This window comes from Streptomyces sp. AK08-02 (genome assembly GCF_033795085.1).
In the GTDB taxonomy this organism is placed as follows: Bacteria; Actinomycetota; Actinomycetes; order Streptomycetales; family Streptomycetaceae; genus Streptomyces; species Streptomyces echiniscabiei.
This window is the reverse complement of sequence record NZ_JARAZV010000005.1, coordinates 287277-344517: the sequence shown is the minus strand read 5'-3', so window position 1 is coordinate 344517 and position 57241 is coordinate 287277. Positions and strand designations below refer to the sequence as shown.

Here is a 57241-nt window from a genome sequence, read left to right as displayed (position 1 = left end):
GATGTGCGCGTCGAGGGCCAGCCCGCCCTGCTTCAGCAGCACATGCCGGACGAGCGAGTACCCGTTCGAGTGAAGCCCGGAGGCCGCCATGGCGATCACCGCGTCACCCGTACGGATACGATCCGCGCCGAGCACCCGGTCGGCCTCCACGACGCCCGTACCGGCGCCGGCGACGTCGAAGTCGTCCGGGCCGAGGAGACCGGGGTGTTCGGCCGTCTCGCCGCCGACCAGAGCGCATCCGGCCAGCACGCAGCCCTCGGCGATGCCCTTGACGATCGCGGCGACGCGCTCGGGGTGGACCTTGCCGACGCAGATGTAGTCGGTCATGAACAGCGGCTCGGCGCCGCACACCACGATGTCGTCCATGACCATGGCGACCAGGTCGTGGCCGATGGTGTCGTACACGCCGAGCTGCCGGGCGATGTCGACCTTCGTGCCGACGCCGTCGGTCGCGGAGGCGAGCAGCGGGCGCTCGAAGCGCTTGAGGGCGGAGGCGTCGAAGAGGCCGGCGAAGCCGCCCAGGCCGCCGAGGCCCGCGACCTCGGCTCGCTGGGTCTTCTTCACCCACTCCTTCATCAGCTCTACGGCGCGGTCGCCCGCTTCGATGTCGACGCCTGCGGCTGCGTAGCTGGCACCAGTGGTCTCAGACATGAGGGTGAGAACTTTCGTGTCGTACTGCTCGTCGTACTGCTCGTGGAGCAGGTTTTACGGCTGCTTACGGTCGACGGATCGCGTCGGCCGCGGCCGTGGCGGCGGGCCCTGCGGCCAGCTCGGTCTCCAGGAGCTGCTTGCCGAGCAGTTCGGGGTCCGGAAGATCCATCGGGTACTCGCCGTCGAAGCAGGCGCGGCACAGGTTCGGCTTGGCGATGGTGGTCGCCTCGATCATGCCGTCCAGCGAGATGTACGAGAGGGAGTCGGCGCCCAGCGAGGTGCCGATCTCGTCGATGGTCATGCCGTTGGCGATCAGCTCGGCGCGGGTGGCGAAGTCGATGCCGAAGAAGCAGGGCCACTTGACCGGCGGCGAGGAGATCCGGATGTGGACCTCCGCCGCGCCGGCCTCCCGCAGCATGCGCACCAGCGCCCGCTGGGTGTTGCCGCGCACGATCGAGTCGTCGACGACGACCAGACGCTTGCCCTTGATGACTTCCTTCAGCGGGTTCAGCTTCAGCCGGATACCGAGCTGCCGGATCGTCTGGGAGGGCTGGATGAACGTACGTCCGACATAGGCGTTCTTGACCAGTCCGGCCCCGAACGGGATTCCGGAGGCCTCCGCGTAACCGATGGCGGCCGGGGTGCCCGACTCCGGGGTCGCTATCACCAGGTCGGCCTCGACAGGGGCTTCCTTGGCGAGTTTCCGACCCATCTCGACACGGGACAGGTACACGTTCCGGCCGGCGATGTCGGTGTCGGGGCGGGCGAGGTACACGTACTCGAAGACACAGCCCTTGGGCTTCGCTTCCGCGAATCGTGACGTACGCAGACCGTTCTCGTCGATGGCGACGAACTCGCCCGGCTCGATCTCGCGCACATAGGCGGCGCCGCAGATGTCGAGTGCGGCAGACTCGGAGGCGACGACCCAGCCGCGCTCCAGCCGGCCCAGGACCAGCGGGCGGATGCCCTGCGGGTCGCGGGCGGCGTACAGCGTGTGCTCGTCCATGAAGACGAGGGAGAAGGCGCCCTGGACCTGCGGAAGGATCCGCGCGGAGGCGTCCTCGATGGTCAGCGGGTTGCCCTCGTCGTCGGTCTGGGCGGCCAGGAGGGCCGTCAGCAGATCGGTGTCGTTGGTCGCGGCGACGCGCGGAGTGCGCCCGTCGTGCTGCTTGGGCAGGTCGGCGACCATCTCGGCGAGCTGCGCCGTGTTGACCAGGTTGCCGTTGTGGCCGAGGGCGATGGAGCCGTGGCCGGTCGCGCGGAACGTGGGCTGGGCGTTCTCCCAGGTGGAGGCGCCAGTGGTCGAGTAGCGGGCGTGACCGACCGCGATATGACCCTTGAGGGCGCCGAGCGAGGTCTCGTCGAAGACCTGGGACACAAGCCCCATGTCCTTGAAGACGAGGATCTTCGAGCCGTTGCTTACCGCGATTCCCGCGGATTCCTGGCCTCGATGCTGCAGGGCGTAGAGCCCGAAGTAAGTGAGCTTGGCGACCTCTTCGCCGGGGGCCCAGACCCCGAAGACGCCACAAGCGTCCTGGGGGCCTTTCTCGCCGGGGAGCAGATCATGACTGAGTCGACCGTCACCACGTGGCACGGCACCGAGTGTAGGCGAGATCGACCACTGGTCCGAATTAGGGAATGCGACTGTGACACACGGGCGCTGCGGGGCCGTGGACTGCGGTAAGAGCTCAGTCGGCGACGATCGCACCGGCGGTGGTCCCGTTTGCGCTGGTCAGGGACAGGCTGCGGTGATCGATCTTGTACGCCGTCCTGCCGTCGAAGAGTTTCAGGAAGGTCCGCTCGGCCTTCATGAGTGAGGCGTCGCACATCCTTCGGGTGGTCGCCGGGCTGCCGAAAGTGATAGCGCCGTCGCTGACCGTTGCCTCGGCAGAAACGTTGTTGCAACCGGCTTTGCCGCTGACGGTCCCCTTTTTCTGGTCGAAGACGAGGTACGCCTCGGCGCCGGAGGGGAGCGGAGTGGCGGAGTCACTGTCGGTGGTGGTGTCGGTGGCACCGAGTGCCGTGATCTTCCACTTGGTGCCGTAGAGGGCGGCGGCCTTCTCTTCGGAGAGGTGGATGGTGGCGCCGGTCTTGGTGGTGAGGGTGAGCTGCTGGACGCCGCTGTCGCCCTTGGCGCCGCCGCCGTCGGCGCCGGCCTTCGCGGTGAGGGTGCCGCCGGTGAGTGCCTTGGAGAGACTGCTCTCGAAGGTCATCCGATCACCCTGACAGGCCATGTCGGTCGAGCGGGCCGTGCCGAGGTCGATGGCGTCACCGTCGATCGTGGCGGTGGCTCCGAAGCTGTTGCAGCCGTAGTTGCCGCTGACCTCGCCGTCCTTGTCGATCTGCAGGAAGGCGCCGGCGGGGGCGGCGCTCTTCTTCCCGTCCACTGTCAGGTCGTCGATGCTCCAGTGGACGCCGGTGACCTCGGATGTTCCCGATCCGGTGCCCGTACCGACGGTCCGACTGCCGCCGCCGTCCTTCTCGCTGCCGCAGGCCGCGGCGAGGGGGAGCACGGCCAGGGCCAGGATGCTGAGGCTCACGCCCGTCAGTCGCTGCTTTTTCATGTCGGTGGGACGGAAGGGGCGGGTGGGCGGTTCCCGTCCCGCCGCATTTCGAGGGCGGCCGCGGATTCTCCGTACGAAGGGATGCGGCTTCTCCGTACGGGGGCTGCCGTCAGGCCATGAGGGGCAGCAGCTCTCCGAGGTCGGCACGTTCGCCGCTCGCGCTGACCTGGGCGTTGTCGAGGGCGTCGGCCCACCGGACCCGCCCGGTGGCCAGGCGGATCCAGGTCAGCGGGTCGGTCTCGACGACGTTGGGCGGGGTGCCACGGGTGTGCCTCGGCCCCTCGACACACTGCACGACGGCGTACGGCGGGATGCGGACCTCCGTCGAGCCGCCGGGGGCCTTGGCGGCGAGGGCGTCGGCGAGGAGGCGGGTGCAGGTCGCCAGCGCTTGCTTGTCGTAAGGGATGTCGAGGCCGGGGACGGCGGCGTTCAGGTCGTCGGTGTGGACGATCAGTTCGACGGTACGGGTGACCAGGTAGTCGGTGAGGGGGACGGCGCCGACCCGCACCGCGAGGACGCGGGTGTCCGCGACGCCGGTGAGGAGTTCGGTGAGGCGTTCCTCGGTGCGGGCGAGGAGGGCATTGAGGTCGGGGGTGCGCTCGGCGAGGTCGCGGCTGCCCTCCGCGATGGCATCGGCGAAGGGGGCGGTGACGGAGGTGTAGTCGAGGGCCCCGATCTCGGCCTTCGCCGGCTCGTCCCGGTCGAGGGCGAGGCTGATGCTGCCGAGGGCCATCGTGATGTGGGCGACCAGATCACGGACGGTCCAGTCGCCCAGGCGGGTGGGGAGGGCCAGTTGGTCGGGGGTGAGGGTGGAGACGGCTGTGCGGATGTTGGCGTACTGGGTCAGGACTGCGGTGCGGGTTTTGACGGGGTCGTAGGTGCGGGGGCGGGGCTTCGGTTTTCTGGCTGGGGGCATGGCGGGGGCTCAGCTCCGGAGGTGGTCCAGGAGTGCCGCGAAGGCTTCTGGGGGGAAGAGGAGGGCGGGGCCTTGGGGGTGCTTGGAGTCGCGGACGCCTATGCGGGTGGGGGTTAGGTGGGCGACTTCGACGCAGGTTCCGCCTGTTTCGTCGCTGTAGGACGACTTGAACCACGAGTCGTCGTCGGCCAGTTCGAGGGCGCTGTGGTGAGTGCTCACGCTTCGTCCAACTCTCGTGCTGCTCGCTTCAGGAATTCGGGCGTTTCCCTGGGGCCGCCGGCTTCGGCTCGCATGGCATCGAACCGGCGCTTGTAGGCCCAGATCTCGGTGTCCTTGTCCGTGACGCCCACCGCGCTGAAGCCGTCGACACTCACCACTGTGGGCAGCGGTGCCACGAACTCCATGAGCATGAAATTCTGGCTGCATCGGTAGACCGGCTGGCTCATCGGCAGGACTTGTACGGTGACATGCTCCAGCGCAGCCAGTTCCGCCAGGTGCGCGTACTGCTCCCGCATCACACCGGGACCGCCGAACACCCTTCTGAGCACGGCTTCGTCGAGGATCGCGTGGACCTCGACCGGGCTGTCACTTCGGGTGATGGCCTCCTTGCGCCGCATCCTGATCTCGACGTTCCGTTCGACGAACTCGGTCGTACGCTCGTCGATCGGCTTGGCGGCCTCGAACTGCGCCCGCGCATACCCCGGTGTCTGGAACAGGCCGAACATGACGTCCGGCTGATAGACCCTCAGAATCTTGGCATCGCCTTCGAGGCCCAGGCTGATGTTGAACCCTGACGGCATGAAGGTGCGATAGGGCGCCCACCAGCCCCGGTTCAGTGAGTTCTTGTGGATGTCCAGCAGGAACTCCACGTCGTCCGGGTCGTCGACCCCGTACCGATCCAGCAGTTCCTTGAGGTCCTGAACCTTGGGAAGGCTGGTCAGCCCCTTCTCCACGCGATGCAGCGTCGACTCGGAAACGCTGGTTCCCCTGACTGCTTGGGCCCTGGTCATCCCCTTGCCCGTGCCGTCATCCCTCTCCACCTGTTCGCGCAACCGCCGCAACTCCTGGCCGAGTTGCATGCGCCGAATCGTCGGCCCCGTCTTCGCTGCCACCGTGTCCGTTCCTTTCGCGGCCAAGCAGGGCAACCGTACGTCGATGCCTGCCAGTTGGCTCCCCGTGCCCGGCAGATCACTGCCCGTGCCCAGAGTGTGACAGCTCCAGCCCACCATTCGCAGGCACTTCCCCACTTCCCCGCATATACCACTTCGCGTGGGATTCCCTCATTCGATTGTCCGGCGCCAGGAACGAGGGAACCGTTGTCCCCATGACCACTCCTCCAGCCCCCGGTCCCTTCCTCGTAGGTGACCGAGTTCGCGGCACCACCTACGTCCCGCCCGACTCCCGCAAGCGCGAGGCGCCCGAGCACTTCGAGGGTGTCGTCGTGCAGGTCGGGTCCGGCTACCCCAAGGTCGACGCCGAGGGCGACTTCCTCTGGGTGCGCCTCGCCGACTGCACCGAGCGTCAGTCACTCGTGGCCGACACGGAGCCGAACCCGTGACCGGCGTCGAGGTGGACCCCCGCTGCGACATCTGCAAGGTCGGCCGCGCCCCGTTCCTGCGCTACGGCACCCTGGAGAACACCGGCCGCATGTGCTCGGAGTGCCTGCACCGGACCCGCCTGTGCGCCATCTGCCAACAGCCCACGACCACCCCGCTGGTCGCGCTGCCCACGGTCGACCAGGGGACGGGGCCGGGGTGGACCTCGTACGCGTGCCTGGGCTGTACGGACCGGGAGGCCCTGGGAAAGTGACCGTCATGGCCTCGCACACACCCGAAATGTCGGTGACGGAGTTCGAGACGATCGCCTCCGCCGCCCCCGAGACCGTGACTCTGGAGTTCGTCAGGGGACGCCTCTGCGTCAAGAGAACGCCGGACGGGGACCGCAGCACCATCATCGCCTGGCTGGCCCGGCGTTGTATGCAGTCCAGGCCCGACCTGGACCTGTACCGGGGCAAGGGACTCCGGGTGGGGTCATACGGGGAAGGCAGGGCGAGACCGGATGCGGTACTCGCGCCCGAGGCCCTCTTCGCCGGGCACGGCGAGTGGGCCGACCCCGACGGGGCTCTGATGGTCGTCGAGGTCACCTCGTACGACTCCGACACCGACCGGCGGGACCGGCACGAGAAACCGGCCGCGTACGGCCAGTCCGGCATCCCCCTGTACCTGCTGATCGACCGGGACTCCTGCACCCTCACGGTGCACAGCTCCCCGGACCGGGAGGTCGGCGGGTACCGCGACATCCGCACGGCGAAGTTCGGCGAGAAGGTGCTCCTCCCCGACCCGATCGGCATCGAGCTCGACACGGTTACGTGTACGTGCACGAAGCGGTGACATCAGTTACCCGACTGTCGAGAAAAGGATCAACGGCCCACCCAACCTCCTCCGGACCCCGCACCTCTTCAGGTGCGTAGGCACGCACTGACCCGCGTGCCAGTCCGTACACGAGGGGAACCAGAGACTCCATGAACACCAAGCTCGCCGCCGTCGCCCTGGCCGCTGTCGTCGCCGGCGGATACGCCGTCACCGCCGTCCCCGCCTCGGCCGCCACCAAGGCCGCTCCGACCCGCTGCCACACCGCCGACCTGAAGGCCGGTTTCGCCACGGGGGGCGACGCGGCGCCGGAGATGGGGCAGGCCACGGAGCAGACGCAGGCGTTCATCTGGTTCACCAACAAGAGCTCGCGCACCTGCACGCTGTCCGGCTTCCCCGGTGTCGACATGGTCGGCGCCCAGTCGACTGACGGGACGTGGTCGCTGGCGCGCTCTGCCAAGAAGCCCGTGAAGATCACCCTGGAGAAGGGCGACACGGTGGACTTCAGCATCAACCTGCTCCCGGTCGCCGGGTCCACGCCGAAGACTGAGAAGTTCGTCCCGAAGACCTTCCTGGTCACCCCGCCGAACGAGACGACGCACTTCACCCTGACCTGGCCCTTCGGCGGCCAGATCCTCAAGCAGGACGGCGCCACCCACCCGGGCACCTACGTCAACCCGATCGGCTTCTGACCCACCCCCTGGACCGACGAGGGCCCCGCCTGCCAACCGGCAGACGGGGCCCTCGTCGTCGTACAGCCAGAGCCGGCTACGCCAGCAGCGCCGGAATCGTCCCCTCGTGCGCTTCGCGCAGTTCGGTGAGCGTCAGGGTGAACTCGCCCTGGCGCTCAATTGGAGTCGCCGTCGGCGACGCCGACTCGCGTCATCGGCAGCCCCTGTCGGAGTGGCCGACTGATCGGTCTCGCCTGCCCGATTGTCGGTGCCTTCTCGTACGTCCTGGTGTGGACGCAATGCGCATGAGGTGTGGATGGATCGCCGACACAAGTCGACGGTACGTGGGCATTCTTGATCGGGCGTCGGCTCGGAGAGCCTGGTCGCGTTGTCGGCCCACTCCGTCATCGTGGGGTGGGATGTTGCGCGAGGAGGACACCAACATGCTTTTCTGGCAGAAGAGTTCGACCACTCCTCCGGCTTCCGTGGCGCTGGTGGCAAAGGGAACCGTCGCCAAGGCGACTCCGGCTTCGGCTTCGCAGACCTGTCCGGCGGGCAACCTGGTGTCTGTACTCCAGCACGGGGTTCAACGACATGCGGATGCGTACCAGGTCGACGTTCATGTGCGAGGGCCTATACGGCGCGGTTCTCGTGTGCACTGGAGGCCGGAGCCCTTACTGGCCCAAAGCCACACGCCCCCGCCAGGTGCCGCACACGGGCGGGCGCGAACAACGTCTACGTCCAGCCGTGCTCGGACATTACCTGCGACCGGTGCTGCTGGGGTGAGAGCCCGTAAGCACCCCGGAAGGCACGGGCGAAGTCGGAAGCGCGGGGGAAGCACCAGCTGGTGGCGACGGCGTGAATCGGCCGATCACGCAAGGCGGGGTTGGCCAGGTCGCGGTGGGCGCCCTCCAGCCGCCTGTTGCGTATCCAGGTGGCGACTGGTTCTCCGGGCGACTGCTGAAAGATCCGGTGCAGATAGCTGAGAGAGATGTAGTGCGCGGAAGCGATCGCCGACGGTGTCAGTTCCGGGTCACGCAGGTGCTTCCAGATGAATGCCTGGACGCGTTCGGCCGTGACCCGACGGTGGGTCTCGGGCGGCAGCATGGCCTCCACGTCCACCATGGAGGCGAACCATGCGGACACGAGATCGAGCAGGACCGTACCGAGGCGGGGCGCGTCGCACGGTTGGAGGACTTCGGCCTGCCGGCCGACGTTGATGAGGAACTCCGTCAGTAAAGCGCCGACGCCCTCCTGACCCGGCAGCCTCCTGCCCAGCAATGACTGGATCCGGTGCGGCGGCATGGGCAGCGACGCCTTGGGGAAATCCATCCCGATCCCCTTGATCGCGCGGCGCTGCCGGTCGTCCGTCGCTCGCAGGTCATAGGGGTGGGAGCTGTCGACGACGTGCAGGTCCATTGAGCCGAACACGTCGCTCCGAGCGGCATGTTCGAGAGCCAGCCCTCCATCGAGCAACAGCGAGAGTTGATACCGCTCGGGGTCGGACCGGCGGATCATCTTCGGGGTTCGCCGGTAGTTCGTCGGCAGGAAGGACACCGGCAACACCGCCACCGGGCCCAGCTCCATGAGATGGATCGTCGCCCGGAAGTCGGAGGCGTGAATGCTGGTCGCGTCGCTCGGGCGCGACGGGTCGATCAGTTCACGCCAGGCGTCGAACCGGTCTTCGGCAGGCACATCCTCACTCCGAAACACTGTCCCGATCATTGGATCCCGCCCCCGGATGCCCTCTGCCGATCACTCTCGCCCACATCCTTACACGCAGAGATCATTTTGGTCCGGGTGGGTTCCGGCAGCGGCTCTGACGATGTTCGCGATGTCGTTACAACCGAGGACCCGAAAACCAGGACCGGATCAACAAGGACAGGAGCATCATGATGATGAAGCGGACCCGTGCGGCAATGGCCGTATCGCTCGTACTCTTCGGCGGGAGCTCGCTCTCGCTTGCCTCATCGGCTTCGGCGGCCTCGTCGACCTTCGACTACGAGGTGACTCGCAATGCGGCGGCGTATCGGGACATACCAGGGACCGACGTGGTCTTCACCGCCGCGGCGGGAGAGAAGTCCTATCTGTGGTCGCGGAACCTTTCGGTAGCGAGCGTGACCGACCTGGGCAGCGGAGACAACGTCGGAACCACCATGGCGGTACGGTGCCGCCACTCCGACGGCACGGCTCTTCCCGCCGACACGGAGGCCGGGGCGTACTGGGCGGCGAACATGGTGCCCCCCGGAGAGAACTCCGCGTCTCCCGCTCTGCGCTGGGTGTTCACAGCTCCCAGTGCTGGGTCGTACAACTGCCGCCTGTCGGTGACCAGTTACTCGACAATCATCCAGAACGGGCGCAGCGTGACAATGCGGGTTCCCGCTGGTGCCGAACTGGCCCGGGGCACATACGCGTCGACAGCTCGCTGGACACTACCCGCCGCCAGCACCACCGTGATCGCACGGGGGGCGACGCAGACAACCCTCGGGTACACCTACACGCCCGGCAGCGGTGACGACGTCACGGTGGTGCAGGACGCGGCGTTGACGACCTGCGCCCCGGGCTCCACGATCTGCGGGGGCGGGACGACGGCCTATGCCGGAACGCAGGCCGAGACGTGGATCGAGGCCCAGCCGCAGAACCCGGACGGAGGCAGGTGCGGAGGCCCGATCGCCGGCCCGGTGGCGAAGTGGAACATCTCCACCGCCAAGCATCACCAGACAGCTGTGAACACCTTCCACCTCAGCAAGTCCCAGCTGGGCGGCTGCACCCAGATACGCGTGTCCCTCAAGGTGAGGAACGTGGACGGCAACCCGGTCAACCTCCACGCGGGGTACGCCCCCGGACAGATCGCCGCGACTCATGGGCTCGCCTTCACGAGCTGACCGTCGGGCTGTCAGCGGTGAAGCGTCACCGAACACGGACCGTGCGGCGGGACGTCGTTGAGGTCTCCGCCCTGGATGGGCGGAGACCTCAACGACGGTTTGTCATCGGCAGGTTACGGGGTGGCGCCGCCCGTGCAGACCATGCCGCTCTCACCGAAGTAGCCGCTGTCCGAGCTGTTGGAGCTGAACCCGCCGGGCGAGATCGTTCCGTCGTACACCAGGTCGCTACCAACCCTGTGGTAGACGGCGGCCTTCACTGACAGGTTGTTCACGTACGAGCCGATGCCGACAGTGAAGCGGTGGGCGCCGAAATCGGTCAGGTCGATGCACGCCTTGGTGCTGGTGCTCGTGACATCCAGGTGCGCGTAGTTGACGCCTTCGTACAGACACAGCTTGCCGGACGGGCAGCCGCCAACCGCTGACGCGGTCGGAGCGGTCGCTGCCATCCCGGCAACAGCGAGGCCGCCGACGAGTGCGACCGATGCCAACTTACGTTTCACGTCCATCTGAGATCCCTCCGAGTAAGCGTTTTCCGTGCGTCTCGATGATCGAGAATGCCCAAGGCGTGCTTCGAAGTCGTTGTCAGCCAGTCCACATACGTAGGCATTGCGTCTACTCCCGCTCGACGCTCGGAAGGGTTCACCGGTGTACGGGGTGGAGGCCGTCCCGGTGCGCTCGTAGACCTGGCGCCGCCGAGGTCTCAGCGCGGAGGCGGCGAGGGCCAGTTGCGTGGTCCTGCCCGCGCCACTGGGCCCGAGCAGTACAGACCGACCGAGAGAAAGACAAAAGGGAAGTCGCGGCCAACCAAAAAGCCCCCCTCCGGACGCGCGAGGTCCGCGCATCCGGAGGGGGGCCGCGCAGGGTCGGACAGGACCCTCGCCAAGCCGTTGCTACGCCAGCAGCGCCGGAATCGTCCCCTCGTGCGCCTCGCGCAGTTCGGTGAGCGTCAGGGTGAACTCGCCCTGGAGCTCGATGGAGTCGCCGTCCACGACGCCGATCCGGGTCACCGGCAAGCCCCGCGCCCCGCACATGTCGTTGAAGCGGAGCTCCTCCGAGCGCGGGACCGCGACCACCGCGCGGCCGGCCGACTCCGAGAACAGCAGGGTGAACGCGTCGAGTCCGTCCGGTACGACCAGACGCGCGCCCTTCTCGCCCAGCAGCGCCGACTCGACGACCGCCTGGATCAGGCCGCCGTCCGACAGGTCGTGCGCGGAGTCGATCATGCCGTCACGGGAGGCGGAGATCAGGATCTCGGCCAGGAGGCGTTCACGCTCCAGGTCGACCTTCGGGGGCAGGCCCCCGAGGTGGTCGTGCACTACCTGGGACCACGCCGAGCCGCTGAACTCCTCGCGGGTGTCCCCGAGGAGGTACAGCAGCTGCCCCTCCTCCTGGAACGCGACCGGGGTGCGACGCGCCACGTCGTCGATGACTCCCAGGACCGCCACGACGGGAGTGGGGTGAATGGCCACATCCCCCGTCTGGTTGTAGAGGGAGACGTTGCCGCCGGTCACCGGGGTGCCCAACTGCTGGCAGGCGTCCGCGAGTCCGCGTACCGCCTCCGCGAACTGCCACATCACCGCCGGGTCTTCGGGCGAACCGAAGTTCAGGCAGTCGGAGACGGCCAACGGCTTCGCGCCCGTCGTCGCCACGTTCCGGTAGGCCTCCGACAGCGCCAACTGGGCGCCCGCGTACGGGTCGAGCTTGGCGAAGCGGCCGTTGCCGTCCGTCGCGATGGCGACACCGAGGCCGGTCGTCTCGTCGATGCGGATCATCCCGGAGTCCTCGGGCTGGGCCAACACCGTGTTGCCCTGCACGAAGTGGTCGTACTGGGAGGTGATCCAGGACTTCGAAGCCTGGTTGGGGGAGGAGACGAGTTGGAGCACCTGTGCCTTCAGGTCCTCCGAAGTCGTCGGCCGCGCAAGCTTGTTGGCGTCGTCCGCCTGAAGGGCGTCCTGCCAGTCGGGGCGGGCGTACGGGCGCTCGTAGACCGGGCCGTCGTGCGCGACCGTGCGCGGGTCGACGTCGACGATCTTGCCGCCGTGCCAGAAGATCTCCAGCCGGTCGCCGTCGGTGACCTCACCGATCACCGTGGCGATGACGTCCCACTTGTCACAGATGGCGAGGAAGCGGTCGACCTTCTCCGGCTCGACCACCGCGCACATGCGTTCCTGCGACTCGCTCATGAGGATTTCCTCGGGAGAGAGTGTCGAGTCGCGGAGCGGGACGTCGTCGAGGGTCACTCGCATGCCGCCCGAGCCGTTCGACGCCAGCTCGCTCGTCGCGCAGGAGAGGCCCGCGGCGCCCAGGTCCTGGATGCCGACGACCAGCTTCTCGGCGAACGCCTCCAGGGTGCACTCGATGAGCAGCTTCTCCTGGAAGGGGTCGCCGACCTGCACGGCAGGGCGCTTGGAGGGCTTCGCGTCGTCGAAGGTCTCGGAGGCGAGGATCGACGCGCCGCCGATGCCGTCGCCGCCCGTGCGGGCCCCGTACAGGATGACCTTGTTGCCCGTGCCCGACGCCTTCGCCAGGTGGATGTCCTCGTGCCGCATCACACCGATCGCACCGGCGTTGACCAGCGGGTTCCCCTGGTAGCAGGCGTCGAAGACGACCTCGCCGCCGATGTTGGGGAGCCCGAGGCAGTTGCCGTAGCCGCCGATGCCCGCGACGACGCCCGGGAGGACGCGCTTGGTGTCGGGGTGGTCCGCCGCGCCGAAACGGAGGGGGTCCACGACCGCCACCGGGCGCGCGCCCATCGCGATGATGTCGCGCACGATGCCGCCGACGCCCGTGGCCGCGCCCTGGTAGGGCTCGACGTAGGACGGGTGGTTGTGGGACTCGACCTTGAAGGTGACCGCGTAGCCCTGGCCGACGTCGACCACGCCCGCGTTCTCGCCGATACCGACGAGCAGGGCATCCGACTGAGGAGCCTTCTCGCCGAACTGGCGCAGGTGGACTTTGGAGGACTTGTAGGAGCAGTGCTCCGACCACATCACCGAGTACATGGCCAGCTCGGCGCCGGTCGGGCGGCGGCCGAGGATCTCGACGACCCGCTCGTACTCGTCCTTCTTCATGCCGAGTTCGGCCCAGGGCAGCTCGACGTCGGGGGTCTCGGCCGCGTGCTCGACCGTGTCCAGAGGCGTCCGGCTCATGCGTTGACCAGCTTCTTGAGGATCGAGGTGAAGAACGGGAGACCGTCCGTACGGCCGCTGCCGATCAGCGGCTCGACCGCGTGCTCCGGGTGCGGCATGAGGCCCACGACGTTCCCGGCGGCGTTCGTGATGCCGGCGATGTCCCGGAGGGAGCCGTTCGGGTTGAAGTCGCGGTACCGGAACACGACCCGGCCCTCCGCCTCCAGCTCGTCGAGCGTGTGCTCGTCGGCGACGTAGCGGCCGTCCATGTTCTTCAGCGGGATGTGGATCTCCTGGCCGGCGTCGTAGTCGACGGTCCAGGCCGTGTCCGCGTTCTCCACCCGCAGTTTCTGGTCGCGGCAGATGAAGTGCAGGTGGTTGTTGCCGAGCATCGCGCCCGGGAGGAGATGCGCCTCGGTGAGGATCTGGAAGCCGTTGCAGATGCCGAGAACCGGCATGCCCGACTTCGCCTGCTCGATGACCGACTCCATCACCGGCGAGAAACGCGAGATGGCACCGGCACGCAGATAGTCGCCGTACGAGAATCCGCCCGGCAGAACCACCGCGTCGACCTGCTTGAGGTCCTTGTCCTTGTGCCAGAGAGCTACCGGCTCGGCGCCCGCGAGGCGGATCGCGCGCTGGGTGTCCCGGTCGTCCAGGGAACCCGGAAAGGTGACGACTCCAATACGAGCAGTCACTTCTCTTCCCCCACCATCTCCTCCACCTTCACGGTGAAGTCCTCGATCACGGTGTTGGCGAGGAAGGATTCCGCAAGATCATGGATGCGGGCGAGCGCGGCGTCGTCCACCGGTCCGTCAACTTCCAGTTCGAATCGCTTTCCCTGACGTACGTCGGAGACGCCCTCGAAACCGAGACGCGGCAGTGCACGCTGCACCGCCTGGCCCTGGGGGTCGAGGATCTCCGGCTTGAGCATGACGTCGACTACGACGCGTGCCACTGGCACTCCCGGTGTTGTGGTGCTGAGCAGGTTCCTACACGTGGCTTCAGACTACCCGTACAAAATTTCTACGCGGGTAGATTCGTAGGAATCTACGGAACCACGGGACCGACGGCATCACGATCCGGTATCAGAGGGGTGCCATCCCGAAAAATTCTGGGAAAGATCCTGGTTCGCAACCAGGATGTCTATTGCGGGGAGACACGCGGACAGCTTTAGTCGGTCTTCTCATTGCAATGCCGGGCACTGTACAAAGGAAAAGGCATTAGCCGATACTTTGCCCAATAACAGTCGGACAACCGAGATCTCCCGACACCTCCCGACGTCTTCGCACGTCGCGGCAGAGGTGTCGCACGAAGGGACCGATATTCGTGGCTCAGCGCGTCGTGGTCACACTCTCCGACGACATCGACGGCTCGGAAGCGGCGGAAACGATCGCCTTCGGACTTGACGGCAAGTCGTACGAGATCGACCTGAATCAAACCAATGCCAAGAAGCTGCGTAAGGCGCTGGAGCCGTACATGGAGGCCGGCCGCAAGCGGTCGCGCTCCGGCAAGGCGTACAAGCAGACGGAGGTCGCCCCCGACCCGTCGGCGGTCAGGGCCTGGGCCCTCGCCAACAAGTTCGACGTACCGACCCGTGGGCGCATCCCCAAGAAGGTCTACGAGGCCTTCACCGCCGCCCAGTAGCAGCCCGGGCAGGACCCCGGCAGGACCCCGACGTCGGCCCTGCCGCGCCTCAGGAGCCCCTCGGCGCAACCGACTTGCGTTGACCCCCCGCTGATCAGCTAGAGTCTGGAACACGCCGAGGGGCAAGGCCGAAAGGCCCGAACCACGGAGGCTTGCGGGTGTAGTTCAGTAGTAGAACATCCTCCTTCCAGGAGGAAGGCGCAGTGTGCAATTCCTGTCACCCGCTCTGCATCGCCGGCCTGACCACTCTTGTGGATCAGGTAGGCTGGTGCCCGCGCCAGTCGGTGAAAGCCGACTGGAGGCAATGCGGACGTAGCTCAGTTGGTAGAGCGCAACCTTGCCAAGGTTGAGGTCGCCAGTTCGAACCTGGTCGTCCGCTCCAGATCAAGACCCCGGTCCATTGGACCGGGGTCTTCTTCGTGTTCACCTGCCACAGTCGCCGGCCGTCAGTGAGTCATCAGCCAGTCGTCTGACATTTGTCATGTGCGGTGATGACACCGCACACTGCCTTCCCCTCCTTCCGGCCGAGATGCTGAAGGCATGGAAACCAACGAACACGAACACGTGATTGAGGTCACTGACCTGCGGCGTGTGTACGGGGGCGGGTTCGAGGCGGTGCGCGGGGTGTCGTTCTCCGTGGGCCGTGGGGAGGTCTTCGCCCTGCTCGGCACCAACGGCGCGGGCAAGACGTCGACCGTGGAGCTGCTGGAGGGGCTGGCGGCGCCGGCCTCGGGACGCGTACGGGTGCTGGGCCATGATCCGTACACCGAGCGGGCCGTCGTACGGCCGCGTACGGGGGTGATGCTCCAGGAGGGCGGCTTCCCGTCCGAGCTGACCGTCGGCGAGACCGCGCGGATGTGGGCCGGCTGCACGAGCGGAGCACGGCCCGAGGCGGAGGTCCTCGCGCTCGTCGGGCTGGAACGGCGTACCGACGTACGCGTGAAGCAGCTGTCCGGGGGTGAGCGGCGGCGCCTCGACCTCGCGCTCGCGCTTCTCGGCAACCCCGAGGTGCTGTTCCTCGACGAACCGACGACCGGTCTCGACGCCGAAGGGCGCCGCGCCACCTGGGAGTTGGTACGGGAACTGCGCGCCGGCGGTACGACCGTGCTGCTCACCACGCACTACCTGGAGGAGGCGGAGGACCTCGCCGACCGGCTCGCCATCCTCCACGAGGGGCGCATCGCGGCCGCCGGAACACCTGCCGAGGTGACCGCCGCGCAGCCCTCCCGGATCTCCTTCGAACTGCCCTCGGGGTACTTCGTGGGCGATCTGCCGCCGCTCGGCCCGCTCGGCGTCAGCGGATACGAGCAGGAGGGGCGCGTCGTACGGCTGCGTACCCATGAACTCCAGCGCGCGGCGACGCGGTTGCTGGTGTGGGCGGAGCAGACCGGGGTCACCTTGCGGGGGCTGGACGTGCGGTCGGCCTCGCTGGAGGAGGCGTTTCTGCGGATCGCGCGGGAGGCGTCGGCAGGCGTGGAGAGTTCTGTTGGCGCAGAGGAGCGTGTCGCGTGAGTGCGGTTGTCGGTACCAAGGGTGGTGCTGGGGGTCCCGTGAGTGCTGGGGGTACGACCACTCCCGCCGGGCGGATGCGGGCCCTGGCTCGGGCCGAGGCGACGCTGTTCGTGCGGAACAAGGGGACGCTGGTCGCCGCCCTGTTCGTGCCGCTGGTGCTGCCGTTCAGTGTGCGGTCCGCCATGAGCGACACGGACCTGAAGGAGGTCGGGCTCAACGTCGGGACGCTCGTCCTGCCCGCCTCCGTCGGCTTCTCACTGCTCTTCGCCGTCTACGCGGCCCTCGTGGGCGTCTTCGTCGCCCGCCGCGAGGAACTCGTCCTCAAGCGGCTGCGCACCGGCGAGCTGAGCGACTTCGAGATTCTCACCGGGGCGGCGCTCCCGGCGGTCGCGACCGGCCTCGTACAGTGTCTGCTGCTGGCCGTCGGCTGCAGTGTCGTGCTCGATCTCGACGCCCCCTCGGCTCCCCAACTGGCCGTCATCGGGCTGCTGTTGGGCTTGGTGACGGCTGCGGCGCTGGGCGCTCTCACCGCCAGCTTCAGCCGGACCACCGAGAGCGCGCAGGTCACCTCGCTGCCGCTGATGCTGCTCTCGTTCATCGGCTCCGGAATCACCGTCCCGCTGGAGTTTCTGCCCGACCGGCTCGCCTCGTTCTGCGAGCTGCTCCCGCTGACGCCCGCGATCACCCTCGTACGCGGCGCCTGGACCGGCGACCTGTCGGCGCACGACGTCGTGGGTGCCGTACTGACCGGCCTGGCCTGGACCGTCCTGTCGGTGTTTGCTGTACGACGGTGGTTCCGCTGGGAACCGCGGCGGTAGTGGACGGCGGGGGGCACGGGGACATGGACAGGCCGAGGCCGCTGAACTGGTGGGGGCGCAAGAGCACACCGGCGAAGGTGGAGACGTACACGCGCTGGACGTTCCACATGATCGCCTTCGTCGAGGTCACCGCGATCGGGCTGCCCGTGCTGGGGCTGCTGGACGTGTGGCTCGCGCTGTGGCTGTCACTCCTGGTGTGCGGGCACGCCGTGCTGAGCGCGGTGACCGCCTCCCGGGCACTGGACTGGATCTGCGGGACCCGGGAGCAGCCCGTACGGCTGATGACAGCGCTCGTCGCCGTCACCGCGCTGATCGGTGCCGGCGCCCTCGTCCTGGGCCTGCACGGGCCGGGCGGCGACGACATGGAAACGGGCGCGGGCTCGGTCTTCATCGGGGTGATGTCCTTCGGCGCGGGCAGCGCCACCCTCGGGATGCACGGCCGGAAGCGGATGCTGGCGATGGTCGTCGGCCTGGCCGGGGGTTCGACCGCCGTGTCCCTCCTGGTGGGATTCCCGGCCGGCGAAGCCCTGGTCACGGGCTTCGTGGTGCTGCTCTCCGCCGGGTTCGTCACGCTCACCAGCGCCCTCTCCGTCTGGCTGCTCAAGGTCGTCTACGAACTCGACGAGGCCCGCGAGACCCGGTCCCGGCTCGCCGTCGCCGAGGAACGGCTGCGGTTCGGGCGCGATCTGCACGACGTGATGGGGCGGAACCTGGCGGTGATCGCGCTCAAGAGCGAGCTGGCCGTAGAGCTCGCCCGGCGTGAACGGCCCGAGGCCGTGGACCAGATGATCGAGGTGCAGCGGATCGCACGCGAGTCGCAGCGGGAGGTACGGGATGTCGTACGGGGGTACCGCGAGGCCGACCTCGGTGCGGAACTCCTGGGCGCGCAGAGCGTGTTGACCGCCGCGGGGATCTCGTGCGAGGTGACCGGGGAAGCGGCCGGACTGCCGGGTGAGGTGCAGTCGGCGCTCGGGTGGGTGGTCCGGGAGGCGACGACCAACGTGCTGCGGCACGGGGATGCCGGGTGGTGCGGAGTGCGGGTCCGGATCGGTGACGGGCTCGTGGTGCTGACGGTGGAGAACGACGGGGTCGCGGGCGACGAGGGTTCGGGGCGGGGTCCCGGTGAGGGTTCCGGGTCCGGGACGGGGTCCGGGATCGTCGGGCTGCGGGAACGGTTGTCCGCCGTTGACGGGCGGCTGGAGGCGGGGGTCGTGGGCCCGGGCGAGGACCGGTTTCGGGTGGTCGCCACGGTGCCCCTGCCGGGGGGTACAGGGTCAGGGGCCGGGTCGGGATCTGGGGCGAGGGGTGTTGTGAGCGGGGTCACCTCATGAGCGGTGTACGGCTGCTGCTCGCCGACGACGAGCACCTCATCCGGGGTGCGCTGGCCGCGCTGCTCGGGCTGGAGGACGATCTCGTGGTCGTCGCCGAGGCCGCCACCGGGCCCGAGGCGCTGGCCATGGCCCGGGCCCACCGGCCCGACGTCGCGGTCCTCGATCTTGAGATGCCCGGCGCGGACGGTGTGAAGGTCGCCACATCGCTGCGCATGGAACTGCCGGAGTGCCGCGTGCTGATCGTGACCAGTCACGGCCGCCCCGGGCATCTCAAGCGGGCGCTTGCGGCGGGTGTGCGCGGGTTCGTCCCCAAGACGGTCAGTGCCCAGCGGCTCGCCGAGATCATCCGTACGGTGCACGCCGGAAACCGTTACGTCGACCCCGAGTTGGCCGCCGACGCGATCTCCGCCGGGGACTCGCCGCTGACCGCGCGCGAGGCCGAGGTGCTCGAACTGGCCGCCGACGGCGCACCGGTCGCGGAGATCGCGGAACGGGCCGCGCTGTCGCAGGGGACCGTACGGAACTATCTGTCGTCGGCGGTGTCGAAGCTCGGGGCGGAGAACCGGCATGCGGCAGTGCGGCTCGCACGGCTTCGGGGTTGGGTATAGTTGGCGTCGCGCCACGGCACGTACGGGGCGCTACGCGGACGTAGCTCAGTTGGTAGAGCGCAACCTTGCCAAGGTTGAGGTCGCCAGTTCGAACCTGGTCGTCCGCTCCAGACAAAAGACCCCGGTCCTCTCGACCGGGGTCTTTTTCGTGCGCCGTCTCGTGCGCTGTCTCAGGCGGCTATGTCCAGCTCAGGCCCGTCAGGCGCTCGTACGCCTCGATGTACTTCGCGCGGGTCGCGTCGGTGACCTGCTGCGGGAGGGGCGGCGGGGGCTGCTCGCTGGCGCGGACCCAGCCGGACTCCGAGGACGTGAGCCAGTCCCGTACGAACTGCTTGTCGAACGAGGGCTGGGCGTGGCCCGGCTCCCACTGGTCGGCCGGCCAGAAGCGGGACGAGTCCGGGGTGAGGACCTCGTCGGCGAGGACCAGCTTCTCGCCGTCCTCGGTGGTCTCGTACCCGAACTCGAACTTCGTGTCCGCCAGGATGATCCCCCGCTCGCGGGCGATGTCCCGGGCGCGGGAGTAGACGGCGAGGGTCGCCTGGCGCAGCTGGGCGGCGGACTCGGCGCCGACCTGGCGGGCGACCTCCTCGTACGACACGTTCTCGTCGTGCTCGCCGACCGCCGCCTTCGTGGCCGGGGTGAAGATCGGGGCGGGCAGCTCGGAGCCGTCGGTGAGACCTTCGGGGAGGGCCAGGCCGCAGACCGTACGGGAGTCGTTGTACTCGGTGAGGCCGGAGCCGGTGAGGTAGCCGCGGGCCACGCACTCGACCGGCATCATGCGCAGGGACTTGCAGATCAGGGTGCGGCCCGCCCAGTCCGCGGGGGCGCCCGGCGGGAGCTCGGTGCTCAGGACGTGGTTGGGGGCCAGGTCGGCGAGCTGGTCGAACCACCAGAGCGAGAGCTGGGTGAGAACGCGGCCCTTGTCGGGGATCTCCGTCCGCAGCACCCAGTCGAAGGCGGAGATACGGTCGCTGGCGACCATCACGAGGTCGCCCGCCTCGTTCTGGTACAGGTCGCGCACCTTGCCGGTGTGCAGATGCACCAGACCCGGAACCTGAAGAGGCTCGGGCTTTTCTACGAATCCGGACACGGTTCCTCCCCGTGGTGATGTCCAAGTGGCTCGATTCTCCCGTACGCGGAGACCTTGTCCTCGCCGGGGGCACCGGGCGGGGGTTGGAACTGCTGCCGTTGGAGTTCGCTCAAGGGTGTTCTGGTGAGCGGCAGTGAGTGTTGTTGGGCCGTGTCGTGTCGTGCGTCTCGGCCGTGGAGTCGTTCCTGGCAGGAACTGGTGTTCTCCTGTCGAATGCGTGACCTTCACGGGTGACGCTCGTTTCTCATCGCGACGGGCTTTCGGGTGGGGCCGGGGATGAGGTGACAGGGGTGGGTGAGCTGCGGACTATCGCGGAGCCGTTCGTCGTGTCCGGCCCGTCCGGTGTAGCTGTCCGGACCCGTCTCAAGCACCTGACGGCGTGTGATGAGGAGGTGTTGCGTCTGGTGGGCGGGCATCTGGGGTCGTTGGCCTCGAAGGACCTCAAGGCGCGTTGCCGGGACGCGCTGTCGCATGGCGGTGAGGCGTGGGCGGCGCGTAAGCGGGAGCTGACGCCGTTGTCGTCGTCGCGGTGGGCGGGCAGTGTCACCAAGGCCACGCACGATCAGTGGGCGCTGGCCCGCCGTGGCCAGCTCGCGCACATCCACCATCTGGAAGCGGGCATCCGCACCGTCGAGGACCGCCTGTCCCAGCCGCTCGGGCAGAAGGGGACCAAGGGCAAGCCCGGCGGGTACCGGTCTCGGCGGGAGTGGCATGCCAAGTCGCGGCGCCTGCGGGTGCTTGAGGACCGGCTGACGGTCGCGCGGGCGGATCGTGAGGCCGGTCTCGTGCACGTGGTGCGGGGCGGCAAGCAGTTGGCGCGTACCCGCCACCACCTGGACGCCGCTCAGCTCACGGAGTCGGTGTGGCGGGGGCGGTGGGAGGCGGAACGCTGGTTCTGCCAGGCGGACGGGGAGTCCGGCAAGCGCCACGGCAACGAGACCATCCGCATCAGCCCGGATGGTGAGGTGAGCATCAAACTCCCCGCCCCGCTGGCGTATCTGGCGAACGCCCCGCACGGACGGTACGTCCTGGCCTGCATGGTGCGGTTCGCGCACCGGGGCGGTGAGTGGGCGGACCGGGTCGCGGCAAACCGGGCGGTCGCCTACCGCATCCACCTGGATACGGGCCGGGACCGCTGGTATCTGACGGCGTCGTGGCAGATTCCGGTCGCACAGACCATCCCTATCGAGGCGGCGCTCGCCCACGGGGTGGTCGGTGTCGACATGAACGCCGACCACCTCGCCGCCTGGCACCTCGACACCCACGGCAACCCCACCGGCAGCCCACGCCACTTCCCCTACGACCTCTCCGGCACCGCCGAACACCGCGACGCCCAGGTCCGCCACGCCCTCACCCGCCTCCTGCACTGGGCCAGAACCTGCGGCGTGAAGGCGATCGCGGTAGAGGACCTCGACTTCACCACCGAGAAGACCCGGGAGAAGCACGGGCGCAGGAAACGCTTCAGGCAGCTGATCTCCGGCATGCCCACCGGCAAGCTCCGCGCCCGGCTGGCCTCGATGGCCGACCAGACGGGCATCGCGGTCATCGCCGTCGACCCCGCCTACACCAGCCGCTGGGGAGCTCAGCACTGGCAGAAACCCCTCACCAGCACGACTCGTACAACGACTCGCCATGATGCTGCCGCCGTGGCGATCGGAAGGCGCGCCCAGGACCACCCGATCCGGCGACGGACGGCACCGCCCCCACCACACCGGAGTGATGTGGTGGGGCATCGGACCGTCCAGGCCGATCGGCGTGTTCCTGGGCGTGAGGGAACCCGCCCCCGCATTCCCGGACCACGGACACGATCCGTGCCGCCCGGACACGGAGCGAACGCGGGCAACCAGAACGCCCAACACCGTCCGGGGCGTTCGGCCGAGCATGAGACCTGGCAACAGGACTCACTCCCGCTCAGTCACTAGGAACGGTTCAGTCCCGTTTGCAGATGCGGTCCAGGAGGTTCGCGGTGGCCCGCTGGACCCGGGCGTCCACGTGCCCGGGGCGGTCCAGGGACGGGGACCACGCGAAGGTGCCGGACGCGAAGACCAGGGCGCCCGAGGGGGCCCGGTAGAGCGAGGTCTCCTGGTGGCGGAGGGCGCCTTCGCTGTCGGCGTACGGGGAGTGGGCGAGGAGGACGCGGTCGTCGTGCTCGGGGAGCTGGGTGCGCGGGAAGTAGCGGTCGGCCTCGCCGGCCACCATGCCGTCGATCTCGTCGCCGTCGTGGGCGCCGGTCGCCTCCCACATCCAGTGGTCGGCGTTGCGGACGACCATGGGGGTGGGCTCGGGCACCCGGCCCGCGTACTGAATACCGATCAACTGCTGCTCGGGGCGGTCGACTTCGCGCCACAGGGCCGGTTTCCCGGGGCCGCGGCGCTTACGGCAGGTGAGGAGGCGGTCCGGGACGCCGGACGGGGAGGGGGCCAGCTCCACCTGCCAGTACATGGTGTTGGCGGAGAGGAAGACGAGGGACGTGCCGCTCTCGCGGGCGAGTTCGGTGGTGCGGCGCATCGGCGTGGACCAGTACTCGTCGTGCCCCGGGAAGACCAGGCCCCGGTACCGGGTGGGGTCGACTCGGCCCGCGTGCAGATCGCGGGCGTCGGCGTACGCGACGTCGTAGCCGTAGCGCTCGGCGAAGCGGATGAAGTCGTAGGCGTGGCCCACGTGGAGGGGGAGGCCGGCGCCCGCGTACGGCCGGTCGAAGGAGACGGTAGTCGCGGCGTCGGACTCACCGAGGAGCCGGCCGCGCTCGTCCCAAGCGTGGTAGAGACTCGCGCCGGTGTGGCCGTCCTCCGGGTAGAGGTTGTACGCCTGCCAGGTGATGTCCGGCAGGAGGAGCAGCAGGTCCGCCGGATGGTTGTCGCGGACCGTGAACGGGATGTGGGAGCGGTAGCCGTCGGCGGTGGTGAGTACGGCGACGTACGCCCCGATGTTCCAGTACGACGGGATCTGCAGGCGCCAGGAGAGCCACCAGTGGTGGCAGGAGACGGTGCGGTCGGCGGTGAGGGGCGGGGGCTGCACGATGCCGGAGAGACGGGGGCTGGTGGTGATCTTCGCGGCGCCGTCACCGCCGTAGTGGCCGATGCGGTAGATGTCCACGGCGAACTCCTGCGGCGGGTCGACCGTGATGTGGAAGTCGATGGCTTCGCCGGGGGAGACGGGACCGGTGGAGGCGAACCCCTTGATCTGACGGCGCACGTCGTCGGCGGCGCGGGGGCCGCCGGTGGTGGAGGCCGCGGTGCGGGAGGTACGGACGGTACCGGCGGTACGGGGGCCAGGGATTCTGGTGTCACCCGGCCGCGCGGTGGGGATGGCGGTCGGCGTGGGGTCTAAGGGGTCGACGTACCAGGGGACCACATGGCCGGTGTCGTCGAAATATGTCTCGCTGCCTCGGAGCCAGGGGACCGGACCCAGGCCGAAGGGGTCCGTGACGGCGTGCGCGAGAGCTCCTGACTCCCAGCGGCGGATCGGCTGCGACCCCATGACTGCTCCCCTCCCTGGCTCCCCCGTCAGCTGTTTATGTCCCGTGCGATTGCCATGAGCGTGTTCGGTCCCCAGCACATCACATTACGCACGCACTCCGTCACCGTTCGTCGCGAATTGACTGGAAACGGAAGGGAGGGATCCGACCGGTTTCCTTGTCCCGGCCGCGGAGGAGGGAGGGAACGGGGTGGGAGGAGCCGGGGTGGGCGGGGGAACGAGGCTCCCCCGTGTCACACCAGGCGTACGGGCTTCTCCGGACGTACTCCGGTCGTGCGGAGCCATGCCTCCAGAGGGGCCGGGTCGCCCGTCTCTATGAGGGTCAGGACCTTGGGGCCCAGGTCGGCCGCCCGTTCGCCGTTCAGGAGGAGGGAGGGGCCGTCGAGCCAGTCGAGGCCGGGTGCCGCGCCCGCCGTGTCCATCGCCGCGCAGCAGACCATCGCGGTCACGTGATCGGCGAGCAGTTCGCGGCCCGTGCGCGGGGGCTGCAACGGGAACAGCGGCAGCGAGCCCTCGTCCCAGAGTGCCGTGTCCGGGCCCTGGCCGGTCAGCCCCGCCGAGGCCTGCTGTCCCCCCACCGGCGCCGCCGCCTCCTCCCGGGCGACCTCGGCGCTGAGCTGGGCGGCGAGAGCCTCACCGCGCTCACTTCCCACCGGCTCGTCGTCCGCGTCGCGGTAGTCGCTCTCGTCCCCGGATTCGTTGGCGTCGTAGTCGTTCCCGCCCCCGTACGCGTTCTCGTTCTCGCCTCCGTACGCGTTCCCGTGCTCGTTCTCGTGCTCGTTCTCGTGCTCGTTCTCGTTTTCGTGCTCGTTTTCGTGCTCGTACTGGTCCTTCGCCATCGCTGCCGCGGTCGCGGTCGTCGCTTCCCGCGCCGTCGTCTCCCTTGCCGGGGGCTGGGGTGTCGTCAGGTGGTTCATCACGCGGGACAGGGTCGGGGCGTTGGGGTCCTGGGGCGCGGGGGCCGGGGTGCGGTGGGCACTTCGGGCGTCCAGGGCGTCCAGGACCCGGTGGAGGCGTGCGGCGTCGGCACGCCACTTACGGTCGACCACCTCGTCCGGGTATTCGTGCCAGGCCACCGGCGCCCAGTCCGGGCCGGTCTCGGCCGGGCCCCCGTGGAAGAGGCGGGCGGCGAGCAGGGAGGCCGCCTCGTCGACCAGGCCGGGCTCTTCGAGGAGGTCGCAGGCCGGGCGTTCACCGAGCCGGGACGTGAAGCCCTCGGCCAGCCGGTCGCGGCGGGACAGTTCGGTGAGCGCCGCGACGACGCCGGCGTCCAGCCGGGCCGGCCAACGGCCCATCCGCCAGGCCGGCAACGCGACCCTGGTCAGCAGCCGGTCCCAGCCCGCGTAGGCCAGGCCGACCTGTTCCTGGGCGACGATCCGCAGTCCGTAGTCCACCGCCTGTGCGCGCTCGGCGGCAGCCGCCGCGACCCCGCGCTCCATCTCGGACGCGTGCACACGACAGCTGCGCAGCAGCAGCCTCGCCACCCAGCCGACGCCCGCGAGCGCCGCCCGGGACACGGGATCACGCCGGGGCGCCGCGGCCACGGCCACCGCCGCGTCCAGGCCGCGGACGAAGCGCCGGGCCGCCGCGATGTCCGGGTGCGCGGACGGCCCCGTACCCGCGACGACCGGGGCGAGGACAGCGCGCAGCTCGCCGACACGCATCCACCACAGGAACGGCGAGCCGATGACGAGGACGGGCGATGCCGTCGCCGCCGTACGCCGCCGCTGCCCCTGGAAGGGGGAGCGCAGGCCGCGTACGCCTGATATCTCGTCCCGGCCTCCCTCCGGCGGGGGCGGGGCGTGGGTGCGGTGGGTGCGGTCCTCCAGCCAGCTGTCGCAGTCCGGCGTGAGCGCTATCGCGGAGGGCGCGGGGACGCCGAGGCGGTCGGCCAGGTCGCGCACCAGGTGGTAGAGGTCCAGGGCCGATTCCTCGGCGATCGGGACCGTGGGGCTCATGGCCGGGCGGGCGCGGGCCACGACCAGGGCGATACCGGCCGCCGCGAGGAGTACGACGAGTGCGGCGACGCTCGTGATCCAGCGGGCGAGGTGCCAGCCGTCGCCGACGAGGTGATCGGTGGATCCGCCCGCCAGCAGCACGACGGCGACGGCCGCGGGCAGCAGGGCGACGGCCAGGGCCCTGCTGCGGATACGCAGCACGGCGAGGGCCCGGGAACGCGCGACCTGCGCGCCCGCCTCCACACCCATACCGGTCACGACCGGATGTCACCCCCTACCTTTTCCGCACACCCTGACGATGCTCGCCCTGACGTTGCTCACTCCCCCACTGTGGCACCCGCCACTGACATCGCAATGCCGGTGGGCCAAGTGCCGGAACGCTTGCGCCGCACCATAGTTGGGGGCCCGGTCCTCGTCAGCCGGATGGGGGATCGGTCACTCGATGGAATGGCTTTGGGGAAAGGTGGATGACACACGGCGACGACGAAGCAGCAGTTGGGAGAGGTTCCCGAGGCCCGCGAAGGCGCCGCGAACACACGTGGGCCCCGCATCCTTAGACGGCTGCGGGGCCCAGCAGGTTCATCGGCGGGAGACGTTCTACTCCCCTGCCGCCGCCTTCGCGGCGATGTCCGTGCGGTGCTGTGAGCCGTCCAGACGGATACGGCCGAGGGCGGTGTACGCGCGGTCGCGGGCCTGGCTCAGGTTCTTGCCGGTCGCCGTCACGGAGAGCACCCGGCCGCCGGCGCTCACCACCGCGTCGCCGTCGTGCCTCGTCCCGGCATGCAGGACGTACGCGTGCGGGGCGTCCTCGGCGGCCACGTCGGCGAGGCCGCCGATGGGGTCGCCGGTGCGCGGGGTGCCGGGGTAGTTGTGCGAGGCGATGACCACGGTGACCGCCGCGTCGTCGCTCCAGCGCAGCGGCTCCAGGTCGGCGAGGGTGCCGTTGGCCGCCGCGAGCAGGATCCCGGACAGCGGGGTCTTCAGGCGGGCCAGGACCACCTGGGTCTCCGGGTCGCCGAAACGGGCGTTGAACTCGATCACACGGACGCCGCGCGAGGTGATCGCGAGGCCCGCGTAGAGGAGGCCGGAGAAGGGGGTGCCGCGGCGGCGCAGTTCGTCGACCGTCGGCTGCAGAACCGTCTGGAGGACCTCTTCGACCAGCTTGGGGTCCGCCCAGGGGAGCGGCGAGTAGGCGCCCATGCCGCCTGTGTTCGGGCCCTCGTCGTCGTCCAGCGCGCGCTTGAAGTCCTGGGCGGGCTGGAGCGGGACGACCGTCACACCGTCGGTGATCGCGAAGAGGGAGACCTCGGGGCCGTCGAGGAACTCCTCGATGACGACACGGTCGCAGGAGTTCGCGTGCGCGGCGGCCTCCGCGAGATCGGCCGTGACCACCACGCCCTTGCCGGCCGCGAGTCCGTCGTCCTTCACGACGTACGGCGCGCCGAAGGCGTCGAGGGCCTCGTCGACCTCCTCCGGCGTCGTGCAGACGTACGAGCGGGCCGTGGGAACACCGGCTCCCGCCATGACGTCCTTCGCGAAGGCCTTGGAGCCCTCCAGCTGCGCTGCTTCCCCGGAGGGGCCGAAGACCGGGACACCCGCGTCGCGCACGGCGTCGGCGACCCCGGCGACGAGCGGCGCCTCCGGCCCTACGACGACCAGGTCGGCGTCCAGCTCCAGGGCCAGCGCCGCTACGGCCTTGCCGTCGAGGGGGTCGACCTGGCGCAGTTCGGCGACCTCGGCGATGCCGGCGTTGCCGGGGGCGCAGTACAGCGCGGTGACGTCGGGGTCGAGGGACAGGGAGCGGCACAGGGCGTGTTCGCGGGCGCCATTACCGATGAGGAGGACCTTCACGGGGGCCAGCTTAGTGGCCCGGGGTGCGGTGCTCACCGGTGCCGGTGCGGGCCCCCCTGGGGGCTGCGCCCCCAGACCCCCGCTGCCGGCCCTGAACGGGCCTTGTCCTCAAGCGCCGGACGGGCTGGAAATGCGAGCCCCTACTCGTCTACTCGTTCGAGAACTCTTCCACCACTGTCGCCCCCAGCTCACGCACGATCAGTTCGTGGCCGGAGAGGGCGGACTCGTCGAGGTCGGGGTCGTCGTCCTCGGGGGTGTCGTCCTCGGGGGCGATGGGCGGGGGTTCCGGGGCCGAAGGCTGCGGGACCGGGGCCTGGGGGCGGGGGGCACCGGATGCCTGCGGGGCTGCCGGTGCTGGGGGCTGGGGCGCCGGCTGCTGGTGGGGGGCAGGGGGAGCGGGTGTCGTGGCCGCGCCGCCATAACCGCCGGCCCCGCCGCCACCTCCGCCTCCGTAACCACCGGAGGAACCGCCTCCGCCGTAGCCTCCGGTCGCCGGGGGCGCTGCCTGGCCGCCGCCCGTCGGGTCGACGATCGACTCGATCCTCCACTGGACGTTGAACTGTTCCGACAGCGCCTGTTTCAGCACTTCCTCGCTGCCGCTGCTGGAGAAGTTGTCCCGCGCGCCGGCGTTCATGAAGCCCAGCTGGAGTGTGGTGCCGTCGAAGCCGGTGACCTGGGCGTTCTGGCTCAGCAGGATCCAGGTGAACCGGCGGCGGTTCTTCACCGACTCCAGGATGTTCGGCCAGAGCATGCGGGGGTCGAGGCCGCCGGGCACGGGGGCACCCGCCTGCGCGGCAGGGGGCTGAGCCGGAGCCTGGGGCGCGGAGTGGGCCGCCGCTGGGGCAGGTGCGGCGGGCGCGGGGCCGGGGTTGGCCGCCGGTGGCTGTCCGCCGCCCGCGGGTGTCGCCGTGGGCCAGCCGCCAGGGCGTCGCCCACTGCCCGCGGTCGTCGCGGTGGGCCAGGCGCCGGGGGCGACCGCCGCGGGGGCTGCTTGGGCCGGGGGCGGTGTCGGCGCGGAGGGCTGGGCTGCTGATGCGACCGCCGGTGCTGCTTGTGCTGCCGGTGCCTGCGGCTGGGGGTGCGGGGCGGGTACTCCGGTCCTGTCGGCTGTACCAGCCAGGTCAGCAGGCATGCCCGGCGCGTCGCCGCGCGCTGCCGCCCGGGCCGCCGTGACTCCACCGCCCGCCGGAACCGGCGCGCCCACGGGACCGCCGGGTGCCATGCCCTCGTAGGCGGCGGGACCACCGTGAGTACCCGGCCCCGGCACGTATCCCATGGGGACGCCGGCGCCGCCCATGCCCATCGCGGGGCCGCCGGAGAAGTTGACTCCGCGCTCCAGTTTGTCGAGCCGGGCCATGACCGAGCGCTCGTCGCCGTACGCGGCGGGAAGCAGCACGCGCGCGCAGATCAGTTCCAACTGGAGTCGGGGCGAGGTCGCGCCACGCATCTCCGTGAGCCCGTCGTTCACGAGGTCGGCGGCGCGGCTGAGTTCGGCGGCGCCGAAGACACCGGCCTGGGCCTGCATACGCTCGACCACGTCCACAGGGGCATCGATGAGCCCCTTCTCCGCCGCGTCCGGAACGGCGGCGAGGATCACCAGGTCGCGCAGCCGTTCCAGCAGGTCGGTGACGAAACGGCGCGGATCGTTGCCGCCCTCGATGATCCGGTCCACGACCTCGAAGGCCGCCGCTCCGTCCCCTGAGGCGAACGCCTCGACCACGGAGTCGAGCAGCGAGGCGTCGGTGTAGCCGAGGAGGGAGGTGGCCATGGCGTACGTCACACCGTCGGCACCCGCACCGGCCAGCAGCTGGTCCATGACGGACATCGAGTCTCGTACGGAACCCGCGCCGGACCGGACGACCAGCGGGAGCACACCGTCGGCGACCGGGATGTTCTCGTGCCCGCAGACCTCGGCGAGGTACTCGCGGAGGGTGCCCGGCGGGACCAGCCGGAAGGGGTAGTGGTGGGTACGGGAGCGGATCGTCCCGATGACCTTCTCGGGTTCCGTGGTCGCGAAGATGAACTTGAGGTGCTCCGGCGGCTCTTCGACGACCTTGAGCAGGGCGTTGAAGCCGGCCGGCGTGACCATGTGGGCCTCGTCGATGATGTAGATCTTGTAGCGGCTGCTCGCCGGCCCGAAGAAGGCCTTCTCGCGCAGGTCACGCGCGTCGTCCACACCACCGTGCGAAGCAGCGTCGATCTCGATGACGTCGATCGACCCCGGCCCGTTGCGCGCCAGGTCCTGGCAGGACTGGCACTCGCCGCAGGGTGTCGGCGTCGGCCCCTTCTCGCAGTTCAGGCAGCGCGCCAGGATGCGCGCACTGGTCGTCTTGCCACAGCCGCGCGGCCCGCTGAACAGGTACGCGTGATTGACCCGGTTGTTCCGCAGCGCCTGCTGCAGCGGGTCGGTTACATGCTCCTGCCCGATGACCTCGGCGAACGACTCCGGGCGATAGCGGCGGTACAACGCAAGGGACGACACGCATACGACGATATCGGGCCCCACTGACAGTCGACCCCGCCCGACCCCGCTCGCCGGCCTCACCCCGCAGGCCACCGTCGCGACCTGGGCATACAGAAGACCCCCCACGCACCCGCCAGAGCCAACCTACCCTTGCTGCCTTCCGGCCCTGGGGGAGTTCAGTCAGATAGCGCCGCGTGAGGGGCTGAGGCCCAGCGTACCTGATCGCAGGGGGTCCGAACGAGTTCGTAAGCACCCCCCACGGTCATGTAATGTTCGGGGCGGAGGATTCGCCTAGTGGCCTAGGGCGCACGCTTGGAAAGCGTGTTGGGGGCAACCCCTCACGAGTTCGAATCTCGTATCCTCCGCCAGTGCCTCACCGGGCACGATGTCGAAGGGCCCCACCGCTTGCGGTGGGGCCCTTCTTCGTTGCCCGTCTCACTTTCCGTCTCAGTTGGTCTTCGGCGGCTCCCAGAGAGCGTCGCCGACTTGCTGCGCGACCTTGCGGAGCATGGTCCCCGTCACGTGCATGTACCGGGCGCGCATCCGAGCCGCTCCCCCGGGCTCCCAGCCCATGATCGAGTCGATCACGACGTCAGGTACGCCGAGGATCAGCAGGACGGTCGCGGCGGTGTGGCGAGCGTCATGGAGACGGCCGTTCCGGACACCCGCATCCCGAAGCAGCCGCTTCCAGGTGTGGAAGTCGGTGTTCGGGCTCAGCGCCCCGCCGATCGGCGAGGCGAAGACGTACCCCTTGCCTTCCCAGTCGGCACCGGCCGCGATCCGCTCCCGCTCCTGAGCCTCCTTGTGCAACCGGAGAATCTTGATCAGCGGATCGGGCAGACCGATGGTGCGCCGTCCGGCACGTGACTTGGTCGACTTGTGCTCGCGACGGGTCTGCTCCCGCTTGGGGCAGTAGCCCGCCTTACGGCCACACGGATTGGTGCCGCATCCGTGCGCGTACTTGGGGCGGAGCCGGTTCTTGCGGATGCGTGCGTATCCCGCGTCCAGGTCGACGTCTTCCCAGTGGAGTCCGAGCGCTTCCCCTTGGCGGAGGCCGAGGGCCAGGGCGACGACCCAGCGCGCGCTGTTGCGAAGCTTGGCCGCCTCGACGAGGAGTCGCTGTACCTCCTCGATCGTGTAGGGCTCGATGTCCTCCTCTTCGAGGCGAGGAGCCTTGGCGATCTCTGCCGCGTTCGTGGCGACGTGCCCACGCCGGACGGCCTCACCAAGGGCGACCCGGATCGTTCGGTGGGCGTGGTGGGCGGTGCCGGCGGAGCTCCCGGTTGCCTGCATTTTTCCGTAGAAGCGTTCGAGGTGCTCCGGCTCCAGGCGGTCGAGCTTGTGGGCGCCCAGGCCGGGGACGAGGTGAACGCGCACGTCGACCTCGTAGCCGTCGTACGTGTTCTCGGAGACGTACGGCTTGGCGATGTTCTCGACCCAGTGCTCAAGCCAGGCTTGGAGCGTCCAGCTCTGCCCCGGCTTCCGGAGCTTCTTGTCGTCTCGCGCCCGCTCCATTTCGCGGACGGCCTTGGTCACCTCCGCCTTGGTCTTGCGCTCGATGTGGCGGCGGTCGGGCCTGCCGTCATCCCGGACGCCGACGGTCACTCGGCCGTGCCACTTGCCGTCCTTGCCGAGATAGATCGACGAGGCACCGTTGGGCTGGCGGGTGCGGTTCTTCTCTGCCATGTCGTCCCCCTCAGGCCGCTTGGGCAGGTCGGTGGCGCAGCTTGGCCACGAAGGTGGGCACGGCATCGGCCGGGACGCGGCGCAGCCGACCGACCATGACGGACTCGATCTCTCCGGCGAGGACGAGCCGGAAGCACGTCGTACGGCCGATACGGAGGCGTCTGGCCGCCTCCTCGACGGTCAGGAGGGCCAAGGACGGGTCGGAGGATTCAGGCCGGAGGGCGGTGACTTGGGGCTCAGCCACGGGTGGGCTCTCCTTCCGTTCCGGGGGCGGGTTCGAGGGACGCGGCAAGCCAGGCTTCGGCGTCGGACAGGCCGGTTCCGGCGAAGACCCAGTGCGCGAGGACGTACGTCGTGCTCGTCTCGTCTTGCGTTGGCTGGGCGTTGTGTTGGGCGCGGCGCCATTCGGCGCGGGCGTCGCGTAGGGCGCCGAGGGTGGTGGAGTAGCGGCGGGACTTGGTGGAGAAGTGGCCGCGGAAGCCGAGCATGTGGGCCCATGCGCGCAGGCGGAGGTGTTCGAGGTCCTTGCGTGCGCCGAGGGTCCAGGCGGTTCGGATGAGGCGGCGGGCGTGGTCGCTGATGTCGAGTTGGGCGAGTTCGGCGGCGAACTTGAGCGGGCGGTCGAGGGCGCCTGTCGCGGCTTCGGCGCCCTTGGTGGCGTACTTGGCGATGTACGCGGCCACGGCGCGTTCGGTGAGTTGCTGGCCGTCGTTGAAGTCGGCGGTGCGGATGGTGCGTACGTCGAGTTGGCGGCCGAAGGTGAAGGTGTGGGCGCGTCCGTCGATGGTCGGGCCGTCGACGCGGACTTTGGTGGCAGCCGCTTCGATGGCGTCGGTGAGGAGTTCGGCGGTTGCCCAGGCCGGAGGCGGGGTGTCGCCGCCGGTCGGGCCGTCGATGCGTATGACGGCGTGGAAGTGGACGGCGCCGCGCTTCTGGTACTCGGCGACCTTGGCGAAGGACACGCGCGCGTGGTCGCGGAAGCGTCGCTGTGACAGGCCCGCGCGCTTGGCGACCTCACGGCGCAGGTAGGTGGAGAAGCGTCGCCAGAGCGGTCCGGCGTGAGCGTTCCAAAGGACAGCGGTTTCGTAGTCGTACGTGTCCGGGTTGAGCGGGGTGCCAAGGGCGTCGTCGTCCTGGTCGTGGCGGGTGCCGCAGCGGCAGGGGCGGACCGTTCCGGCCGGGCCCGTGGGGCGGTTGTGGACGGGGCCGAAGCCGGGTGCGGTGAAGGTGGCGAAGACGCGGGGGTGTGCAGCGACTTGTTCCGGGGTGCCCTTGCCGCCGCGCAGGCCGGAGGTGATCAGGTGGAAGGTGTCGCGGCGGTAGACCTCGGAGCAGGCCGGGCAGCGAGTGGTGCGGCGGTTGTTGCAGCGGACGAGTAGGTGGCCGGCCGGGAGGGTGGCGGAGTCGAGGTGGTGAAGGACGTTGCCGATTTCGCCAGTTCGGGTGTTCACGTCGTACTCGGTGCGGTGGCCGTCGAGGCGGATCGGGTGGGTGCAGCCGCCGAGGCCGGAGAGCTGCTGGACGATACCGGGCAGGGTGCCGTGCTGGGCCAGCTTGGCGAGTTCCGGCAGTGGAGGCGTGGTGGTGCGGGTGAAGATGGCGTACTCCTTCTGGCTGGCTTGCTTGGTCAGGAGGGATGGCCCCGGGGCGGCCGGATGCTTGGCCGTGTCATGGCCGCCCCGGGAGTCGAGCGCCGTTCAGCGCCGGTGCTGCTCGCGCATGAGGGAGCGCAGGACCACGGCAGCGATGGCAACGGAGATGGCCGAGACGGCGACGGCAGCCAGGAGCGCGGTGAGGACCACACCGCCCACGACTACGGCCGCAACGGCTCCGGTACTGATGGAAACCGCCGGGAGTGAGCGCCGTACGGGCGTGGCCTGGTCGGCCGGGGTGTGAGTGTGTGCGGGCAGCGGGGTGGGGCTGTCGGGGTACTTAGGCAGGAACACGGCGAGCCTCCTCTTATCTACTCGTCTAGTTATGTGTGCCGTTTATGACGTCCACGCCGTCGCGCGTGCCGGAGTCGATGGCCGGGGCCATGAAGGTGCGCGAGAGCAGGAAGCCGAACAGGGCGATCACGACGACGATCCAGGTGCGGACGCCGAGGAACTTGACCGCTCCCCAGGCGATGAGTCCGAGGACGAAGACGAGCGGCAGGCTGACGGTCACGGTGTGCAGGGTCCTTTCAGCGGCCAGAGCAGGTGTGGGTGCGGGCGGCGAGTTCGGCAGCGGCGCGGCTGTCGTAGTCGGCGGAGAACCCGCAGCGGGGGGCGGTGCAGGCGGCGGTGTGCTTCTCGCGGCCCCGACCGTCGTAGGACGTGGCGACCTGGACGGGGCCGATGCGGGTGACGTTGCGGAAGCGGCGGTTGGCTGGCACAGCCGGTTTCCTTTCCTTTGTTCGCTTGTCTGGGGGCGCGCGGACGTGTGTAAATGACCGGCATGTCACCAGGGGCGCGGCAGCTGGCCGCAGTCGGTACGGCCGCGTTGATACTCGGGCTCGCGTGTGCCGGGGGAAGGTGGTGGTTGGGCGAGTCCTGGGCCACCGTGATCACCACGTGCTGCCTTGAAGTACTGATCATTTCGGCCGTCATCGGAACGCGGCGACTGATCCGGAAGCGGTAAAGCCTCCCGGCAGGGCCCGCCTTCAGAGTTGGGCGGCGATGGCGTCGGCCATGTGGGCGGGGACGCCGAGGCGGGCGCGGAGGGTGGGGGTGTCGATGGGTGCTCCGGTGCGGGTGTGGTGTTCGGCGGCGACTTTGCGGGCGTGCTGGACCAAGGCGGCCGGGACGGACGGGACGGATACGGCGGGTTGTTCGGGAGCCGGGTTCAGGGCCGGTTGGGCAGGTTCGGGCGCGTCCTCCAGGTCCTCGGTGTTCTCGATAACCTCGGCGTCGTTCTCGGGTGTCGGCGTCGGTGCGGAGTGTGCGAGGAGTGTTCCGCCGAGGAAGGCGACGGCGGGCCATCCGGCGACGAGGATGCGCAGCCATGCCGGCACCTGGTCCATGTCGAGGAGTCCGGCGGTGGCGACGTTGGCGCCGAGGGACGCGGCGAGCGCGATGACGAACCAGCACCAGGCACTCGTCTTCGTGTGGCCGGAGCGCAGTCGGCGCCAGGCGACGACGAGCAGCAGGTCGACCGAGACGGGATACGCCCACGCCTTCCACCCGTCCTGTCCGGCCGCCGAGGCGACGTCGTGCAGGTGGGCGAAGGACAGTGCGGCGGCGATGAGCGCCTGTACAAGTACCGCGTCGATGCGGGCCAGTTGGGCGCGCATGGTGTCGCTCCTTCCGGGTTCAGGCATGGGAGGGGTAGGGAGTCGGCGACAGGAGTTGGGCGGGGAGGAGGGTCAGTCGGTCACCGGGCGCGGCTGGAGAGCCGGGGCCGGTGCTTCCACGGCCGGTACGGGCACGTCGGGCCGGAAGGGCTTGAGCGCGGGCAGGTCGGGCACCAGGTGGGCCGACTCGCGGCAGATCTCGGCGGCGTCGCCCAGGGAGAGGTACGGGGTACGGATGCGGGACCAGCCGCCGGAGGTGTCACCGGCCACGGCGAGGCCGGGCCGTTCAGAGGCGATGGCGCAGGCGGCGCCGACTGCTTCGGGGGCGATGTCGCCGAGGGCCATCTTGGCGGAGGCTTCGTCGTTGACGCGGTGGCAGACCCGGCCGGTGAGCTGGGCGCGGAGCATGGTGGCGCCCTTGCCGAGTTCGGCGCCGAAGCGCTGTCCGCAAACCTCCAGGTAGATCCCGGCGGCGCGGCCGAGTTGGGCGAGGCGGATGAGCTGGGTGACCATCTCGTCGCGCCGTTCCTCCTCCTTCTTCGTGGCAACGAGGAAGAGTTCGGCCACCTCGTCGACGAACAGCACGATGGGCACGGGGCGTTGGTTCTCAGGCAGGCCCCAGATGTCCGAGGTGATCTCCTCGTCCGGGGTGCCGGGGGCGATGCCCTGGCGGGCCTTGATCAGGTCGTATCGGTCCTCCATCTCCTTGATGAGCGCGGGCAGTAGCTCGGCCGCCTGGTCGGGGTCGGTGGCCAGCGCGGAGAGCCGGGCGGCGAAGGGTGCCAGTTCGACGCCGCGCTTGCAGTCGATACCGACCAGGGCGACGGGTTGCCGGGCGAGGCCGGTGACGAGGTGGCGCAGGTACATGGACTTGCCCGACAGCGTTGCGCCGAGGGTGAGTTGGTGCGGAACGGTCCGGTAGTCGCGTACGAACGCGGTCGCGTCCTCCCGCAGCGCCACAGGAACTTTCAGGAACCCGGTATCGGACTTGCGCGGCATGCGTACCCGGCGCAGTACGTCGAAGCCGACGAGCCGCAGTTCGACGACGCCCGGCTTGACGGTCGTGACGTACACGGCGTGAACGCCCCAGGCGTGCCGCAGCCGTTCGGCCGAGGCGGCGACGTCGGCGGGTTCCTGCCCCGGAGCGAGCCGCAGGCGGATCCGCAGCCCGGTCGAGGTGGGCCGGATGATGCCCCGGCGCGGCGGTACGGGCCGGACCTCACGTCGGGTGGTGGCCTTCACGGCCAGCACCCGCAGCCGGGACGGAGCCACGGTCAGGCCGCACGCCTCCATGACCGAGGTGTACGAGCCGAGCAGGCGGGCCGTGGAGATCGGCAGGCCGACCGTGGACCAGTACGCAGCCGGGTGCTTGGCCCGGGTGTAGGCGGCCCCGCCGCCGAGCGCGGCGAGGGGACCACCCACCTCCAGAAGCGTCGTCAGGTCGCTCATCAGGCAGTGGCCCCTATCGCGGCGGGGAACGCCGCCGGGGTGACAGCGGCGGCACGGAACGCGATCCCGTGACGCTGCTGCCCGTTGAACACGCTCTCCCACGGCCGGGCAACGAGCCCCGGCAGCGAGACCGGCGCCCCGAGCGCGAGCCCCTCGGAGACACCCCCCTCGGGAACGGTGACCTTGATCAGCGACGACTCGCCGTCCTGGATGTGGACGACGCCGATCGTCATCAGCGCTTCGCCGCTGACGGCGTCCTTGGCGATCTCGCCCGTCTGCCGGTCGCGGACCTTGGGCTCGGGGGCCTCGGTCAGCAGGATCGTCGCGGCTGAGGTCTCAACACGGATGGTACGCAAGACAGTTCTCCTACCTAGTCATCTATACAAGATGCGTGATGCGAACCCGATCTTCCGGGCTCACGTGGATCACTCTGACACACAACTTGCCCACTCGTCTATACGAGTATGCCTGTTGGGGTGTACGAGTTCGGAGAAGGAGCCCCGCGCACCACCGCACGTCATGCGCTCACGTGGCCGGGAGCTGGTACGACAGCACGTACGCGTCCGCCGCCATGACGGTGTCGCAGACCTCCACGGCCCGCCCTTCGGTGTCGTATGCGGTACGGATCAGGTGGATAACGGGCACACCGGAGGCGAGCCGCAGCGTCTTGACCTCAGCCGGCGCGGGCATGCGGGCCCGGATCTCCTCCTCGAAGTGGTCGAGGCGGTGGCCGAGTTCCTCAAGCCGGGCGTAGATGCCGCCCGGCCCGGGGTTGGGCTCAGCAATCGCGGTACCACGGGCGATGTCGAGGGGGAGGTAGGAGGCAGCGAATTCGACCGGCTTGCCGTCGAGTAGATACCGGCGCCGCCGGGCGAGCACCCGCCGTACCGAGCCGAGCCGGGCGGAGATGTCCTGACTGGCCTTCTCCTCCTTGACCTCAAGGCTGTCGACCTGGGGGTGACTGCCGGCCGCGTCGGCCTCGACGATGAACGCGGACTTCCCCTGCTCTCTGTGCCGCCGGGCGAACCGGTCGGAGGCGAGCCGCCGCACGGGTGGCCGGGGCCGTACGAACACGCCCTTCCCGTGCTCAGCGTGCACGAGCCCCTCCCCCTGGAGGACGGAGAAGGAGTTTCGGACGGTCATCCGGGAAACCCCGTAGTGCTCGACAAGCTCAGCTTCAGAAGGCAGCTTGGCGCCCTCGGTAAACCGCCCACGGTCGATGGCCTCGCGCAGCTGGTCGGCGATCTGTCGAAAAACCGCACGATCGCTCGTGGGGTCGAGATTACCGAGCAAGCCGGATGGGAGTGAGGACACGAGTACTCCTTTAGGTATCTAGACGAGTGGGCGAGTGTTGTTGCTACGGTGGAGAGCCTAGCCACCTGAGAGGGCCGAGGAACGTGAGCACTGACCGTCCACACTCCGTGAGCGTTGCCGGAGTCATCGTCGACGACCAGGGCCGCGCTCTGCTGATCCAGCGCCGCGACAACGGCCAGTGGGAACCCCCGGGCGGCGTCCTCGAACGCGAGGAAACCATCCCCGAGGCCCTGCAACGCGAGGTCCTCGAAGAAACCGGCATCACGATCACAGTTCCGGCGACCCTCACCGGCATCTACAAGAACATGACGGGCCTGATCGTCTCGCTGGTCTTCCGCTGCGAGGCCGACAAAGGCACCCCCACCACCGGAACCGAGACCCGCGCGCTGCGTTGGGCCACCCGTGAAGAAGTCTCCGAGCTTGCCGACGAGGCATACGCGATCCGCGTCCTGGACGCACTCGACGCCACCTCCCCGCCGGCCGTCCGCGCCCACGACGGCGTGAAACTCGTCTAGCCCGAACCCGCTGCACATGGCGGCCTACCAGCACGAAGGAACTTGTATGCACGAGTATACGAGCACAGCGCGGGTCTGGGGACTCACTTGCCCAGGTTTCCCAGAAGAGATCAGCCGGGCCCGCCGCTGGACCCGCGACATCCTGCGCGACTCCCCTATGGCCGACGACGCCGAACTGATCGTGAGCGAACTGAGCACGAACGCCGTCCTCCACACGGCCAGCGGCCTGGAGGCCGGAAGCTTCCATCTGGCGCTCGCGGTCTCGGCGCAGGTGATCGCCCTGTCGGTCACGGATGACGGGGGCACGGGCACGGCCCCGAAGGTCGAGCACCAGGGCCAGGAGGCGGAGCACGGCCGGGGCCTGGGCATGGTCAGCGCGATCGCCCACCGGGTCGTGGTCCACGACAGCCAGGGCGGCTACACGGTGACCGCGGAACTCTTCACCGACACGCGCCCGGGAGGCCACCCGTGCTGACCAACTGGCCCCGCTGGGGTTTCTGGTGCGAGTGCTGGACCGAGGACCTTACCGAGGCGGAGCCACCTGCACTCCGGGGATCCTTCGACGCCTACTCGCCACCCCAAGCCGACAGATGGATCGCCATCGCACTGCGCACCATCTCACCGGCACTCGACTCGGACGCCTCCGACGAGGCATGGGCCTGGCTGTACGACGGACGCACCGAAACCAGGAGAGCACTCCTGCACGCGAAACCCTGCACGGTGTCCATCACCCACGCCGATATGCGCATCACCTGGACGGTTCGACCGGCACTCTTCCTGCCCCTCGCCCACCGCCAAGGAACCGAACTCCCAGCCTGCGCACACGACTTCAAAGCCCCCACCAGCCACAGAACCGAACCCCAGCAGGCCGACTGAGTTACAACTTTCTCTACTGGTTCAAGGCGGCTCGCTCCGCTCCCCGCGCGCGGCCCGGCCCCCGGCCGGGCCTGCACTCCTGCCTCCGTCCCGCTCCAGCCCAGCCGGCGCCCTGGCCGCGCGGACAGCAACCAGCCACCGTAACGCGAAAGAAGTTATGGGCTGTTTACCTCTTGACCCGGTTCCGAATCGCCAGCACTCCCAGAACGAAGAAGGCAGGAACAATCAGCCGCGCAAGCATTTGAATGTAAACCCCAAGCGTCGTCAGCGTAATTCCCGACCTTCGAAAGAAGACAGAATTCAAGTTTGCTCGATTTGCCTCCTCGAAGCGACTCCAGCTGACCCTTTCGGAAAATTGTGGACTCAGTGTTGGCGGCGACGTTTCCGTCTCAATGACAATACCTCCATTCGTTGCAGTAACAACTGTACGTGGGGACTGACCATTGGAGGGAAGCCCAAAAAACATGATCGAAGATGATGCAATAAGGAGGGCAATCAAAAGCGCGGAGAAGGAGCGCATTGCCCTGAGTCCGTAACCAGAGATCAACCAGTAGAGTGTTAGCAAAAGGCGCTCAGCCGTCGGCCTGATTTTATCATGCCGGCGCATTTCCATCTCGCCGTAGTAGAAGTCTGCCGCGTCTGGTTCGTTCTTCGAATCTTCCAACGACTTTCGGAGCTCACGGTAGGTTGCTGCGAGATTTCGCGGTTTAACAGTGAAATTATCGGCATCGATCCCTTCCTTTGATTTCCATCCACTCGCCGAGGCGCCAGTTTTATTCGCGCGCCAGTACTGTTCTTCGGCCAGTGTTACTCGACGAGTTGCGCGCAGCAGGGGCACGCCCAAGAGACGTCTCCACCGTTTTGGTGCTTGGGGAAAACGGTAGTCTCCCTGCAGGCGAATTTTATCCAGCTGAACAGCTCCAGAGAATTCACAGTCGGCCAAAGAAACATCGGTCAGCACAAGATGTGACACATCTACTCCACGCACCGATACGACGGAGGCCGCGTCTCTCAGACCTTGCGCGCTGAGACGTGACTCATCGATCTGTTCTCTCCCTGAGTTACCTGTCATCATAAAGTGAGTTGGGTGAGATGTTACGGTTACTGGCGAACTCAGCGCCGCGTCTGTCAAATCAATGGCCGCATATCTAACTTTAATAGTCGCGGCGCTATCAAAGCGCGTACGCCGGAATCTCACACGGGGTGCAGCCAGCTCAATCGTGACCGGCTTCGAGTATTCGGCGCCGGACCAATGAAGGGTCCCAAGGCAAACGATCGGACCCAAATGAGTGACTACAGGAAAAGAGGTTTGATCAAACTTTGCAACACTATCAAATGTCGCTCCATCAAACCCTGCCGTTCCGGCAAATAGGGCGCCGCTAAAGCTTGCGGCGCCCACAAAGGAGGAGAATCGAAAACTCACCGAGCCGTCAAAGTTCACTTTTTTAAACTGGCTTTGCCCACAAAACTTGACGCCAGTAAAACGAGCCGACTTTTTGAATTTAGCCCCTCCAAACTCCGCGTTTCCATGGAGTCTCGCCTGCTCAAATTGGACAGGTCCACTAAAAGTGCAGCGCTCCATTCGAATTAGGCCATCAAATCGTGTCGCAACAAAGGAGGAGAGGCTTTCGAACTGGCACTTACCAAACCATGCACTTCCTTCAAAAACGGCTCTATCAAATAGTGCGTCGTGCGCGAAATGGGCATTAGAAAAGTTGGAATCCTGTTTGAATAGAGAATTCTTAAAGAGCGCCTGATGGAAGAACCTCGCCTGCTCAAAGTGCGAGCGGTTGATGAACTTCGCCCCAGTAAAACGAGCGCCACCTCTAAAATTAACCTCATTCATGGCGACAGTACCTGAAAAAGTAACCTCCTCGAATCGCGCAACCCGCATAAATGAACTCTTCACAAAAGAGGCCTTATGGTCGAAGCTTGACCGGCGAAAGTCGGCATTCCTGTCAAATTCAACTCTACCGAAATTGACAGGTCCCTCAAATTCCGCAGCCTCAAAGACGGCGACACCCTTGAAGAGTGAACTTTCAAAATTGACGCCAGAAGGGAAATTAGCGGAGTCGAAGCGAGTGGAACCGAAAGTTGGACGCCCGTTGGCAGGGTCGGTAATAGAGGTGAGGATTTTTTCCAAGTTTTGGATCGTTAGGCGAGTTCCCCGATGCTCAATGTCAGCGCCTGGGTGGAGTCCGGCCAGGTAAGACTCCAATTCACTTTCGGCAAGATGCTCCAGGCACTTTGAAAAGGGGGGCACCTGCTGCCCGTGACAGTGGAAACCACCCTCTTCCTCTGCCTGATGTCTATGAGTGCATGGAGCTCCTGTTCGTGAAGCAGGGACAGAGGGATCCGGCATAGAGGGATTCAGAGTGCTCACTCAACTACAGATACCATCAATGGTCCGCGGGTTGGGCAGTTACCTGGAACGTGGGTAAGACCTCATCGTCGCCGCGGAAGAGCAACTGACGCACTGGCGTCAAGGGCTGTGCGATAGCACGCCTGACCGTTCGTCGCACAAGACCATCGAGGCTGACTGTCGCCGACGGCACAAGCGTCCGTTACAAACATGCCTCCGGCGGGGATCGGCCGGCACCGGGATGGAGGGGGCGCCGTTCCCGGCTGCGGGTTCGTAGTGGTGTGCGCGATGTGCATCCATCCCGTCCGCCGTCGACCCAGGCGGAGCCGAGCAGACGTGGCCCAGGGGCGTCAAGGTCGTTCGTACAGTGGCGCGCTCCACCTTGACGCCCCTGAACCACGCCCGCTCCACGGTGTGTGGGTCGACGGCGGACGGGATGGAAGCTGGGGTGAGTGATGGGAACGGTATTCCTCCGGCTAAGTATTTGTTTCGGCGATGATTGCGCGAAATTCGGAAGTCTGCAAATCTCGCCTATCGCCGTCTGTAAGAGGTCTTGCCGACGCGTTGGTTGCGACGGGATCGGCATTCCGTGCAGCAGGGGAGGATTGCAGGTGACGGCGTAGAACCTGCTCGACCTGAGCTTGTGACATGGGAAAACCTCGGTCAACAATGGGAAAGTTGGCAGGCGCCCCTACGGGCGGTCCGATCAGAAGGTCTCGCCGATAAGCAGATATGAATTCGAGGATCTGGTCTTCGCCGAGTCGATCGGCAAGAAATAGGGGGAGTCCATAATTCAGAGTGTCGTTTTGCAGGTAGTAGCGCAGAGCTGCTGCTGCATCTCCGTGCAGGCTGATCACTCGTTTTACAATCTCTACGACATCATTAGTGTGTGCGATTCGGCGAATTCGATCAAGGGCGTCTGTTAGATCGGATATGCGAGATGGCGGGAAATTTTGAAGATGCTCAGGTCTCACCTGAAGGCCGGCTCGGGCGATCAATGTTACGCGCCGCAGGGCTGCACGATATTGCAAATGCTCTTTATTGAGGCGGAGGAAATCGTCGTACGCGACTTTGCGTTCTTCGATAAAGCGCTGCCGGTTCTCCTTATTCGTGCGTACTCGTTCAACGGTGCCGTCGTAAGTCATCTTGATTAGGACGCCACCGATCGCAGATCCGGCTGCGATCAGACTTGTAGAGATCGCTATGTCCATGCCCTCACTCCGTGACCACGATGGCACCCGTGCTGAGAGGAACCCCCAGGCCACCCAAGTCGATCTGTGACACTGGTAACGCCACGACTAAGTCCTTCAACAGTGAATTTCAGCCTTAAGGCATGAGGGTCCCCTTCCCGGGGAAGCCGTCATCGATCAATTCAGTGATCACAGAAGCTTTCCAGACGCGCCCCAAATCGGAACGCTCATTGATCCGACCAGAATAGACGCCCAAAAGATTCGTGACCGGACCGTTGAAACCAGCCAATGATCCGTCACTCAGCACCGTTGGTCCACCCGGGGAGTACGCAATCACGGGAGACCCTGATTGCCCCTCTCTCGTTCTTGCGTCGATCAAGAAGCACGGCAAGTCTTCGAAGTTCACGTCAGGCTCAGAAGCAATGGCCCCCTTGGTCCAAATCGCAAATACCCCGCCCGCAGTGCGCCCAAAGGGAAATCCGACGATATTTACGAAATCGGAGATCTGCGAGCGCAATCGGGGCGCATCGGACTCAAGTTGGTAGGGGTGCAATTCGAAGCCCTCATCCAGGCTGCCGAGGGGTAGGGCCACCACGTCAACCCTTCGTCCGTAACGACGATGCTCAAGCCAGGCAGCAGATCCGTCCTCATTCAGCAACTTATACGGGGTGGATTTCCATTCGATGCGGTCCTGTCGCGGCGGAAGTAACATAGGGATGTGCAGAGTGTCCGGCGTCGCGCCAGTGTTACTTCTCGGCTGCCCGGTTTCTGGATTACGTCCGCTCGCCACATGCCAGTTCGTGATTAGGAAGGGTTTTTCGCCTCTAACTACGATGAACCCGGTCGCGCTCCCAAGCTGTTGACCGTTCACCGCGGCAACCAGAAACAGGGACTGAACGGATGGCTCGGATATCCTCATCCTGAAGCGCCTTTCCTAGCTAAGGTTCCCGCACGTCGTCCACGGCGAAGCTGCTGCGTTGGAGCGAAGGTACCTGCTGAGTACGGGCTGCGGCAGCGCTTTGAATGATCTACCTGAGCTAAAGAGTCGTGGGCCACCCCGAGGGAGCGAACACCCGGGCCCTGGGGCAAACGCCAAAGAAGCCACAAGACTCTCCTGAGCCTCCAGTTGGCACCCGCCCCCCTGTCCAGTGCCAACCGCTGCCCTAGTCAGCACGGGGCACTGACAGCGGCCTGGTCTGGTATGAGTCCTGAGGTACAGCAGCCAAGTACAGCAACCCCAGCGACCGGTGGCGACCCGCGTTCTCGGACTTCCGGGCAGTCTGTATGACCCGCAACGACCGATCTCTGTTGAGCTACGGATCAGAAGGCATAACCTGTTGAGCGGTGAGGTCGTCCGCACGGTAAAGGCCGCGACCCGGGGTGCGAAAAGGGTCGGCTGCCTCACCACTCAGAGCCGCGCCAGGTCCGTGCCAGGTGGAGCGGGGAGCCACGGGGAATGGCGGGTACCGAACCGCCGACGTTGAAGCAGTTCCGCGCAGTCGGTCGCAGGTCAGGCGCCCAGCAAGCCCTAAAACACCTCAGCTTCCCAAGCTGATGGCTCTCCAACTGCGCCTGGACCACCACCTCACCCATCGTGGGACCCCTCCCAGCACCGGGCGTACGTTGTAGCAGTGGCGCCTCAATTGGGTCTCAGATGACGGCGAGGGATATGGATTGGAAGCACTTGTGCGGCTATAGCATCACGGAAAGATCGACTCTAGCCCGAACTGGTTCAGGAGCCCGGAAGCGAGGGACTGAGCACAATCCCGCAGTGCCGTTCGATCGGCGGCGGGAGGCAACTCTGAGCCCACCGGCAAAATCTTCTTCGGGCACCGAGCGGTTAAGGGGACATCCAGGAAGCTGTGGTTCTCAATGACAGGCGCGTACCCAGGGAAGGACAAGCCGGGCGCAGGCGACTTCTCGACTGAGACGAGTGCGGCTGCCAAATCGGTGCCACTGTCAATACGCCGCACCCGTCTAAATTCGTGCGAGAGGGCGACTACTTCGCACGCACCGACCTGTACCACCCTGGTTTCTACCGGCGTGTAGGCACCTTGAGGAGGCTCCGTGGGAATGGCGTCCTTCTGCCGCGCGTAGCGTGAAACGTCGACCGCGTACACGACCGTGCCATCGTGGTGCAATTCCACCAGCATGAGCCGACCTCTCGGGTTCGACCCTCTGAATGGGTGGAGAAAGTTACCCTCGATCCAGCACCGCAGGCCGACCTGCAGAGTGCCGTTAAGTACGTTGCGCATCAACTGCGTGACATTTGAACCCCCTTGGAGGTCAGCCGCCGTTGCGAGCGTCGCGTGTAGAACGTGCCGGGCTTCCTCGCGGCCAGTGGACGGCACCAGTGGGGGCAGCGGCCGGGAGGGTCGTGACACAGCGATGAGCCACGCGATCGGCGGAAACCCGTCAGTGAGGACCACTTCGCGGACGCGGTCGAGGTGCCGTTCCAGAACCTGGTCAGCTGCTGCCTGCCTGGCGAAACGGTCGCGGTACGCGCGGTCGATTTCGTGCTCTGCGAGCCATCCAGTGTGGTCTGAATATCGGAAGGGCGCTGCGAACGCCCGGAGCTCCCTCTCACGTGGTGTGCTGCCCAGGATGAAGTGCGGTGCCATCGCGCTCGCCGGGACATCGACTACCAGGACGCTCATGCTGCCGTCCTCAGACGTGAGCGTGTAGGCGTCGACGCCGGCCACGAAGGGCTGCGTGTTAGCGCGGAGCCACTTGAACAGATGCTCTGTGTGGACGGCGCTCGGGTCAACTCCCGTGATCTTGCGGTCGTTGCGGACACCGTAGATGAGCAGGCCGCCGCGGCCATTGGCCATGGCCGCGACGTCCTTCGAGAATTCGTTCCACTCGCCCGGGTCGGCTTTCTTTGGAAGATCGCGCTTCCAGTCAAGGTCGTCCCGTTCGCCGACGATCTCGTCCGCAGCCTGCTCGATGTGCGCGTACGTAAGCGGGCCCGGTGGAACGCTGAGTTCCTGGTGGAGGCGGGTCCATGAACTTGCCATCCCGCCAGCATAGGAGGCGGGCATCGTCGTCCGTCTCAGTTTCCGTCTCATTCACTGCCGTTCGCGGCCGTTCAGGCAAGACCAGGAGTCGAGTTCCGTTCATGGGTCGGCCGCCCATGAACCCAGGTGAACGCCGCCGCACACACCCCCACACCCCACCACCACAGTTGGAAAGCGTGTTGGGGGCAACCCCTCACGAGTTCGAATCTCGTATCCTCCGCCAGTGCCTCACCGGGCACGATGTCGAAGGGCCCCACCGCTTGCGGTGGGGCCCTTCTTCGTTGTCCGTGGGCTTCCGCCGTGACCCGACACTCATCAGCAGCGCTGCACTCCTCCAGTATCTTGAAAACTGCGACGGGTGGGCCGTTGGTCTGGACGAGCCATCGACGCCACCCTCGTAGCCCTGCGCTCCTTCGCGCCGTTGGCAGCCGCACCATCACCGCCGAACACGACATCGGGCTTCTTGGCGAGCCCCGGAGCTGTCCTCAGCCGGAGCGGCCCCGAGCTCCTGCGCGAGCAGTGGCTCAACAAACGCAACGTCAGCGTCGAAGGCCCGCTATATGCCAGCCTCGACACCGAGTACCGGTGCCGACTGGAAGAGCGGGAAGCCGAAACCAGACAAGGCACACGCTGAACTCCCGGGAGACCAGCCGCGCCACGGTAGTACGGGCCGTGGAACTCCACAGCCGTGCGCGTAGCGCGGCCGCCGCCAGTTCCGGTGGATCGACGTCACTCCGCCGCCGCAGGCCGAGCACCACCTGTCGACTGCCGCTACCTATGCCCCGCATATTTCGGTGCCGCCAAATATAGTTCACTCGATGGGGCCGGATCCCAGCAGAAATCACCGAAATCCAACTGCTGCGCCTCATGATTTCCGTAGGCCCGATCTGGCGGCGCGAGAGGAAAACCATGCGCGATGTCTTCACTCTCATCCGCCCTTCCTTGCTGCCTCGTGTCGCACCTGCGCGATACGGAGCGCGCCTTCGCTCTGTCCCGCATCCGCGGGGTGATGCCGCGTAGGCCCCTTGGCCAGGCCGAAGCGCCCGGTAGCACCCCATGAGGCACCTTGCGAGATACACTTGACTCCACATTTGATATCAGGAGGCGCACATGAGTCGGACGGTTATCGACCTGGACGACGACCTGGTCGCGGACGTGGCGAAGGCCCTCGGGACGAACACCAAGAAGGAGACCGTCAACACCGCTCTTCGCGAGGTGCTGGAGAGTCGGCGTCGCGCCCTGGCTGTCGCGCGGCTGCGGGCCGCGGCGAGCGACGGCGCATTCGATCTGGAACTGTTCGAGAACAAGGAGAACTACCGCCGGTGAACGCGGCCCAGTTCCTGATCGACACCAGCGCGCTCGCGCGGTTCATGCGCGGGGAAGCGGAGCAGTACGGCTGGGACCAGGCCGCCGCGGCCGGACTCATCGCAACCTGCCCGATCACCGAGCTCGAGTTCTTCTACAGCGCACGGTCAACTGCCGACCGGGTGCGCGGCATCGAGGACATGCGGCTGATCTTCGGCTGGGTTCCCGTCGACGACCGCGCCTACGACCACGCCTGGCAGGTCCAGGAAGCCCTCACCAAGCAGGGGAAACACCGAAGCGCCGGAGCTGTCGACCTGGTCGTCGCCGCGACCGCTGAGCTGCAAGGGCTCACCCTGCTCCATCGCGATCACGACTTCGAGTGCATCGCCGCAGTGACCGGGCAAGCCCTCCAGTGGTACGGCCCGGAACACGGCAAGTAGGTTCAGCAGTGGTTGCAGTTCTGGTTGCGTTCACCGCCGTACGACATCGTTCAGAAGCTCCGCCCGAGTCGGCTGCACCGCAGGTCAGAACGCGCCCGGCTCTCCCCGTACCCCCGGACGAACATTTGGAAAGCGTGTTGGGGGCAACCCCTCACGAGTTCGAATCTCGTATCCTCCGCCAGTGCCTCACCGGGCACGATGTCGAAGGGCCCCACCGTTCGCGGTGGGGCCCTTCGACATGCCTTGGTTGCAGTTTCGGCTGCGTTTATAGGGGATATTTAGGGCATTTCCTCAAGCAGGAAGAGCGCACGCTCACGTCCTACAGGGCGACCGGCGCAGACTGCGGGGAGCCACACCGTCTGACGGGGTCGTCACGACGGTTACCGGCCGCCAGGACCCACACGATGAGTTGGTCGTCCTCAACGGCGTAGACGAAGAGGCAGTCGCCGCCCTGAGCCGCCGACAGGCGTTGCGCCCTGAGGAGCTTTGACACCGAACGCGGTCATGCCCCGTATCCGTCGACGCCTTGTTCACCCATCGCGGGTTGGCCTGCGGCGGCTCCGGTCTCGGCGGATCCACGCGGATCCGCCCGTGGCCCCGTCCATGGTCCCGTCCATGGTCCGGGGTCGATGTCGCGGTCATAGCCCGATCAGCCGGACCTTGCTGCCGCACAGCCGGGTCATGTCATCGACGTCCGACGTGAGGATGGCGACCGGGCCAGGCTGGCGCAAGGCCGCTTCCGCGACGGTGGCGTCGATCGCGTACTTGTGTCCGTGCAGACCGGCGCCCTTGAGCAGTTGGGCCGCCGCCTTGGCCGCTGCCTCCGTGATCGGCTCCACCTTGACCCGGGAGAGCGCCCATTGCAGTCGGGGCAGGCTCACCCTGGTGTGACTCACCTCCACGATGGTGTTGGCGCTGACGACAAGGTCCGCTCCCATGTCGTGGAACACCTGGAACATCGCCAGAACCTTCCGGTCCTGCACCATCCAGGCCGACAGCCCCTCGCTGTCCAGGACGACGGTCTCAATGTGCCCGCTCACGCGGCGCTCGCGCCACCGGCGGCCGACGTCGTATCGAAGATGCGCGCCCGCGCCTCGGCCAGCTCTTCCTCACTGAAGGCCCCGTGCTCGTCTGTGTGGCTGCGCAGGTCGGCCCCCAGGAGCTGGTGCCGGATCTGCCTGGCGACCGCTTCGGCGACGTAGCCGGAGATGTTGTCCGTGATCTTCTTCAGCTCCGCCACCTGCTCGGCGGGGAGTGTCACCGTGATGCGCGTGGTGTCAGCCATAGGTTCAAGCATACTTCGGTATGCGCACTACGTGCTGCCTGTTCCTCGCAGATGAAGGCCGCCCGCACCGCCCTGGACGTGGCCCTCGCCGAGATGACCGACTCCCCCACCCACCTCAGAACCTGGCGCAACCGCCTCACCCTCACCCACCACGGCAGCACGCCCCGGGACCTCAGGCCGAAGACCGGGAATCGGGTTCGGGCGCCGTTCGTACTCCGCCGCACAGGGCGTTCAGCTGATGGTGACGACGCGGGCCCAGGGCGGTGGGGTGTCCGGGGTGTAGTCGGGGTCGGTCTCGTTCGTCGCGTTCGCCGGGCGGGGGAAGAGGCCGACGACGGTGCGGCAGGGGGGCTGTGCGGAGGGCCAGGGGGTCTGGCCGTCCGTCAGGGCGACGATCACGTCCGGGCGGGGCCGGGAGCGGAGCGCTCGGGCGAAGCCGGAGCGCAGATCCGTTCCGCCGCCGCCGATCAGTTCGATGTTCTCGGCGCGGCAGAGCGGGACCGCGACCCCGGCCGCCGCGTCGCAGGAGATCACCGAAACCAGGTCGCGCCGCCCGCCCACCGCCCGCGAGATCGCCGCCACCTCCAGCAGCGCGCTGCCCAACTCGGCGTCGCTCACCGACCCTGAGGTGTCGATCACGACGCAGACCCGGGGCGGCATACGCCGCAGGCCCGGCAGCAGTACCCCCGGAACCGCGGCCGATCGGCGGGACGGACGCCGGTAGCTGTGGTTCTCGCCCCCTCCGGACGCACCCGCCGCGGAGCGGAGCGCCGCACCCAGCAACTGCCGCCACGGCTGCGGTGGTTGGAAGGCCTCGTCCGCCCAGCGGCGCCATCCCTCCGGCGCGTCGCCCGGTCGGCCCTTGATCCCCTCGGCGACCCGGAAGCGGACCGCGTCCCGCTGCTGCCTGTTCAGCCCGTGTGCCCCGTCGGGTCCCAGTTCCCACGGCCGGTCCTGCCCGTCGGCCCCGCTGCCGCAGTCCAGCCAGGCCAGGTCCGTGGCGAGTCCGGACAGCGACGACCTCCGCAGGTACTCCTCCATCAGCAGCCCGGCGGGCAACCCCAGCAGCGACGGCAGCACCGCCCCGGCGGGCAGGAGCAGACCGTCGCCGTAGATGTCGTCGTTGATCTCGAAGTCGGCGGCGATGTTCCGCCGCAGCCTCCCCCATGCCTCGGCCGCGGGAACCCCCGTCTCGCTTCGCCCGCCCGCCCCGGGCTCCTCGTGCTCCCTCGCATACCGCTCGCCCCGCGCGTGGTGGTCCCGGAGCAGGTGGGAGACCTCGTGCACCCAGACGCTCGCCAGCCCCTCCACCGGGGTGCGCGCCACGAAGCCGGGGGAGACGTAGCAGCGCCAGTGCGCGTCCACCGCCATCGTCGGCACCGAACGGTCCTCCACCACGTGCAGCGCGAAGAGTGCGCCTGCCAGGTAGGGGCGGACCTTCACCGCGTGCAGCCGAGCGGCCAGCAACTTCTCCAGGTCCAGAGGGAGTCCGGGGGTCCCGTACGGTCCGTCGGAGCCGACCGGCGGCCCGGGCACGGTGGCCCGTACCGGGCGCGGTGGCGCGGGCGGGGGCATCGGGCGTGGCACCGGGCGCTTCGCGGCCCCCGTCATCGGCGTACCCCCGTCGTACGCCCGGCGTCGGCCGCCACCGTGGCCCGCCCCACCGACCGGTCCGCCCTCCGGGCGAGACCGATCACGCCGACCAGCCGCTCCACCGCCTCCGGTACTTCCCAGTCGTCGCGACGCAGCGCGGCCAGTGCCGTCGCCGGGGCGACCAGCAGGTCCGGGGCTCCGGTCTCCAGCGCCCGGACCAGTACGGCCCAGCCCGCCTCCCACCTCGCCCGCTGCGGCCGTGCTCCTACGGCGGCCACCACCGCGTCCAGCGCGGCCTGCCGCAGATCTCCCCGAGCGGGCAGCTCGGCGGAGGCGGGGTCGGCCAGCAGCGACTCCGGGTCCGGCAGCTCCATCCGGTCCAGATGGGCGAGGAGTTCGAGGCCTGGCCCGTCCCCCACCGCGCCCCTCACCAGCAGCGCCAGTACGTCCCGGGAGGCGGAGGCCGCCGTACCGAAGGCCAGCAGGGTCAACGCGGCCTCCCAGCTCCGGGGCGAGGGCCAGGCTCCGCCCCGCCGCGTCTCGGTGTTCGGCAGCCGGTGGATCAGCGTCGGCCGGGCTTCCAGGAAACCGCAGACCGCGCGTCGGGCGTACGCCACCGCCTCCGGCAACCTCTCCGGCATCAGCGAAGGCAGTTCCGCCCGGGGCCAGGTCCCGCCCAGCCCGCGCACCACCACATCCCGGTCGTGCACCCAGTACAGATGCACGAACCGGTTCGCCAGCGGCGGGCTCAGTTCCCATCCGTCCGCCGCCGACGCGCGCGGATTGGCGGCGGCCACGATCCTTACTCCCGGCGGCAGTTGGAGCGCCCCGACCCTACGTTCCAGAACGACCCGGAGCAGCGCGGCCTGGACGGCCGGGGTGGCCGTGGAGAGTTCGTCCAGGAAGAGCAGTCCCCGCCCGGCCCGGACGAGTTCCACGGCCCACTGCGGCGGCGCCATCGGCACCCCCTGCACCGTCGGGTCGTCGCCGACGATGGGCAGCCCCGAGAAGTCGGTCGGTTCGTGGACGCTGGCGATCACGGTCGTCAGCGGCAGGTCGAGGGAGGCGGCGAGCTGTGTCAGGGCCGCGGTCTTGCCGATGCCCGGCTCGCCCCAGAGCAGCACGGGCAGGTCGGCGGCGACAGCCAGCGTGAGAGCTTCGAGCTGTTCGTCGGGGCGTGGCTCGGTGGTGGTCGTCCGCAGGAGGGTCAGGAGGTCCTCGGCGACGACGAGCCGGGGGGCCGTTGTGGATGCGCCGGTGGGGGCGGATGTCAGCACGCCGACGGTCGGTGCCGGGGCGGGCAGGAGGGTGTTGGAGGTCATGGGCATCACCTGGGGTCGGTTGAGGGAACGGGAACAGAGGACCGGGGACCGGGACGGTCCCGTCCCGGAGGTGGTGGTGTGGAGTGGTGCGGCGTGCAACGCGCGGGACGTGAACGGGCAGCCGGTCGGGCCGGCGCCCGGTGATCAGGCCAGGCCGGTGCGGGGACGGGAACGGCTGCCGCGCTTGGAGGTCATCGCGGGCGGCGTACGGCGGTCCAGCCGGGGCCGGTGACCCGGTTCCGCGTGCCCCGAGCCGGAGGCGTTCCCGCCCCTGGCCGCACCGGCGGCGGGGTGCACGGCGACCAGGCCCGAGCGGAAGAGTCCGTGGTCGATGCGGCGGTCCGCGGCCGACTCCAGCTCCTCCCGGAGCGGCCCGTCGCGCAGGACCGCACCGGGACCGAGCAATGCCTCGACCACGTTCAGCGCCCCGGTGATGTCACCGTGGCCGATCCGCTCCCGGACCGCGGGGAGTTGCTCCGGGTCGCGGTGCACGGCGTCGATCGCCCGCAGGCAAGGCAGGGCGGGACCGCCGAGCGCCACCAGCAGTTCCTCCCGGCGCAGTTGTGCGGGGTCGTGGTCGATCGCGGCCAGTACCCCGTCCCGTAGCGCGATGCGGTGGATCTCGCCCCGGCACTCGACCCGGTGCGGGTCGCCGGACGGGTCGCCGGGCCGGTCGCTGGGCCGGGGACCGGGACCGGCCGCCGGTCCCGAGCCGGCAGCCTCGACCGGGGCAGCCGCCGCCAGTGCTGTGGCGACGAGCGGATGCAGCCGATCGGACGCGAACAGCCCGGACCGCAGCAGTTCCAGGTCCGGAAGGAGTCGGGCCGCCGCCTCCGGCAGCACCGGAAGCGCCGCGACCTCGTGCTGCGGCAGCGCCTCCCGGAGCGGCCGGAACGTCGGGGCATGGCTGTCGTCGGGAGCGACGAGTTCGAGCACGGCTCGGCTCCGCGCCCCGAGCCGCACGGTGAAGGGCCCGTACGGGCGCCCCTCGGCCTCCAACAGCAGCTCGGCCTCCGCGGCCCATCGCGCCGAGGCCCACGAGGGGTCGCGGACTGCGAACCGATCGAACCCGTCGGGCAGGGCGGAAACCGGCGGCCCGCCCGCGCCGCACCGGCTCGCGAGTTCACCGGACCGCCCGGCATCCCAGAGGTGCCGGTGCAGGTCGAGCCGGAAACGGCGGTCGGGGTGCGGGTGCGGATGGTGCCTCGGGGCGTCGGTCCCGGACTCCTCCCACAGGGCCAGGGACATCCGCTGGCCGGCGTCCGCCCAGGCCGGCGGTGTCCGCACCACCAGCTGCAACGGCGTGGCGCCGCCACTGCGGTAGCGGCTCAGGGAGATGGTCAGGCCGGGCCGGAGCCGTCCGTCGGGAAGGATCCGGGGCATGTGCCAACGGAGCAGGTCGGGCGCCAGCCGACGCAGATCCGCACGGAGGCGGGTGACGAGCTCGGTGCCGTGGCGGTCGCGCACGGCGCGCAGATCGAGGTCGGTGTCGACCCGGGCGGCGGCGCAGGCCCCCGCCCAGTCACCGGCCGCACGTCGTGCGGTCGCGGTCTCGATCATGGACGGTGGCACGGCGTACTCGCGCACGCGCTGCCACATCAACAGGTGGGGCGGAATCGTCTTCGCGAAGTGATGTGCCATCAGCACTCACCGTGTGCGAATGATTCCCCCGATCCGTACGAGGAGTTCTTCTTCATCGGCGGGATCATAAGCACGGCGCCGAGGATCTGTCAGTCCCTTTTCGATCGCCCGTCACCTTCCTCGGTACACGCGGCGGCTGGCCCAGGGGCCCCACCGTTTACCGGTGGGGCCCCTGGGCCAGAGATGGCTGTCGGCCTGCGCAGTGGCTCAGTACAGGCCGGTGTAGGCGTTCCAGCCGGTGGCGATGCGGGTCTTCGCGCCGAAGGTCGCGGCGCCCGTGCCGTTCCAGCGCCACAGGGCGCCCGCACTGTCCCGGCCCACCAGGTCGGGACGGCCGTCGCCGGTCAGGTCACCGGGTACGGCAAGGGCGGTGACGCTGATCCCGCCCGCGATACGGACCCGGGCACCGAAGGCACCCTTGCCGTTGCCGAACCACCGCCACAGCACACCCGCACGGTCCAGGCCGACCATGTCGCCGACACCGTCGGCGTTCAGGTCACCCGCGCCGACCAGGCGGGTGTAGCCGCCCTGACCCGCGACCAGCTTCACCGGTGCCTCCAGGCCGCCCTTGCCGTCGGCGGAGTAGCGCCACAGCACGCCCGCCTTGTCACGCGCGACCAGATCGGCGCGACCGTCCCCGGTCAGGTCACCGGGGGACGTCAGCACGTCGTACGCGCCGAAACCGGTGCCCAGCAGACGGTGCGGACCCGTCGGCGTGAACGCCTTGCCGCAGCTGCCGTCGTACCGGCTCAGACGCCCGGCGGAGTCCCGGACCAGGAGGTCGTTGCACGCATCACCGCTCAGATCACCGAACGGCACGAACATCGACGAGGTCGCCCAGCCACCCGCCAACGCCTTGTGCGCGGTGTCGATCGTGCCGCGCCCCGTACCGGGCTGGATGGCCAGCCGGCCCGCGCTGTCGAAGGTGACCAGGTCACCGATGCCGTCCCGGCCGAAGTCATGACGCTCCAGCGACCGTACGGGGACCTGCTTGTCGTAGAGCACCGTGTCCGTCGTCGCCGTGCCGTTCGCGGCCCGGGCGGTCAGCTTCACCCGGTAGGTACCGGTACCGACCAGCGTCCCGTTCTCGGTACGTCCGTCCCAGGTCGCGGTGAGCTTCCCGAGCGCCGGACCACCGGTGACGGTCCGTACGACGGCGCCACCCGGGGCGGTGACGGTCAGTTTCCAGCTCGCGGCGGGCCTGTTCAGGTGCCAGGTGCCCGCGAAGCCGCCGCCCTGGCGCAGGTCCACGGAGGCCGGGACGGTCGCGTCGGTCGCCGCGAACGGGGAGGTGGTCACCTGCGGCCACTTCACCGTCACATCACCGGACGCCGTCTGATAGGCGACCGGGCCGCCGAACCGGTCCACGTTCCAGAACCGGCCACGCAGATCGGCCGGAGCGAACGACGGCGACGGCAGCGGGCCCAGCTCCTCCGTGCCGGCGCGGTCGGCGGGAACAGCACCCTTCAGGTAGGTGATCAGCAGCTTGCCGGCGTCGTCGTCCTGGGAGACCAGGTAGCCGTCGCCGAGCCGGGCGTAGCCCTGGGGTACCTCCTGCTGTATCTGTCGGCCCAGGTCGTAGACGCCCGCCTCGCCGTTCGGCCCGCAGGACCAGTAGAGGTACTGGTTCACCACCTGCAGATCGGTCGGCAGGCAGGAGGCGATCGACACGCTCTCCAGCTTCCGCATGGACGGCAGCGAGTACCTCTCGTACACGGTCGCGCCCTGCGGGGCGGTCGCCACCCACAGGGTGTCCCCCCAGATGTCGGCGGCCGGCCAGGAGCCGGTGGCCAGCACCTTGCCTCCGTCGCGCACCTGCAGTTTGCCCTGCCCCTGGGTGATCACCAGGTAGGGGCCGGACGCCGCCAGGACGCGCCCCGACACCCCGTCCTCCGGCGGGGGAAGGGTGCCCTCCCCCGTGCCGGTGAACCGCAGGCACCCGCCGTAGCAGTTCTCCCAGTAGGTGTGGTCGGGGTCGCTCACCTGGTACCCGAGGCTGCCCATGTTCTCTCGCGGGGCGGCGGTCAGTGTGCCGTCGGCCGCCTGCGAGATGTCGGTGCCGGTGAGGTCGGTGCCGGAGTACGGTTCGGGCGCGTTCGCGCGCTCGGTGCCGAGCAGCACCCGCCCCTGGTCGACGGCGATGCCGCCGGCCTCGTACACCGAGACCGCGGGAAGCGGTGCCACCGGTTCGAAGGCCGGGACGCCGTCCGGGCCCAGGGCGACGTGCTGGACCGACCAGTGCTCGGCGTCCGTACCACCCGCGATGGAGAAGCTGCCGTCGTCGCCGTCGACGAAGTCGCCGGAGGAGGCACGCAGCAGGGTGCGCTCCGGGCCGCCGGTGACCGGCACCGCGCGGATCGCGTTCTTGTCCGCCTCGTCCGGGTACATCAGCCAGTCGCCGATCGCGCGGGCCTTGAGGAGAACGGATCGCGGCAGGTCGATCAGGTGCCCGGGGGCCTGCGGACGGCTCCGGTCGATGACGTAGAGGCGCGAGTTCTGCCACGCCTTGTCGATGGCGTAGAAGAGCACGGTGTCGCCGGCCAGATGCGGGTACTCCAGGACACCGAAGTCGTCGCTCGGCACGTACGTCACCGAGGCGGTGGCGAAGTCGAACAGCGCGGTGCGCCAGGGGCTGTCGCCGTTGGCCTGCTTGTACCAGAACGCGGCCCCTCGCGTGTCAGAGGCCTCTTCGTACAGCGTCCCGCTGAAGTCGTCCGCCACGCCGGTCACCGGCCGGTCGATCAGCTTTCCGCCGCCCGCCGGCACCTCCAGCAGCCGGAGCGTCCACTTGTCGCCGACCTTGCGGGCGGTGACCAGACGGTTCTCGGCGAAGATCCTGGTGGGCCGGTCACCGGCGGGTACGTAGACGCGCGTCAACTTGTTGGTGGCGTAGCGCCGGATCTCGTACAGGTTCGTCGTCCCCGCGGCTCGCTCCAGTCCGAGGCCTCCGTTGTAGGCGTACGTCCTGCCGAGACTCCGGAATTCCCTGGTCGAGCCGTCGCGGCCGGTCCATGTCGCCGGGGAGCCGCCGCTGTTCGCCGTGTCCACGGCCAGGTACCCGGAGTCGTCCACGGCGGCCAGGTTCACCCGCCTCGGCACCACCCGGTGCTCGCCGGGCAGCGTGATGGACGGCATGTCGTCGCTGTCCGCCGCGACAGCGGGCCCGGACGCGAACTGCAGCAGCCCGGCCACCATCGCCAGGGCCGCCGCGACCGGCACCGCCCCCGCCCTCGACCGCTTTCTTCTCGGCTCCGTACGAAAAATCGTGCCTCTCAAGCGTCCCACCCCCGTGTGGAGATTCGTGCCCGGCTTTCCGACTCGTACCGTTCAGTCAGACGCGCGCCGACGCAAGGACGTTGTACGGCGGCGGGGAAACAGCCGGATTCGCTCGGCCTCGTTAAGAGGTCGGTGTCTCCGCGAGTGTGCGCCAGATCTCGGCGGCCAGGTCGATGTTCGACGTCTGCTGGGCCCGTTCGGCCAGTTCCCGTAGTTGTGCGGTGCCCTGTCGGGTGTGGCCCTCCTGGATCAGGAGCCTGCTGTGCAGCATGTCGAGCCGGATGCGGTCCCGGTAGGTGAGCCGGAGTTCGTCGAGCACCAGTTCGTCGTGTGCCGCTCGCGCGTCCTCGTACCTGCCGTCCTCGAAGGCCAGATGCACCCGTAGAGTCAGCATCTCCTGGCGCAGTACGGGGGTGCCGACCAGGGCGAGGGCCGGTTCGGCCTCGTCCAGGCGGTGGCGGCACTCGTCGAGGAGGCGGGGCGTGACCTGGAGGTAGAGGGAGGCCGCGGCCAGCCGCAGCCGCATCCACAGGACCAGGTCCTGGCGGCTGTCGAACTCCCCGATGGCCTGTTCGAGGCGTTGCCTGGCCGCTGTCGAGTCGCCCTGCCGGAAGCTCACCGTGGCCGCCGCCCACAGGGCTTCCGCACGGAGGGTGTCCGTGCGCTCGGCCACCAGGGCCAGCAGGTCGTCGGCGTGGGCGCGTGCGTCGTAGAGCCTGCCCGCCTCGGCCTCCACCGAGACCAGCGTCAGCAGAGCAG

At 68.3% G+C, this 57241-nt stretch carries 52 protein-coding genes, 4 tRNA genes, 1 other RNA gene and 1 pseudogene (2 of these 58 only partly in view); 20 read left to right on the top strand and 38 right to left on the bottom strand.

The features are described from left to right. The 6 genes from purM to PV734_RS12530 all read right to left on the bottom strand — a co-directional run. On the bottom strand, positions 1 to 651 hold the 5' portion of the coding sequence (gene purM / locus PV734_RS12555) for a phosphoribosylformylglycinamidine cyclo-ligase (RefSeq protein ID WP_319096465.1). Its footprint begins 429 nt before the window's first position; the window shows 651 of its 1080 coding nt (coding positions 1-651); its start codon is at positions 649 to 651; its stop codon lies beyond the left edge, outside the window. Positions 652 to 715: 64 nt separating this feature from the next. Continuing rightward, the gene (gene purF / locus PV734_RS12550; protein WP_319096466.1) at positions 716 to 2245 is read right to left on the bottom strand and encodes an amidophosphoribosyltransferase; all 1530 of its coding nucleotides are present in this window, start codon (positions 2243 to 2245) and stop codon (positions 716 to 718) included. A gap of 94 nt (positions 2246 to 2339) precedes the next feature. After that, entirely contained in the window at positions 2340 to 3191 is an 852-nt protein-coding gene (locus PV734_RS12545; RefSeq protein ID WP_319289486.1) for an META domain-containing protein, read from the bottom strand. A 133-nt stretch (positions 3192 to 3324) separates the two neighbouring features. Continuing rightward, on the bottom strand, positions 3325 to 4131 hold the full coding sequence (locus PV734_RS12540) for a maleylpyruvate isomerase family mycothiol-dependent enzyme (RefSeq protein WP_319096468.1): 807 nt from the start codon (positions 4129 to 4131) through the stop codon (positions 3325 to 3327). A gap of 9 nt (positions 4132 to 4140) precedes the next feature. Further along, complete coding sequence (locus tag PV734_RS12535; protein WP_319096470.1) at positions 4141 to 4350, bottom strand: DUF397 domain-containing protein; 210 nt, start codon at positions 4348 to 4350, stop codon at positions 4141 to 4143. Further along, a complete protein-coding gene (locus PV734_RS12530) occupies positions 4347 to 5243 on the bottom strand; it encodes a helix-turn-helix transcriptional regulator (RefSeq protein WP_319096472.1) in 897 nt (298 codons plus the stop codon). Before PV734_RS12530 ends, PV734_RS12535 begins: the two co-directional genes overlap by 4 nt. 212 nt (positions 5244 to 5455) lie before the next feature. Between PV734_RS12530 and PV734_RS12525 the strand changes: the two genes are divergently transcribed. The 4 genes from PV734_RS12525 to PV734_RS12510 all read left to right on the top strand — a co-directional run bounded on the left by PV734_RS12525 (position 5456) and on the right by PV734_RS12510 (position 7192). Further along, on the top strand, positions 5456 to 5689 hold the full coding sequence (locus PV734_RS12525; protein ID WP_319096473.1) for a hypothetical protein: 234 nt from the start codon (positions 5456 to 5458) through the stop codon (positions 5687 to 5689). Then, positions 5686 to 5940, top strand: coding sequence for a hypothetical protein (locus tag PV734_RS12520; protein WP_319096474.1), 255 nt, complete (start codon positions 5686 to 5688; stop codon positions 5938 to 5940). The genes PV734_RS12525 and PV734_RS12520 overlap by 4 nt, the downstream gene beginning before the upstream one ends. Beyond that, the gene (locus PV734_RS12515; protein ID WP_319289485.1) at positions 5937 to 6521 is read left to right on the top strand and encodes a Uma2 family endonuclease; all 585 of its coding nucleotides are present in this window, start codon (positions 5937 to 5939) and stop codon (positions 6519 to 6521) included. Before PV734_RS12520 ends, PV734_RS12515 begins: the two co-directional genes overlap by 4 nt. 131 nt (positions 6522 to 6652) lie before the next feature. Then, positions 6653 to 7192, top strand: a complete 540-nt coding sequence (locus PV734_RS12510) for a DUF4232 domain-containing protein (protein ID WP_319289484.1) — start codon at positions 6653 to 6655, stop codon at positions 7190 to 7192. Between the two features lie 714 nt (positions 7193 to 7906). Here PV734_RS12510 and PV734_RS12505 read toward each other — a convergent pair. Further along, entirely contained in the window at positions 7907 to 8896 is a 990-nt protein-coding gene (locus tag PV734_RS12505) for a helix-turn-helix domain-containing protein (RefSeq protein ID WP_319096478.1), read from the bottom strand. 392 nt (positions 8897 to 9288) lie between these two features. On the opposite strand from PV734_RS12505, the gene PV734_RS12500 reads away from it, so the two are divergent. Beyond that, entirely contained in the window at positions 9289 to 10056 is a 768-nt protein-coding gene (locus tag PV734_RS12500) for a hypothetical protein (protein WP_319289483.1), read from the top strand. 113 nt (positions 10057 to 10169) lie between these two features. Here PV734_RS12500 and PV734_RS12495 read toward each other — a convergent pair whose 3' ends face one another. From PV734_RS12495 to purS, 4 genes are all read right to left on the bottom strand, one after another. Then, complete coding sequence (locus PV734_RS12495) at positions 10170 to 10556, bottom strand: proteinase inhibitor I36 SMPI (protein ID WP_415924193.1); 387 nt, start codon at positions 10554 to 10556, stop codon at positions 10170 to 10172. 390 nt (positions 10557 to 10946) lie between these two features. After that, complete coding sequence (purL, locus tag PV734_RS12490; protein ID WP_319096482.1) at positions 10947 to 13205, bottom strand: phosphoribosylformylglycinamidine synthase subunit PurL; 2259 nt, start codon at positions 13203 to 13205, stop codon at positions 10947 to 10949. After that, positions 13202 to 13882: a phosphoribosylformylglycinamidine synthase subunit PurQ gene (gene purQ, locus PV734_RS12485; RefSeq protein ID WP_319096483.1), complete on the bottom strand. Its 681-nt coding sequence runs from the start codon at positions 13880 to 13882 to the stop codon at positions 13202 to 13204. The genes purL and purQ overlap by 4 nt, the downstream gene beginning before the upstream one ends. Next, on the bottom strand, positions 13879 to 14142 hold the full coding sequence (gene purS, locus PV734_RS12480; protein ID WP_006377276.1) for a phosphoribosylformylglycinamidine synthase subunit PurS: 264 nt from the start codon (positions 14140 to 14142) through the stop codon (positions 13879 to 13881). Before purS ends, purQ begins: the two co-directional genes overlap by 4 nt. Before the next feature lie 371 nt (positions 14143 to 14513). Between purS and PV734_RS12475 the strand changes: the two genes are divergently transcribed. From PV734_RS12475 to PV734_RS12440, 8 genes are all read left to right on the top strand, one after another. Further along, a complete protein-coding gene (locus tag PV734_RS12475) occupies positions 14514 to 14831 on the top strand; it encodes a histone-like nucleoid-structuring protein Lsr2 (RefSeq protein ID WP_006377278.1) in 318 nt (105 codons plus the stop codon). 154 nt (positions 14832 to 14985) lie between these two features. After that, positions 14986 to 15057: transfer RNA gene (locus PV734_RS12470), tRNA-Gly, on the top strand. 80 nt (positions 15058 to 15137) lie between these two features. Continuing rightward, a tRNA-Gly gene (locus PV734_RS12465) sits at positions 15138 to 15213 on the top strand. A 158-nt stretch (positions 15214 to 15371) separates the two neighbouring features. Further along, positions 15372 to 16343 (top strand): ABC transporter ATP-binding protein, encoded by a 972-nt coding sequence (locus PV734_RS12460; RefSeq protein ID WP_319096485.1) that lies wholly within the window; start codon positions 15372 to 15374, stop codon positions 16341 to 16343. Positions 16344 to 16417: 74 nt separating this feature from the next. After that, positions 16418 to 17161, top strand: a complete 744-nt coding sequence (locus tag PV734_RS12455) for an ABC transporter permease (protein ID WP_319096647.1) — start codon at positions 16418 to 16420, stop codon at positions 17159 to 17161. Positions 17162 to 17184: 23 nt separating this feature from the next. Beyond that, complete coding sequence (locus PV734_RS12450) at positions 17185 to 18492, top strand: sensor histidine kinase (RefSeq protein WP_319289482.1); 1308 nt, start codon at positions 17185 to 17187, stop codon at positions 18490 to 18492. Continuing rightward, positions 18489 to 19100: a response regulator transcription factor gene (locus PV734_RS12445; RefSeq protein ID WP_319289481.1), complete on the top strand. Its 612-nt coding sequence runs from the start codon at positions 18489 to 18491 to the stop codon at positions 19098 to 19100. The genes PV734_RS12450 and PV734_RS12445 overlap by 4 nt, the downstream gene beginning before the upstream one ends. A 34-nt stretch (positions 19101 to 19134) precedes the next feature. Further along, positions 19135 to 19210: transfer RNA gene (locus tag PV734_RS12440), tRNA-Gly, on the top strand. 68 nt (positions 19211 to 19278) lie between these two features. Here PV734_RS12440 and PV734_RS12435 read toward each other — a convergent pair. Continuing rightward, positions 19279 to 20190 (bottom strand): phosphoribosylaminoimidazolesuccinocarboxamide synthase, encoded by a 912-nt coding sequence (locus tag PV734_RS12435; protein WP_319096490.1) that lies wholly within the window; start codon positions 20188 to 20190, stop codon positions 19279 to 19281. Between the two features lie 290 nt (positions 20191 to 20480). Here PV734_RS12435 and PV734_RS12430 point away from each other — a divergent pair. Next, a pseudogene (locus tag PV734_RS12430) lies at positions 20481 to 22112 on the top strand (IS200/IS605 family accessory protein TnpB-related protein). Positions 22113 to 22119: 7 nt separating this feature from the next. Here PV734_RS12430 and PV734_RS12425 read toward each other — a convergent pair. The 5 genes from PV734_RS12425 to ffs all read right to left on the bottom strand — a co-directional run bounded on the left by PV734_RS12425 (position 22120) and on the right by ffs (position 30147). Next, complete coding sequence (locus tag PV734_RS12425; protein WP_319289480.1) at positions 22120 to 23670, bottom strand: N,N-dimethylformamidase beta subunit family domain-containing protein; 1551 nt, start codon at positions 23668 to 23670, stop codon at positions 22120 to 22122. 230 nt (positions 23671 to 23900) lie between these two features. Continuing rightward, entirely contained in the window at positions 23901 to 25883 is a 1983-nt protein-coding gene (locus PV734_RS12420) for a hypothetical protein (protein WP_319289479.1), read from the bottom strand. A gap of 339 nt (positions 25884 to 26222) precedes the next feature. Then, positions 26223 to 27476 (bottom strand): phosphoribosylamine--glycine ligase, encoded by a 1254-nt coding sequence (purD, locus tag PV734_RS12415; RefSeq protein WP_319096492.1) that lies wholly within the window; start codon positions 27474 to 27476, stop codon positions 26223 to 26225. Positions 27477 to 27624: 148 nt separating this feature from the next. After that, the gene (locus tag PV734_RS12410; protein ID WP_319289478.1) at positions 27625 to 29958 is read right to left on the bottom strand and encodes a DNA polymerase III subunit gamma and tau; all 2334 of its coding nucleotides are present in this window, start codon (positions 29956 to 29958) and stop codon (positions 27625 to 27627) included. Positions 29959 to 30050: 92 nt separating this feature from the next. After that, an RNA gene (gene ffs / locus PV734_RS12405) (signal recognition particle sRNA small type) lies at positions 30051 to 30147 on the bottom strand. Positions 30148 to 30220: 73 nt separating this feature from the next. Between ffs and PV734_RS12400 the strand changes: the two genes are divergently transcribed. Beyond that, positions 30221 to 30308, top strand: a tRNA-Ser gene (locus PV734_RS12400). 79 nt (positions 30309 to 30387) lie between these two features. Here PV734_RS12400 and PV734_RS12395 read toward each other — a convergent pair. From PV734_RS12395 to PV734_RS12350, 10 genes are all read right to left on the bottom strand, one after another. Then, a complete protein-coding gene (locus PV734_RS12395; RefSeq protein ID WP_319289477.1) occupies positions 30388 to 31626 on the bottom strand; it encodes a site-specific integrase in 1239 nt (412 codons plus the stop codon). 10 nt (positions 31627 to 31636) lie between these two features. Continuing rightward, entirely contained in the window at positions 31637 to 31870 is a 234-nt protein-coding gene (locus PV734_RS12390; RefSeq protein WP_319289476.1) for an excisionase family DNA-binding protein, read from the bottom strand. Continuing rightward, positions 31863 to 33179 carry a replication initiator gene (locus PV734_RS12385; RefSeq protein ID WP_415924197.1) on the bottom strand — a complete coding sequence of 439 codons (1317 nt, stop codon included), beginning with the start codon at positions 33177 to 33179 and terminating at the stop codon, positions 31863 to 31865. Before PV734_RS12385 ends, PV734_RS12390 begins: the two co-directional genes overlap by 8 nt. A 144-nt stretch (positions 33180 to 33323) precedes the next feature. After that, complete coding sequence (locus tag PV734_RS12380; protein WP_319289475.1) at positions 33324 to 33572, bottom strand: SpdD protein; 249 nt, start codon at positions 33570 to 33572, stop codon at positions 33324 to 33326. Between the two features lie 25 nt (positions 33573 to 33597). Continuing rightward, positions 33598 to 33792 carry a hypothetical protein gene (locus tag PV734_RS12375; protein WP_319289474.1) on the bottom strand — a complete coding sequence of 65 codons (195 nt, stop codon included), beginning with the start codon at positions 33790 to 33792 and terminating at the stop codon, positions 33598 to 33600. 16 nt (positions 33793 to 33808) lie between these two features. Further along, positions 33809 to 34000: a mobile element transfer protein gene (locus tag PV734_RS12370; RefSeq protein ID WP_319289473.1), complete on the bottom strand. Its 192-nt coding sequence runs from the start codon at positions 33998 to 34000 to the stop codon at positions 33809 to 33811. Between the two features lie 267 nt (positions 34001 to 34267). Then, positions 34268 to 34897 (bottom strand): DUF2637 domain-containing protein, encoded by a 630-nt coding sequence (locus PV734_RS12365; RefSeq protein ID WP_319289472.1) that lies wholly within the window; start codon positions 34895 to 34897, stop codon positions 34268 to 34270. Between the two features lie 72 nt (positions 34898 to 34969). Further along, the gene (locus tag PV734_RS12360; protein WP_319289471.1) at positions 34970 to 36346 is read right to left on the bottom strand and encodes an FtsK/SpoIIIE domain-containing protein; all 1377 of its coding nucleotides are present in this window, start codon (positions 36344 to 36346) and stop codon (positions 34970 to 34972) included. After that, the gene (locus tag PV734_RS12355) at positions 36346 to 36702 is read right to left on the bottom strand and encodes a hypothetical protein (RefSeq protein WP_006382423.1); all 357 of its coding nucleotides are present in this window, start codon (positions 36700 to 36702) and stop codon (positions 36346 to 36348) included. Before PV734_RS12355 ends, PV734_RS12360 begins: the two co-directional genes overlap by 1 nt. 169 nt (positions 36703 to 36871) lie before the next feature. Beyond that, the gene (locus PV734_RS12350) at positions 36872 to 37660 is read right to left on the bottom strand and encodes a GntR family transcriptional regulator (RefSeq protein ID WP_319289470.1); all 789 of its coding nucleotides are present in this window, start codon (positions 37658 to 37660) and stop codon (positions 36872 to 36874) included. 107 nt (positions 37661 to 37767) lie between these two features. Here PV734_RS12350 and PV734_RS12345 point away from each other — a divergent pair, with 107 nt between their 5' ends. Genes PV734_RS12345 through PV734_RS12335 form a run of 3 tightly spaced genes read left to right on the top strand, consistent with a single transcriptional unit; the run spans position 37768 to position 39051 of the window. Continuing rightward, positions 37768 to 38175, top strand: a complete 408-nt coding sequence (locus PV734_RS12345) for an NUDIX hydrolase (protein ID WP_319289469.1) — start codon at positions 37768 to 37770, stop codon at positions 38173 to 38175. 46 nt (positions 38176 to 38221) lie between these two features. Beyond that, positions 38222 to 38650 (top strand): ATP-binding protein, encoded by a 429-nt coding sequence (locus PV734_RS12340; protein ID WP_319289468.1) that lies wholly within the window; start codon positions 38222 to 38224, stop codon positions 38648 to 38650. Further along, on the top strand, positions 38644 to 39051 hold the full coding sequence (locus PV734_RS12335) for a hypothetical protein (RefSeq protein ID WP_319289467.1): 408 nt from the start codon (positions 38644 to 38646) through the stop codon (positions 39049 to 39051). Before PV734_RS12340 ends, PV734_RS12335 begins: the two co-directional genes overlap by 7 nt. A gap of 166 nt (positions 39052 to 39217) precedes the next feature. Here PV734_RS12335 and PV734_RS12330 read toward each other — a convergent pair whose 3' ends face one another. From PV734_RS12330 to PV734_RS12315, 4 genes are all read right to left on the bottom strand, one after another. Further along, entirely contained in the window at positions 39218 to 41194 is a 1977-nt protein-coding gene (locus tag PV734_RS12330; protein WP_319289466.1) for a pentapeptide repeat-containing protein, read from the bottom strand. 695 nt (positions 41195 to 41889) lie between these two features. Continuing rightward, on the bottom strand, positions 41890 to 42624 hold the full coding sequence (locus PV734_RS12325; protein ID WP_319289465.1) for a hypothetical protein: 735 nt from the start codon (positions 42622 to 42624) through the stop codon (positions 41890 to 41892). Between the two features lie 115 nt (positions 42625 to 42739). Then, positions 42740 to 43522, bottom strand: a complete 783-nt coding sequence (locus PV734_RS12320) for a trypsin-like peptidase domain-containing protein (RefSeq protein ID WP_319289464.1) — start codon at positions 43520 to 43522, stop codon at positions 42740 to 42742. 781 nt (positions 43523 to 44303) lie between these two features. Then, positions 44304 to 45620, bottom strand: coding sequence for an ATP-binding protein (locus PV734_RS12315; protein WP_319289463.1), 1317 nt, complete (start codon positions 45618 to 45620; stop codon positions 44304 to 44306). Between the two features lie 1110 nt (positions 45621 to 46730). On the opposite strand from PV734_RS12315, the gene PV734_RS12310 reads away from it, so the two are divergent. Together PV734_RS12310 and PV734_RS12305 are read left to right on the top strand one after the other, a co-directional pair. Beyond that, positions 46731 to 46946, top strand: a complete 216-nt coding sequence (locus tag PV734_RS12310) for a type II toxin-antitoxin system VapB family antitoxin (RefSeq protein ID WP_269647364.1) — start codon at positions 46731 to 46733, stop codon at positions 46944 to 46946. Then, positions 46943 to 47365 carry a PIN domain nuclease gene (locus PV734_RS12305; protein WP_319289462.1) on the top strand — a complete coding sequence of 141 codons (423 nt, stop codon included), beginning with the start codon at positions 46943 to 46945 and terminating at the stop codon, positions 47363 to 47365. Before PV734_RS12310 ends, PV734_RS12305 begins: the two co-directional genes overlap by 4 nt. Positions 47366 to 48003: 638 nt before the next feature. Here the strand turns inward: PV734_RS12305 and PV734_RS12300 are convergent. The 7 genes from PV734_RS12300 to PV734_RS12270 form a co-directional block, all read right to left on the bottom strand. Beyond that, positions 48004 to 48405: a DNA-binding protein gene (locus PV734_RS12300; RefSeq protein WP_319096495.1), complete on the bottom strand. Its 402-nt coding sequence runs from the start codon at positions 48403 to 48405 to the stop codon at positions 48004 to 48006. Next, positions 48402 to 48650 carry a type II toxin-antitoxin system CcdA family antitoxin gene (locus PV734_RS12295; protein ID WP_319096496.1) on the bottom strand — a complete coding sequence of 83 codons (249 nt, stop codon included), beginning with the start codon at positions 48648 to 48650 and terminating at the stop codon, positions 48402 to 48404. Before PV734_RS12295 ends, PV734_RS12300 begins: the two co-directional genes overlap by 4 nt. 231 nt (positions 48651 to 48881) lie before the next feature. Beyond that, the gene (locus PV734_RS12290) at positions 48882 to 50225 is read right to left on the bottom strand and encodes a DUF2201 family putative metallopeptidase (RefSeq protein ID WP_415924192.1); all 1344 of its coding nucleotides are present in this window, start codon (positions 50223 to 50225) and stop codon (positions 48882 to 48884) included. Positions 50226 to 50257: 32 nt separating this feature from the next. Then, positions 50258 to 51565, bottom strand: coding sequence for an AAA family ATPase (locus PV734_RS12285; RefSeq protein WP_415924191.1), 1308 nt, complete (start codon positions 51563 to 51565; stop codon positions 50258 to 50260). A 144-nt stretch (positions 51566 to 51709) separates the two neighbouring features. Next, positions 51710 to 53206, bottom strand: coding sequence for a hypothetical protein (locus PV734_RS12280; RefSeq protein ID WP_319289461.1), 1497 nt, complete (start codon positions 53204 to 53206; stop codon positions 51710 to 51712). Positions 53207 to 53413: 207 nt separating this feature from the next. Beyond that, positions 53414 to 56425, bottom strand: a complete 3012-nt coding sequence (locus PV734_RS12275; RefSeq protein WP_319289460.1) for an FG-GAP-like repeat-containing protein — start codon at positions 56423 to 56425, stop codon at positions 53414 to 53416. A 178-nt stretch (positions 56426 to 56603) separates the two neighbouring features. Next, positions 56604 to 57241, bottom strand: partial view of a helix-turn-helix transcriptional regulator gene (locus tag PV734_RS12270; protein ID WP_319096500.1) — the 3' portion only. The gene runs 568 nt beyond the window's last position; the window shows 638 of its 1206 coding nt (coding positions 569-1206); its start codon lies off the right edge, out of view; its stop codon occupies positions 56604 to 56606.

Excerpts from the sequence above, each read along its gene's own strand:
- PV734_RS12445 (WP_319289481.1), top strand. The coding sequence starts at position 18,489 with ATGAGCGGTGTACGGCTGCTGCTCGCCGACGACGAGCACCTCATCCGG.
- PV734_RS12365 (WP_319289472.1), bottom strand. The coding sequence starts at position 34,897 with ATGCGCGCCCAACTGGCCCGCATCGACGCGGTACTTGTACAGGCGCTC.
- PV734_RS12525 (WP_319096473.1), top strand. The coding sequence starts at position 5,456 with ATGACCACTCCTCCAGCCCCCGGTCCCTTCCTCGTAGGTGACCGAGTT.
- PV734_RS12505 (WP_319096478.1), bottom strand. The coding sequence starts at position 8,896 with ATGATCGGGACAGTGTTTCGGAGTGAGGATGTGCCTGCCGAAGACCGG.
- purL (WP_319096482.1), bottom strand. The coding sequence starts at position 13,205 with ATGAGCCGGACGCCTCTGGACACGGTCGAGCACGCGGCCGAGACCCCC.
- PV734_RS12510 (WP_319289484.1), top strand. The coding sequence starts at position 6,653 with ATGAACACCAAGCTCGCCGCCGTCGCCCTGGCCGCTGTCGTCGCCGGC.
- PV734_RS12290 (WP_415924192.1), bottom strand. The coding sequence starts at position 50,225 with ATGCCCCCGCCCGCGCCACCGCGCCCGGTACGGGCCACCGTGCCCGGG.
- PV734_RS12455 (WP_319096647.1), top strand. The coding sequence starts at position 16,418 with ATGCGGGCCCTGGCTCGGGCCGAGGCGACGCTGTTCGTGCGGAACAAG.
- PV734_RS12395 (WP_319289477.1), bottom strand. The coding sequence starts at position 31,626 with ATGGCAGAGAAGAACCGCACCCGCCAGCCCAACGGTGCCTCGTCGATC.
- PV734_RS12325 (WP_319289465.1), bottom strand. The coding sequence starts at position 42,624 with ATGGACATAGCGATCTCTACAAGTCTGATCGCAGCCGGATCTGCGATC.
- PV734_RS12285 (WP_415924191.1), bottom strand. The coding sequence starts at position 51,565 with ATGACCTCCAACACCCTCCTGCCCGCCCCGGCACCGACCGTCGGCGTG.
- PV734_RS12425 (WP_319289480.1), bottom strand. The coding sequence starts at position 23,670 with ATGGGGTCGCAGCCGATCCGCCGCTGGGAGTCAGGAGCTCTCGCGCAC.
- PV734_RS12320 (WP_319289464.1), bottom strand. The coding sequence starts at position 43,522 with ATGAGGATATCCGAGCCATCCGTTCAGTCCCTGTTTCTGGTTGCCGCG.
- PV734_RS12540 (WP_319096468.1), bottom strand. The coding sequence starts at position 4,131 with ATGCCCCCAGCCAGAAAACCGAAGCCCCGCCCCCGCACCTACGACCCC.
- PV734_RS12310 (WP_269647364.1), top strand. The coding sequence starts at position 46,731 with ATGAGTCGGACGGTTATCGACCTGGACGACGACCTGGTCGCGGACGTG.
- PV734_RS12280 (WP_319289461.1), bottom strand. The coding sequence starts at position 53,206 with ATGGCACATCACTTCGCGAAGACGATTCCGCCCCACCTGTTGATGTGG.
- PV734_RS12315 (WP_319289463.1), bottom strand. The coding sequence starts at position 45,620 with ATGGCAAGTTCATGGACCCGCCTCCACCAGGAACTCAGCGTTCCACCG.
- PV734_RS12340 (WP_319289468.1), top strand. The coding sequence starts at position 38,222 with ATGCACGAGTATACGAGCACAGCGCGGGTCTGGGGACTCACTTGCCCA.
- PV734_RS12360 (WP_319289471.1), bottom strand. The coding sequence starts at position 36,346 with ATGAGCGACCTGACGACGCTTCTGGAGGTGGGTGGTCCCCTCGCCGCG.
- PV734_RS12460 (WP_319096485.1), top strand. The coding sequence starts at position 15,372 with ATGGAAACCAACGAACACGAACACGTGATTGAGGTCACTGACCTGCGG.
- PV734_RS12295 (WP_319096496.1), bottom strand. The coding sequence starts at position 48,650 with ATGGCTGACACCACGCGCATCACGGTGACACTCCCCGCCGAGCAGGTG.
- PV734_RS12450 (WP_319289482.1), top strand. The coding sequence starts at position 17,185 with ATGGACAGGCCGAGGCCGCTGAACTGGTGGGGGCGCAAGAGCACACCG.